Origin of the sequence: Planococcus rifietoensis (genome assembly GCF_001465795.2) — a bacterium.
Classification (GTDB): domain Bacteria; phylum Bacillota; class Bacilli; order Bacillales_A; family Planococcaceae; genus Planococcus; species Planococcus rifietoensis.
The window spans coordinates 877,370-934,647 of sequence record NZ_CP013659.2; the positions used below are offsets into that span (position 1 = coordinate 877,370).

A 57,278-nucleotide genomic window follows, 5' to 3' on the forward strand; every position below is an offset into this window, starting at 1 on the left:
CGCCGCTATGTACTAGAAAATGATTTAGTAGAAGGCATTGTGGCCATGCCAAATGACCTTTTCTATAACACCGGAATTTCAACCTATATTTGGATACTTACCAATAACAAAGCACCGATTCATCGAGGAAAAGTTGTTTTAGTGAATGCAGTCGACTTCTCGAAAAAGATGAAGAAAAGTTTGGGGAGTAAACGCAACGAAATCACACAGGACCAAATTGATGAAATCATGCGCCTCTACGGCAGTTTTCAGGAAGGAGAATTCGTCAAAGTCTTCGATAATGAGGATTTTGGCTACCGTAAAATAACCGTAGAGCGCCCGCTACGCTTGAATTTCAAATTCAGTGAAGAACGTATTGGAAGAGTGATTGAAGAAAAAGGCTTTATGAATTTAGCTTCTTCGAAGAAAAAAGACGATAAAGGCTTAGCGGAAGTGGAAGCAGGGAAAAAGCTGCAAACGCAAATCATTGAGGTATTGCGAAGTTTCGAGAGTGAAGTGCTTTATAAGAATCGCGAAGAGGTTACGAAAATGTTAAAGGATACTTTTAAAGATGCCAATATCACAATCGGTGCCCCGGTGTTGAATGCAGTGCTTGTAGGACTAGCTGAAAAAGATGAAACTGCGGATATTTGCATGAAGAACAAAAAAGATCCTGAACCGGATGCGTATTTTCGAGATACGGAAATCGTGCCGCTTAAAGAAAATGTCGAAGAGTATTTTGCAAGAGAAGCCTTGCCGCACGTGCCAGATGCGTGGATTGATCATTCCAAAACGAAAATAGGCTATGAAATTCCTTTTACCCGTCAGTTCTACAAATATACTCAGCTTCGGAGCTCTGTAGAAATTATGAAAGAAATTAAAGTTTTAGAAGCGGAGATTGCTGAACAGTTAAAGAAGGTGATGGAATGAAAAGAAAGTATTCAAGTTATAAAAAAACTGAGTTAGATTGGCTAAGTGAAATTCCAGAGCATTGGACATATGGTGGGCTAACTAAATTTTTAGAAAGCATAGTCGATTATAGAGGGAAAACTCCTGAAAAGGTAGAGAAGGGTATCTTTTTAGTTACGGCAAGAAATATCAAAAACGGAACTATTGATTATAAAGTATCTGAAGAATTCGTGAAAATAGAAGAATACGAAGAAATTATGCGACGTGGTAAGCCAGAACTTGGCGATGTTATCTTTACTACAGAAGCACCTTTAGGAGAAGTTGCAAATGTGGATGATATTAATATAGCTTTAGCCCAAAGAGTTATAAAATTTCGTGGACAAAATGATGTTCTAAACAATTTCTATTTGAAATACTGGATTCTTTCCCATTATTTTCAAGAAAATTTAAAAACTTTTGCTACTGGATCTACAGCAGCAGGAATCAAAGCGAGTAAACTATCTAGCTTACAAGTTCTTGTTCCGTCGATTAAAGAGCAAAAGTCCATAGTAAAATATTTAGACCTAGAAAATATTAAAATCAGTGAAATGATCAAATTAAAAACTAAACTAATTAATTTATTGATTGAGAAGAGACAATCCATCATCACGGAAGTTATCACGAAAGGCTTAAACCCGGATGTGAAAGTGAAAGAGTCGGGTGTGGAGTGGATTGGAGAGATCCCTGAAAAATGGGATTTAAAAAAAATAAAATATACAACTTATGCTAAAGGAAGAATTGGTTGGCAAGGGTTAAAATCTGAAGAATTTATTGATGAGGGCCCATATTTAGTAACAGGCACTGATTTCAAAGACGGACAAATTGATTGGAGTAAATGTTATAGAATTTCGCAAGAAAGGTATGAACAAGCTCCTGAAATTCAGTTAAAAAAGGGAGATTTATTAATTACTAAAGATGGGACAATTGGAAAGTTAGCTTTGATTGATAGTTTACCGGGAAAAGCATCTTTGAATAGCCATTTATTGGTTATGAGACCTGAAAGGAATTCATACCTAACTAAGTATCTTTATTGGTATTTAAAAAGTGATGTTTTTAATAAGTATATTGAATTAACAAAAACAGGAACTACTTTTTATGGAATTTCTCAGGACAGTATTGAAAGGTTTATTTTTTCTTGTCCTTCTCGAGATGAACAAGAAAGTATAGTGGCTTTCTTAGAGCAAAAAATAGCACAAATCGACTCATTAGTTATTTCTATTAAATCTCAAATACTGAAGATAGACCAATATCGCCAATCTCTAATTTGCGAAGCTGTCACAGGAAAAATCGATGTCAGAGAGATGGTGTCAGAAAAATAAGAGGGGGTAATCGAATGAGGATGGATGTGTCAGAGACAGGATTTGAGGCGAATATAGAGATTTCATTAGTGGAAGCTGGGTATAAGAGGAGGAATCTTACGGGAGAGGCTCGTCAAAAGTTTGAAAATCATGCGCTGGATGTCGAAGAGTTATTCGCTTTTCTGGAGGACACGCAACCGAAGCGCATGCGGACTTTGGAGAGGATATACGGAGCTGATTATAAACAGAAAGTGCTTAACCGGATACTGGATCAACTCAAAAAGCGGGGGCTGCTTGAGTGTGTGCGGAAAGGAATAAAAGATCGTGGAGTGACACTCGACCTGGCATATAACAAACCGCCGACGACGATGAACCGTTCACTTTATGAAAAGTATGAGAAAAACCGTTTTGCTGTCAGCCGTCAAGTGTATTATTCGAATGATAACCAGAACTCGCTTGATATGGTGCTGTTTTTGAACGGCTTGCCGCTGGTCGTTATGGAATTGAAAAACCCGTTGACCGGCCAGACGGTGGAGCATGCCAAAAAGCAATTCCGAAAAGACCGCAATCCAAAGGAAACGCTTTTCAAGTCGAACTCCCGGGCAATCGTTTATTTAGCGGTCGATCCGGATGAAGTGTTCATGACGACAGAACTCAAAGGCAATGCTACTTATTTCTTACCATTCAACCGGGGGAATAACGGCGGAAAAGGAAATCCTGTCGGTTATGATACATATCGGACCAGCTATTTGTGGGAAAGGGTGCTAACGCCTGATAGTCTCTTGGATTTGGTATACCGCTTTGTCTTTGTGAAAAAAGACGATATCGTCGACTCTAACGGAGATGTGATCGCTGAGCGTCAGATGCTTATTTTCCCGCGCTACCACCAATTGGACGTAGTGCGGAAAATAGAAAAAGACGTCGAAGAAAAATCAGTTGGCACGAATTACTTGGTCCAACATAGTGCAGGATCAGGCAAGACGAATTCCATCTCATGGCTGGCCCACCGTTTAGCAAAACTACACGATGAAGAAAACGAAGCTGTCTTTAGCAGTGTCATCGTCATCACGGACCGCCGTGTGCTCGATAAACAATTGCAGGATGCGGTTTATCAGCTGGAACATAAATCAGGCATGGTGGAGCGGATCGATAAAGATTCAAGTCAACTGGCAGATGCTATCAACAGTGAGACGCGGATTATCATCACGACTTTGCAGAAATTCCCGTTCATTATGGAAAAGGTCGCAGATTTGGATCGGAAGAAATACGCGGTCATCATTGATGAAGCGCATTCTTCGCAAGGCGGTAAAGCTTCTGCGGCATTGACCAATATATTATCCGATAAAACTTTAGAAGATGCTTACGAGGAAGACCGTCTGGCGGAGGAATCATTGGAGGATACAGAAGAGAAAATCATCGAAACGATTTTAAAAAGCGGCAAGCAAGACAATGTATCTTTCTTTGCATTTACAGCGACTCCTAAACCAAAGACCTTGGAGAAGTTTGGCACAATGGGTGCGGACGGCAAGCCGAGAGCTTTCCATCAATACACGATGCGGCAGGCAATTGAAGAAGGGTTCATCCACGATGTGCTGGAAAACTACACAACTTATAAAACCTTCTATAAGATAGCCAAAGACGTGGACGAAGACCCGGTTGTTTCCAAGAAGCAAGCGACCAAAAAACTGGCGCAATATGTGTCCTTGCACCCACATAATATCGCGCAAAAAACGGAGATTATTGTGGAGCATTACCGCAATTTCACCCGCCATAAAATCGGCGGCCGTGCCAAGGCGATGGTGGTTACTGCGAGCCGGCTGCATGCAGTCCGCTATAAACTCGCTTTCGACAAATACATCAAAGCGCAAAATTACACGGACCTACAGACCATTGTTGCGTTTTCCGGAACGGTGAATGATGGGGAAGTGCCATATACAGAGCCCGAGATGAATGGATTTTCAGAAAAGGAACTGCCTGAGAAATTCCACTCAGATGATTATAAAGTGTTGCTAGTTGCGGAAAAATACCAAACCGGCTTTGACGAGCCACTCCTGCACACAATGTATGTCGATAAGCCATTGAGTGGCATCAAGGCAGTTCAGACCTTATCCCGTTTGAACCGGACATGCCCAGGGAAAGACGATACGTTCATCTTGGATTTCGTAAACGATCCTGATGAGATCCAAGCTTCTTTTCAGCCTTATTACGAAGCAACGATTCTATCGGAAACAACCGATCCGAATTTGTTGTATGATTTACAGGCAGAAATCGATCCGTATCAAGTGTATACAGAAGAAGAAGTGGCAGCCGTCAACGAATTGGAAGTTGTCACTGGATTAAAGAAATCTACAAAAGCTCAGATTGAATTGAACGCATGGATTGATAAAGGGGTAGAACGTTATAAAAAATTGTCTGAAGAAGAACAGGAAACGTTCAAAAGCACAGCGACGAAATTCATTCGTACCTATGGGTTCGTTTTGCAAATCGTGACCTTTATCGATGTGGATCTTCATAAGTTGTATATTTACCTAACGTACTTGCTTCGCAAGCTTCCTCGAAAAGGTACTGATAAAGATATGTATTTGGCCGATAATGTTGCATTGCAATATTACCGGAACCAAAAAGTGTTCGAAGGCAGTATTGAACTAGAGAAGACAGGCGGAGAAGAAATTAATCCCCAAAAGCACGGTGCAGGGGGCGCAACTGAAGACGAAAAAGTCCAGCTGTCCTCAATTCTAGACAAGATTAATGAACGCTTCGGCACCGATTTTTCGGAGACGGATTTCTTGTCACGTGAACAAGTGAAAGAGGACATGATGGCCAGCGAAGACATCATGCGAAAAGCTCAGAACAATACCTTGGATAATTTCAAGTTCTCGTTCGAAAAATCGTTTATGGACTTTGTCATAGATCGTATTAGCAGTAATGAGAAATTCTTCATGAAGATTCTTGAAGATGAAGAGTTTAAGACGATTATTATGGAAGATATGATGAATGAGATTTTTAGTGAAATGAATAGCTAATGGTTTATAAATTTCTCGGATGAGGTGAAGAAATGTTACTGCTTTATAGAATTTTATTAACCATTAGTTCTACTTCACTGTTTGTTGTAATCTATCTGATTAAATCTCATGTCACATACGATTTCGGAGAAGGGATTAATTCTGAGCTAATATCATATATTGGATATTTTAGTGCAGTGATAATTTTGAATTTACTCTCCCTCTTTATGATTAGGTTTTTAGAAAGTTCAAGTCTACAATCCCAAACAAAAGAAAAAAATATGCTTATTGAAATTGAAATGGCTAATCATACATTTCTTCCCACATACTTAGGTTATTTTTTTGTAGCGTTAAGTATAGAAAGTTCAGACTGGATTGTATTTGGTTTTATTTACTCTATAGTTTTTATTTTCACCTTCTTTTCCCAAACGAATTATTTTAATCCTCTTTTTATTCTTATGGGGTATCAATTTTATTACGTAACTACTATGAATAATATTAAAGTATTTCTAATTACTAAAAAGTTGATGAAAAATCCCGTAGTACACAAATTCAATAATCTAAAAAGAATTAATGATTTTACTTTTATAGATAGGGAGAGATAAGCAATGAGTGATCTAATGGTAAAGCTAAAAGGTGATCAAGATTACAAGAAAGTATTAAATCTAGATAATGACACTGCTTTATTTCCTTCTTATGATATTACTTATACTACTGAATATGATCCTAAATATATCTTGGAGGAAGAAGAATATTTTACATTAACTCATTTTTCTCAGAAGCCTTATTTCATAGATATATTGGAACGTGAGTTTAGTGATGTTGAATATAATACTTTAACTGAAATCAATGAATCGAAGATTGAGTATATCTTCTGGATAGACAAATTAAAATATTATTTTCAAAGGGTAACTCCAAGTCAAATAGTCGAGAGAAAGATTATAAGTCTTAAAAGAAATAAGCTTATTCAAGATGGTCCTAGTTTAGTTATTAAAGATGAGGCTGATGCTTTCTATAATAGAGAAAGTGATACTTTATATTTTAGAAACTTAAATGCAATAAAAAGTATATTTCCAGGAATTGATTTTTTATTTAGGGAGGCAACAAAAGAAGAAGTAGAGGACTTTCTGGGGCAAGATTTTATTAAATTGGATAGTGACTATGGGGTAGATTCTGTAAAAACATATAATCGAAAACGGATAGGATTAGTTTCTGATCTATTGTATCAAATGGATAAAGATCAATTGGATAGTACTTTGGATTACGTTCGGAAGTACTGTGAGGATTTGAAGTTTGATACAGAAGAGCAAAAGTTTATTTTAGAATCAGAAGGTGACTTAAAATCTCTCGTGTTTGGTATTGATCAAAGATTCTATACCACTGAAGTGAGCGGAGAGAAAAGATTAGCAAATTCAGTTACAAAGATAGTTTAAATGTTCTTTAACACTTACTTAATTTATTCATGTTGAATGCCCTCTTCTGGCAAACATTAGATGTTTAGTGGTTAGGAAATTCTATATAATTTATAATTCATGAACTTAACATTTATTCACTACATTGGTAAGAAGGGAGAAAAGATGTTACAAAACATATTTATCTCAACATCTTTAGATCATACTAGAGAAACTTTAGATATAGATTATTCTGGAAAGAATATAATACTTCTAATGAATGAAGTGAACAAAAAGCCGGGATTCTTGTATATTTATAATGACCCCCAAAATAAATTATATATAGCCAAAATTAAAACTATGAGCACAGAAGATCCGAACGATTACAGCTTTTTGAAAGTAAAGGCTGGAGAGCACTTTGTATTTATAAAGTACCATATGAATTTTAGAACTTTTTCGGCCGATGTTTTGAAATACTTATACGCACGCAAAAATATTGATAAAATTGGAAACGTTGAAAAGTCAATTTTCAATACATTTAAAAGATTTAAATTCTCTTTTTCGCGACCAATTTTTAATGAGGAAGGATTTCAACAAAAATTTAAAAAACTAGAAGATTTATTACATGAAAACGATTTAGCAAATCATATTCTATTCGAAGGATTAATTATCCCCCCGGCAACTGAAAATTTCAAAACCTATGCTATTTTGGTTGAGGAAGATGGGGAATACTTCTTAACCCTAACTAATGAAAAAATGATAGATTTCGACTCACAATACATAAGTAGAGATTACTCGCATGATATGCCTTCGTACAGACCTTATTTTTATGATTTTTTTCCGGATAAAAACCTAATGTTGGAGTATAGACTTTCTAATTACAACGACGGAGTGTACGAAGTTGAGTTAATGTCGTATGAGGATGAAAGAGATAAGGATAGAGAATCTATAATGGGTGAAGTTGTTTTTAGTGCCTCGCCTATAAAGTCAGTCCCCGCCTATATAAAATCACTTAATAAAATTCAAGATCCTGAGATTACAAAGCGCATAGAAGGAATAAAAAATTCAACTAAAAATGAAATAGATACTGAAAAAGACAATTCTGATATAGAGAAAAAAATCATAAGCAATTTGGTTCCTCACAAAGGAAATCTTGAAAATGAATTAATAGTATATAGTGTAGGACAAGGCAATTGGTCTAAAATAAATTTCACAAATAATATTACTAAAAAAAATATGTTGAGTATAATTTTCGATATAGGAATAGGTATTAAACCATCCAAAAATATTGATGAGATTGCAAAAGATGCCGCTAATGAACTGAGAGAGAATTATATATTTATGCTTTCTCACTGGGATCAAGATCATATAAAAGGTATAGTTCATCTTGAAGAACAACAATTTGAGAAACTTTGGATAGTTCCCGCTTTACCCGATGATAATATAAGCATGGGTGCATTAAGGTTAGCAGCATTCCTTTATTACAATCCGGCTATTGAAAGTATATTTGTGGATGATAAATTTAACAACCAGGTTATTATCGACAATGACTATTTAATGCTTGGAAAAGGTGAAGGACAGAACATAGGCTTCAATGCTACTAGAGGTGGAAAGCAAGTAAAAACTAGTTATAACAACAAAAATAACCTTGGATTAATATTAGCGATAAAAAATAATGATCAGAAAGTTTTGCTGACAGGTGACTGTGAATATATTCAATTTCCAGATGCTTTTATAAATGTTGAATACGATTTTCTTGTTGCGTCACATCACGGTGCCAAAACAAATATAGCAAATTTAAAAGATTTTGGCTTTCTCGATGTTAAAAAAGGAACTCCAGCAATAGTTTGTGTCGGAGAAAATACAGACTATCCTTGTTGTAAGCACGTTGATATGATACAAAACTTAGGATATATAATGGAAGAAACAAGTAATTTAAAAAGCCATCCATTTAAATATGTATTTTAATAATTCAATTCTAATGGAGTGAAATTGAACAACTATTTTTTAAAATGCTTATAAAAACATGTGAAGTCTATACACAAAATTTCTCTCTACATGTTTTATAATTCTGTTTATCAAAATAGATTTGACAAATCTTTCCGTTTGATTGATTTAGAAGTGTATTCAAGGATGTAAGATAATCTAGTTGCTTTCTTAAGATGCGATTCTTCATCTGAATACTCGTTACACATTTAGTTGTGAAATTTCATGGTAATTGGTTATAAAAACCTCTCAAATAATGAATTTGCGAAATATTATGAGAAATAATTTAGGGCAATAAACTATTCGAAAATCGTCAGTATGATATAAAAGCCGGCAGCTCCTATAAGAGGAGCTGCCGGTTTCACATTTTATTTCTTCGTATTATCCACAAATGCCCCGTACTGTCTGCGCTGATGTTGCACAGACAACCATTTCAAGGTAGTGAATTCCTCGAGCACCCATTCACCGTTAAAGCGGCCGAGGCCAGAGTCTTTTTCGCCCCCGAATGGCATATGCGCTTCGTCGTTGACTGATTGGTCGTTGACGTGGATCATGCCTGTCTCGATTTGGTGTGCGATGTTCGTGCCGTGTTCGATATTCGCGGAATGCACGGCTCCGCTCAAACCGAACGGGTATTTATTGGCTTGTTCGATGACTTCCTCATCACTTTCAAACGGAATGAGAATGGCGACAGGGCCGAAGATTTCGTTTTCTGCAAGCGGCATGTCGTTGGTAACGCCGGTTAAGACTGTAGGCTGGAGGACATTGCCGTCCGCTTTGCCGCCAAGGCGGATCTTCGCGCCTTGTTCGACAGTGGCGTCAATGTCTTTTAGGATACGGTCGACTTGGTCGCGGTTGATAAGCGGCCCGACTTGCGTATCTGCTTCTGCAGGGTTGCCGTATTTCAACTTGCCGGCGCGTTCAATGAACTGCTCAGCAAATTCGTCGTAAATATCCTTGTGGACGAAAATGCGGTTGATGGACATACAAATCTGGCCTTGATGATAGAATTTGCCGAACAGGGCAGACTCGACTGCCTGGTCGATATCAGCATCTTCAAGGACGATGAAATTATTATTGCCCCCAAGTTCCAAAGCGGTTTTCTTCAATGCACCGCCAGCCAGTTCGCCGATATGTTTGCCGACAGGCGTCGAGCCTGTGAACGAAATCAAACGCGGCGTTGGGTGGGTGACGATGTCGTCACCAATTTCAGAACCGCGGCCGACGACAACATTGAGCAATCCTTTAGGTAGACCAGCTGCTTCGAACAGGCTCGCGAACAAGAGCCCGCCAGTGACAGGTGTATCGGTCGCCGGTTTGATGACGACGGCATTGCCAGTGGCAAGTGCCGGCGCGATAGAGCGGATCGCCAAGTGGAACGGGAAGTTCCATGGGCTGATGATGCCGATGACGCCAAGCGGGTTGCGGTAGACGCGGTTTTCTTTGCCCGGCTGTTGGGAAGGCATGATTTTTCCTTCCATGCGGAACGGGAAAGTCGCCGCTTCTTTCAAGATGTTCATCGAGGCGCCGAATTCGACCGTCGCTTTGATCTTCGTGCTGCCGGCTTCTTTGATGAGCCATTCGATGATCAATTCTTTGTTTTCCTTCATGACTTCGATGGCTTTTTCCATGACGGCTTGTTTCGCTTGCGGCAATTCCTTCGCCCACTCAAGCTGGGCGGTTTCTGCTGCTTTATAAGCGGCGTCCAAATCGTTCTTATCGGCTGCTTGTGTGGTGACCAGTTCTTCGCCGGTGAACGGATTGGTGTTTTTCATTTGGCTATCGCTGGACCCGGAAGTCCATTCGCCGTTTATAAAAATCTTGGAAAAATCGGTTTTCATTCGAATCGTCTCCATTCTTTTTCTTAAGGCTGTTGTCTCGGGCGGATCAAGATTTCGTTAACGTCGACATATGTCGGCTGTTCCACCGCATAACCGATAGCATTCGCGATATCTTCCGCCTGCAGCGGTTCCATCGATTCGGACATGCTCTTGAAGCTGTCGAGCACATCATCATCCGTGATGGTATCTGTCAACTCTGTTGCAACTGCACCCGGCGATACGATGGTCACGCGGATTTCATGTGATGGGTCGATCTCTTGGCGCAGCCCGTCTGAAATGGCGCGCACGGCATATTTCGTGCCGCTATATACGGCGCTGCCTTTCATAACCTGATGGCCTGCCACAGAGGAAACGTTCAAGATGTGGCCGGATTTCTGTTCTTCCATGATTGGAAGAACAGCTGCGATGCCGTAAAGGACGCCTTTAATATTAACGTCGACCATCTGGTCCCATTCATCGAGTTTCAGCTTATTCATATAGGACAATGGCATAAGCCCGGCGTTATTGACGAGGATGTCAATTTTTCCAGTTTTCTCTAATGCCGCTTGCGCCAGTGATTTCATTTCGTCGGCTGAGGTGACGTCGGTTACTTTATAATCCGCGCTTCCGCCTTCAGCTTCGATTTCCTTTTTCAGTTCCACTAGACGCTCTTCGCGCCGTGCAGCGAGCATGACGTGGTAGCCTCTTGCTGCCAGTTCCTTTGCAGTAGCTTGACCGATACCACTGCTTGCCCCTGTAATGATTGCGGTATTTTTCTGTGTCATATCTATTCAGCTCCAGTTCTGTTTTAAGTGATGGCGAAAATGTCCTGAAATAAAGACATCTTATTTCCTTACCCGCATTAACGGCCTTTCTAAACAAACGATGCTTGAGCACAATTAAATCCCTTGCTGTCAAAGCGCAGGAGTAGATTGAATGAGCTGTAATTCTATATAATCAAAAGAATAGAGTAAAAGAATTAAAGCCCAAAGTCTTTCAAGTTAATTCAGTCCATTCTCGTAGGCAATTGGTCTTATTTTCCATTGTTTCATTCCACAGGGTGATGGGTATTTGATATTGAACCTAAGCGCTTTAGTTGATACATAATTCAGACAGTTGACAAGCGCGCTAATGTTCCGTAGCGTTATATCTTGTGAAGAAATTCAAAGGAGGAGACTATATGAAGAAAGTAACAAACGTGTTTTGGATCGCGATTGTTCTAATTGCTTTGGCAGTTGGCTACGGTGCGCTTGCTCCAGAACATTTTGCGGAAGTTACCGGCAATATGGAATCATTCCTGACTACTTCGTTCGGTTGGTATTATTTATTGATCGTTTCAGTAATGGTTCTGTTTTGCCTGTACTTCCTTGTCAGCCCAATGGGACAAATTCGCTTAGGTAAAGACACGGACAAGCCGGAATACTCATTTGCAACATGGATTGCGATGCTGTTTTCAGCGGGCATGGGTATCGGGCTCGTATTCTGGGGTGCGGCAGAGCCGCTTTCGCATTTCGCGATCGACCCGGCGACAGCTGAGCCGGGATCTCAGGAAGCGTTCCGGGAATCCATGCGTTTTACATTTTTCCACTGGGGCATCCATGCCTGGTCGATTTACGCAGTAGTTGCGTTATCGCTGGCATACTTCCAATTCCGTAAAGGTGAGCCAGGGCTCATTTCCTCAACGCTTCGCCCATTGTTCGGCGACCGTATGAAAGGCCCTTGGGGTGTTCTTGTTGATGTTATCGCCGTATTCGCAACAGCGGTCGGCGTAGCAACGACACTTGGCTTCGGTGCTATTCAAATCAACGGAGGGCTCGCGTATTTGTTTGACGGCATTCCAGGAGATAGCCTGATCACGCAAATCATCATCATCGCAGTTGTCACTGTGCTGTTCATGGCATCGTCTTGGTCAGGCATCAGCAAAGGGATCAAGTATTTGTCAAATACCAATATGGTACTTGCGATTACATTGCTGATCTTGGTTATCATTCTCGGGCCGACCTTGTTAATTTTCAATATGTTCACCGATTCACTCGGTAACTATTTCCAGAACTTGATCAATATGAGTTTCCGTGCAGCTCCGATTGACGGGGAAAATCGTTCATGGATCGATGGCTGGACCATCTTCTATTGGGCTTGGTGGATTTCTTGGTCACCGTTCGTCGGGATTTTCATCGCCCGCGTTTCCAAAGGCCGGACTATTCGTGAATTCCTGTTTGGCGTCTTGCTTATTCCGACGTTTATCAGCTTTATCTGGTTCGCAGCATTTGGTACAACGGCAATCGATGTGCAAAGCAGCGGCGTCGATTTGACTGGATTGTTGACAGAAGAAACGTTGTTTGCGGTGTTCAATGAATTGCCGCTTGGCATGTTGTTGTCGGTTGTGGCAGTGTTGCTCATTTCGACCTTCTTCATCACATCTGCTGACTCGGCGACGTTTGTTCTCGGCATGCAAAGCTCAAACGGATCTTTAGATCCAGCGAATGCCGTGAAGCTGACATGGGGGATTGCGCAATCGACTATCGCGGTCATCCTGCTCTTTGCAGGCGGACTCGGATCCTTGCAGACGGCGTTAATCATCGCCGCCTTCCCGTTCTCGTTCATCATGCTATTGATGATGGCGTCGTTCTATAAAGCCTTGAACCTTGAATACAAAGCAATCAAGCGCAAACGATAAGCTATTAAAAGATGCTGAACTAGAGGATAGCTCTCCATATGTAAAAGTGGGCAAAAGCTCATCCTGTATAAAAAATTCAGTGAACTGTCTAGGTGTTTGGAGAAGCGTTTGCTTGACTCCTGTGGGATCAGCGGGTTTGAGAGACCCCGGCAGGCAATGATTAGGCGAAGCGTCGCTGAGTCTAATCATTTGCAACGCATCTGCTATGCAGATGTGAGAGCAAAAAGGTTTCGAAGCGGTTGAGGAGGCTCGATTCCCGCCCCACGGAAAGCAAGCAAGTAGCTTCGGAAAACACAGAACGAAAAGGGTGCCGGAAGTCCGGCACCCTTTTTCTATGGAAAGTCGCGTATAATTAATAAAGGAAATCGTGTTGAATGGAGGGATTTTTGTGGAAAAACCACATATTATGCTTGTAGACGGAATGGCGGTATTGTTCCGTTCGTATTTTGCAACAGCAGGCGTCGGGCAGTTTTTTCGTACAGAAAGCGGACTTGCCACAAACGGCGTACAAGGATTTGCACGCCACGTACTCACCGCAAAATCGTTGATGAAGCCGACCCATATCGCCGTATGCTGGGATATGGGCGCGCATACGTTCCGCACAGACATGTTCGACGGCTATAAAGCAAACCGGCCGGCACCGCCTGAAGATATGGTGCATCAATTCGACCAGGCGCGTGAAGTGTCTGAGCTTCTCGGGTGGAAAAATTACGGCGAGAAAGGCATCGAAGCGGATGATTTTATCGGCTCGTTTACAAAAAAATGGCCGGACGAGGCGGATTATACGATCATCACCGGCGATAAAGACATGCTTCAGCTATTGAACCCGTCGGTCAAGATCGCTTTTATGAAAAAAGGCTTCCATATCTATGATCTCTACACCGAAACGCGATTCGGCGAAGAGTATGGCATCTTGCCGGAGCAATTTGCCGATGTGAAAGCGTTCATGGGCGACCCGAGCGACGGCTATCCAGGCGTCAAAGGCATCGGCCCGAAGACAGCCCTCCAGTTGATCCAGCGCTACGGTTCGGTCGAAGGCGTCTTAGATCACCTCGAGGAACTGAAGCCGGCACAGAAAAAGAAAATCGAAGAGCATCAAGACATGCTCGCGCTATCGAAAAAGCTGGCGGTCATCAAAGATGACCTCCAGCTCGATGTGGCACTCGAGGAAATTGCAGTGCCGGATTATTCTGCTGAGTTGGTAAGGTTATTCGACGAGCGGGAATTCCGCCTGCTCGCCAGATTATTGGAAAAGTCCTTCATTTAGTTCTGAAAACCGGTGAAATCTGGATGAAACTTAATACACTTCGGTTCTCCCGGAACGACACCGCCCGCAGCTTGCTCGGGCGGTTTTTTTGTCCGTTATCGTGAATGAACAGCAATAAATCATCAGCGGTCTCTTCATAGCCGATGAGTGGGACCCAGTGGTATGCGAAGGTTGTTTTTTGGCACCAGCGCAAAGAAAAATAACGGTCGAATTTCACAGCGAGCGGATAACCGGCATCCAGCTGTTGTTTAATCTGTTCGATCGAGCGAACCCGCTTGATGTCATACCGCGGTCCGGCTAGTTTCTTCAATCGCCGAATCAGGCAAAAAGCGTTCAATCCGATCGGCGTCGCCCCGAGCCATTTATATAGCGGCCCGATACCTGGCGCCACGCCTTCATGGTAGCGAAGAATGGAGGCAGCGGTGACCGGCCCGCACGCAGAAGTTCGGTAGGCGGCCGGTATATGTTCGGCGTATTGGTTCATGGCTTGAAAAGGCAGCAGCACTTTCATGTTGCATCCTCCTTCTAAAACGGGTCAGCGCAGTTTGGCTTCTCGTTCATCGAGCAAAGTCTGCAAGGCACTGCGGAAGGTCGTATAGACTTCCAAATCGACATGAATGCCTGCATGAACTATTTCCCTGACGAAGCGAGGGTTAAAGCCGACATAAATGCCGCGCAAGCCCATCAATTTCAAGGCGCTGTTCAATTGGGTCAGTTCGAGTGCGAGTTCATTGAAGTCGAATGACTGGACGTCTTGCATCGTTACACCTGTGAAGTCGAAGACCACTTGTTCTGTGTCGCGATGGCCATCGGCATAATCAAGCACTTTCGTCCGGATCGTCTCGAAGCGGTCGCGGAAGATGTATCCGGCGATCGGCACGAGAATCGTGTTCGGGACAATCGATGGGATGATCGGTGCCGACATATTATAAATGACGTCTTGGTAATACGCCACGAGGTCTTGCAATTCCTTGATTTCTTGTTGTGGATCCATTTCGGCACCTCTGCTTTTTATTATTCGTAAATGTTTTGGGCTTCCGGCTTTAAGCTTCTTGTTCTTCTAGAAAGTGGATGACAGAAGCGGGAGTCTTGGCATTGGCACTGTGGAGATGTGCTTGTTTTACGCCGTCCTTGAAGATCAGCAGGCTCGGGATGCCCATCACTTCGTATTGCTCTGCGATTTCCGGGAGCTCGTCGCGGTTGACGTCAAACCATTGGTAGTTGCCGTATTGTTCGATGATCGGGTCGATGAACATATCCATTCGTGTGCAGTCGGGGCACCAGCCAGCCTGGAATTTCACGATGACTGGTTGGCCGTTGTGGATTGTATCGTTAAACTGTTCAGTTGTTTTTAGGGATTTCATTAAATTGCCTCCTTTGATAGTCTTTTTAATCTTACCCTTTTTTTGCTTTCTCTCCAAGCGCTTGAAGAAAAGCAGCAGAAAAATCTTCCGATTAAATATTGCGAAAATAGGAAAAATAACTTACACTAAGAATTGAGAAGGAAAGTATTTCTTTTTTTTACCCAGAAAATGAATGAGTGTTCATTCAAAAATAGGAGGGTTTGCTCGTGTCATACAATATCAAAAAAGCAGCCGTTCTTGGATCAGGCGTCATGGGATCTGGAATCGCAGCTCATCTAGCCAATATCGGAATTCCGGTCATGCTGCTCGACATCGTGCCGAAAGAAGCAACAAAAGAAGAACAAGCGAAAGGGCTGACGCTCGAAGACAAAGCAGTCCGCAATCGGATCGCTGCGACTGCCGCTCAAAAACTACTAAAGCAAAAGCCTGCTCCGCTGACACAAAAGAAAAACTTGCAATTGATCACGCCAGGCAACTTGGAAGATGATCTCGAAAAGCTATCCGACGTGGATTGGATCATCGAAGTCATCGTAGAAAACCTGGATATCAAGAAATCACTCTATGAAAAGGTGGATGCGGTCAGAAAGCCCGGCACCATCATTTCCTCCAATACATCAGGCATCAGCATCAATGCAATGTCCGAAGGGCGCTCTGAAGATTTCCAGAAGCATTTCCTCGGCACCCATTTCTTCAACCCGCCGCGCTACTTGAAATTGCTTGAAGTCATTCCGGCAGACGCGACAGCTCCGGAAGTCGTTGAATTCATGCAGCACTTCGGCGAAGACCGCTTAGGCAAAGGCGTCGTTTTGGCGAAAGATACGCCGAACTTCATCGCCAACCGCATCGGCACATACGGCTTGCTCGTCACGGTGCGCGAAATGCAAAACCGCGGCTATTCTGTCGGTGAAGTGGATTCCGTTACCGGCCCATTGATCGGCCGCCCGAAATCGGCTACATTCCGCACGCTGGACGTCGTCGGGCTTGATACATTCATGCACGTATCGAAAAACGTCTACGATCAAACCGAAGGCGAAGAACAGCAAGTGTTCAAAACGCCTGAATTCATGAAGAACATGGTCGAAAACGGCTGGATCGGCGCCAAAGCGAAACAAGGCTTTTTCCAGAAGAAAGACAAAGACATTCTGGAGCTCGACCCGGACACAATGGAATACCGCCCAGCGCAAAAATTGAAAACGCCTTCACAGGAAATGGCCAAGCAGCAAAAAGGCTTATCCGCAAAAATGAAGACACTCGTTTATGCAGACGACCGCACAGGCGAATTGCTGTGGAGCATTCTCGCTCCGACACTCGTCTATTCTGCACAATTGCACGGCGAGATTGCAGACGACATCGTCGCCATCGACAACGCCATGAAATGGGGCTTTGGCTGGGAACAAGGGCCATTTGAAGTATGGGACGCAATCGGCGTTAAGCAGTCGACAGAAAAGATGGCCGCTCAAGGCTTAGAAGTGCCGGCATTTGCGCAAACGCTGCTGGATAAAGGTTTTGATTCCTTCTATAAAGAAGAGAACGGTGATCTTTATTATTTCGACGGGACCGATTACCAGCCCGTTCCGGTCAATGAAAAAGTGATCGACTTAAAACGCTACAAGAAAAAGCACGGCGTCATCAAATCGAATGCCGGCGCAAGTTTGATCGATCTTGGAGACGGCATTGCATTGCTCGAATTCCATTCGCGTTCGAATGCGATCGGGCTCGATATCATGCAAATGATCAATTTTGCGGTCGACGAAGTCGAGAAAAACTATAAAGGGCTCGTCATCGGCAACCAAGGCAAAAACTTCTGTGTTGGCGCAAACCTTGGCATGATTTTGATGGAAGCGCAAGACGACAATATCTTTGAACTGGATTTGACGATCCGTACGTTCCAGAACGCCATGCTGAAATTGAAATACAGTTCGAAGCCGGTCGTTGCGGCACCATTCGGCATGACGCTTGGCGGTGGGGCGGAAGTCATCCTGCCGGCAGCACGCGTACAGGCATCCATGGAAACTTATATGGGCTTAGTGGAAGCAGGCGTCGGGCTCATACCGGGCGGCGGCGGAAACAAGGAATTGTATATGAAGCAATTGAAGGGCTTGCCGAATCACGTAACAACCGATTATGTCAATGTAGCAGCGGGCGTGTTCGAGGCGATCGCGACTGCAAAAGTGTCGACATCGGCAGACGAAGCGCGCGAAAACAACTTCCTGAATTTCGTCGATGGCATCAGCGTCAATAGCGACCATTTGATCTACGATGCGAAGCAATTGGCATTATCGCTCTATGATAATGGCTACCAGGCGCCAAGAAGAGAAAAAGTGCCAGTCGCTGGGGAAGCGGGCTATGCGGCGATGCTATTGGGTGCTGAAGGCATGCTATTGTCCGGTTATATTAGCGAACACGATATGAAAATCGCCAAGAAGTTGGCTTATGTATTATCAGGCGGCAAATTGCCATACGGCACGAAAGTCGATGAACAGTATTTGCTCGATTTGGAACGCGAAGCCTTCCTGAGCCTCGTTGCTGAACCGAAGTCACAGCAGCGCATGCAGCATATGCTTGTCAAAGGGAAACCATTACGCAATTGATCGCCGATTAGATAGAGGAGGAAATGATATGCGCGAAGCAGTAATTGTGGCCGGAGCCAGAACACCGGTCGGAAAAGCGAAAAAAGGTTCTCTCGCCTCGGTGCGCCCGGATGATTTCGGGGCACTCGTCGTGCGGGAAACATTGAAGCGGGCTGGATATGACGGCCCCATTGACGATTTGATTATGGGCTGTGCCATGCCCGAAGCAGAACAAGGGATGAATATCGCCCGCAATATCGGGGCACTCGCAGGGCTTCCAGATACGACGCCGGCAGTTACCGTCAACCGCTTTTGTTCATCAGGCTTGCAGTCAATCGCTTATGCCGCTGAACGAATCATGGTCGGCCACGCTGAAGCGATCGTTGCCGGCGGTGTCGAATCGATGAGCATGGTGCCGATGATGGGCAATGTGCTGCGGCCGAACGCCAAAATCGCCGAAACCGCCCCGCAATATTATATGAGCATGGGGCATACGGCAGAACAAGTAGCGACACAATACGGCGTTAGCCGGGAAGACCAGGATGCATTTGCGGTCCGTTCCCATGAAAATGCAGCCAGAGCGATCGAAAAAGGCCACTTCATCGATGAAATCGTTCCGGTCGAAGTGATCCAACGCTATGTCGATAGCCAGAATAAATACCAGGAAAAATCGTTCATGTTCGAAATGGACGAAGGGGTGCGCCACGGCACGTCCATCCAAACACTCAATAAATTACGTGCGGCATTCTCGGCTCGCGGCACGGTGACAGCAGGAAATTCTTCGCAGACTTCTGACGGCGCAGGTTCAGTGCTCGTCATGGACCGTGAAAAAGCGGAAGCGCTTGGCCTTAAGCCAATCGCGAAATTCCGTTCATTTGCAACAGGTGGCGTTCCGCCCGAAGTCATGGGCATCGGTCCGGTCGTCGCGATTCCGAAAGCCTTGAAACTTGCCGGCCTGACGAAAGACGATATCGATGTATGGGAACTGAACGAAGCCTTCGCATCCCAGTCTCTTGGTGTTATCCGCGAGCTTGGCTTGGATATGGATAAGATCAATTTGAACGGCGGCGCCATCGCACTCGGCCATCCGCTCGGCGCGACAGGTTCGATTTTGACCTTGCGCATGCTCAGCGAATTGAAGCGCCAGAACAAACAATTCGGCGTCGTCACGATGTGCATCGGCGGCGGAATGGGCGCAGCTGGCGTCTTCGAAATGCTGTAAAGAGAACTTTAGGGGATACGGTTAACAGGGGATTCAAGATAAACGATAAATTGGGAGGAATGGAAAATGGAACAAGAAAAAACATTGATCAAAGGCGGAAGCTTCTTGATCGAAGATGCAGACCTATCGCGTGTATTCACGCCGGAAGATTTCACAGAAGAGCATAAGATGATCGCCAAAACGACAGAAGACTACGTCAACACGGAAGTTATGCCTTTGGTAGAAAAGCTGGAGAACCATGAATTCGAGCATTCCGTTAAGCTGTTGAAAAAAGCAGGCGAACTCGGCCTCCTTGGGGCAGACGTTCCAGAACAATACGACGGGCTTGGGCTCGATAAAATCGCCTCTGCTTTAATTGCTGAGAAAATGTCCAAAGCGGGCGGCTTCTCCATCACCCACGGCGCACACGTCGGGATCGGATCGTTGCCGATCGTATTATTCGGTAACGAAGAACAGAAAAAGAAATACTTGCCGGTTCTTGCGACGGGTGAGAAAATCGCAGCTTACGCCTTGACTGAGCCGAGCTCCGGATCGGATGCTTTGGGTGCGAAAACCGTCGCGAAACTGAACGAGGCGGGTACACATTACGTCTTGAATGGCGAAAAGCAATGGATTACGAATGCAGGATTTGCGGATGTCTTCGTCGTCTATGCAAAAATCGACGGCGAACAGTTCTCGGCATTTATCGTCGAGCGCGACTTCGGGGGCGTATCGGTTGGCCCGGAAGAAAAGAAAATGGGCATCAAATCGTCCTCCACACGTACATTGATCTTGGAAGATGCGGAAGTGCCAGTGGAAAATCTTCTCGGCGAAGCAGGGCGCGGACACATCATCGCCTTCAATATCCTGAACATCGGACGTTACAAACTCGGCGTCGGCACAATCGGCGCATCCAAGCGCGCAATGGAATTGACCATTCCTTACACGAACCAGCGCCAGCAATTCAAGACACCGATTTCTTCTTTCAATCTGACAAAAGAAAAATTGGCGACAATGGCCTCCAAATTGTATGCAGTTGAAAGTTCGGTTTACCGCACAGTCGGCTTGTTCGAAGACCGCATGAGCGGCTTCACGGATGAGCAGCAAGCGGACGGTAAGCTAGTTGCGGATTCGATTGCTGAATTTGCCATCGAATGTTCATTGAATAAATTCTTCGGAACGGAAACTTTGGACTATATCGTCGACGAAGGCGTCCAGTTGCATGGCGGCTACGGATTCATGCAGGAATATGAAATCGAGCGTATCTACCGCGATTCCCGTATCAACCGGATCTTCGAAGGAACGAACGAAATCAACCGCCTGCTGGTACCGGGCACATTGCTCCGCAAAGCGATGAAGGGCGAATTGCCGCTATTACAACATGCACAAGCTTTGCAGGAAGAATTGTTGATGATGATGCCTGAAGAGGTTGGCACAGAAGCTTTAGCACAGGAAAAAGCATTGGTGAAAAACGCCAAGAAAATCGCCATCCTCGCTGCGGGACTTGCCGCACAGACTTACGGCAAGAAACTTGAAGCGGAACAAGAAGTGCTCGTGAACATCGCGGATATCGTCAGCAATGTCTTTGCGATGGAATCGGTCGTCTTGCGCACAGAAAAAGCGATCGCAGCAAGCGGCGAAGAAAAGGCGAAGCAGAAACTTCTTTATACGCAGATCTTCTGCCAGGAAGCTTTGGAGGAAATCGAGAAAGACGCGAAAGAAACCTTGATCGCAGCAATCGATGGCGACAACCAGCGCATGATGCTGTCCGCGCTCCGCAAGTTGACGCGTTCAACGCCGTACAATTTGATCGCGAAAAAACGCGAAGCGTCCGAAAAATTGATCAGTGTCGAAAAATACGTAGTCTAATAGATTGGACAAAACAGGAAGGGGAAACCCTTCCTGTTTTTTATAGTGTTGAATAAGTTTATGGTTCGCTATTAATTATGAGTAAGGCCACTTTTTTCTACATTCAACAATCAATGATCTCTCTAAGTATTTGAAGAAGCGTTCGCTCGTAAACCCTTCTGCTCAATAATGCTGCGCATTACTTTCGCAAAGATAAGGTCTCCCGTAGGTCGACCTTATCTTTCCTGTGGAGCAGCGTAAGCGACGAGACGACCGAGACCCCGCAAGGAATGAATGAGTGAAGTTCAGCTGAGCGCATTCATTTGCGACACATCTGCCACGCAGATGTGTGAGCACAAGGGTTTCAAAGCGACTGAGGAGGCTTGGGCGCGAGCCCACGGAAAGCGAGCGGTAAGCTTGGGAAATACGACTTCTTTCCGTTATTTATTCGGATAAATACCAACCTCTCGCGAGTCGACTGCTCCGGGGCATTTTGATATGCTTGATTTACAAGACAGGAGGAGATTTGATGATCCAGTATTATGCTTACCCGAAATGCTCCACTTGCCAAAAAGGCAAGAAGTGGCTTGAGGCGAATGGCGCGGAGTTCGACTATATCGATATCTCGCAAAACCCACCATCTGCAGCTCAGCTGAAAGAAATCCACGAAACGAGTGGCATCGAGCTGAAGAAGTTTTTCAATACGAGCGGCAAGAAATACCGCGAGCTCGAGTTGAAGGAAAAGCTGCCGGAAATGACAGCAGATGAGCAATATGAATTGCTTGCATCAGACGGCATGCTCATCAAACGCCCGCTTGCGTGGGACGGTTCTCAGGCGACACTCGGTTTCAAGGAAGATGCATACGCAAATACATGGAGCTGACAAGTTTGTCATCTTGTTTTTCATCACTGGTTGTGGCAAACTAAAATTGAGTCAATTACATATTTGGAGGGGTTTGGATGAGCACACCACAAGAGCTTCGCTATTCAAAAGAACACGAATGGGTCAAAGTCGAAGACGGTAAAGCACGTATCGGCATTACTCATTTCGCGCAAGATGAACTTGGAGACATCGTATTTGTCGAGCTTCCGCAAGTCGGCGACGAGCTGAAAAAAGACGAGCCATTCGGCAGCGTCGAGTCCGTTAAAACGGTATCGGAATTGTATGCGCCGATCAGCGGCAAAATCGTCGAAGTCAATTCTGAGCTTGAAGACAGCCCGGAATTCGTCAACGAATCCCCTTATGAAAAAGCGTGGATGGTCGTTGTGGAAGCCCCTTCCGAAGATGAGGTCAATGCATTGATGTCAGCTGACGAATATAAAGAAATGACAAACGAGTAAGTTCGGAAAGCGCCTATTTATGGCGCTTTTTTTCATATATGGTTTTCTGGGGGGATTACTTATGGAGAAAGTGATAGTGGTTGAAGGGATCAGCGACAAAACCCGGATAGCGCCATTGATTGCAGAACCCGTGACGATTCTTTGCACAAATGGTACAGTAAGTGCTACAAGACTCGAAGAAATGCTGTTGCCTTTTGAAGGGCAGGATATCATCATCCTCGTCGATGCGGATGCTTCCGGCGATAAACTGCGCAAGCTCATCAAGCGCGAATTTCCGGAAGCCCGCCATTTCCATATCGACCGAAGCTATAAAGAGGTGGCGACGACGCCGCTGCGGAAGCTGATCGATGTGCTCATCGCAGCAGATGTACGGGTCTTAAATCCAGTAGCAGGGAATGACTAGCATGAATGAATGGACACATAAAGAATGGCTGAAGGAAAAAAACACACAGCCTGTTTCAGCTTATTATCTGTATACGCCGATGTGCGGTACGTGCCAAGTGGCGAGCAAAATGCTCGGCGTGGTGGCGGAACTATTGCCAGATCTTCCGATGGGCAAAGCCAATTTGAATTATGTACAGGAAGTGGCGGAGCTTTATGAAGTGGAAAGCGTGCCATGCCTGTTGATTTCACAGAATGGCCAAGTGACAGACAAGGTCTACGCTTTCCAGTCGGTGCCGTATCTATATGAGAAATTGAAAACGGTTGACGAATACAGCCAGCCATGATAAATTTAATTTCTGAAATTAACTTAATAGCGTAGCTCTTATACAGAGAGGTGGAGGGAAGTGCCCGATGAAGCCCGGCAACCGTCATGAAAATGAAATGGTGCCAAGTCACTCAAAGTGAAAACTTTGAAAGATGAGAGAACGGTTTATTGTGTTTACACATGTGCCTTTCTGCTTATCTGAGCAGGAAGGCTTTTTTATTAGCAAAAGATTTAGGAGAGTGCCCAACCATGATTGAGTTAAAAGGATTGACTAAAGTTTTCGATACTGGCAAAGCACGCTTGACGGCTGTCGACCATGTCGACTTAACGGTGCCGGCCGGCGAGATTTTTGGCATTATCGGCTATAGCGGAGCGGGGAAAAGTACGTTGATCCGCCTGCTGAATGGCCTTGAAAAACCGAGCGAAGGTTCCGTTGAGATCAATGGCCAAAACATCACGGCGATTTCGGGGCCGAAACTTCGCAAAGCCCGCCAAAAAGTCAGCATGATTTTCCAGCATTTCAATTTGCTGTGGTCGCGGACCGTGCGCGAGAACATTGAATTCCCGCTTGAGATTGCCGGAGTGGGGAAAGAGGAGCGGCGCAAGCGTTCTGCAGAGCTGATCGAGCTGGTTGGCCTGGAAGGACGCGAAAGCGCATATCCAGCCCAGCTTTCCGGCGGGCAGAAACAGCGCGTCGGCATCGCCCGTGCGCTGGCCAATGACCCGGAAGTGCTTTTGTGCGATGAAGCGACATCGGCTCTTGATCCGCAAACGACCGATGCGATTTTGGATTTATTGGTGGACATTAACAAGCGCCTTGGCTTGACGATTGTCTTGATTACGCACGAAATGCACGTTATCCGCAAAATCTGCCATCGCGTGGCAGTAATGGAAGGCGGGCGCGTCGTTGAACTTGGCGAAGTGCTGCATGTCTTCCAGCATCCGAAGGAAAATATCACGAAGCGCTTTGTTGCCCAAGTGACCGAGACGGAAGATTCGGCAGAGACCGTCCGCCATTTACGAGAGCAATATCCGGAAGGGCAATTGGTCAAATTGATATTCGTTGGTGACCAGGCGGAGCAGCCGATCCTGACTCAGCTGATCCGGGAATATAAAGTGGAAGTCAATATTGTCCACGGCAACATCTCCCATACCCAACGGGGTGCTTATGGAACGCTCATCCTTCAACTGAAGGGTACTGCAGATGAAATAAGCAAAGCTTTAGCTTTCCTCGGTGCACATGATGTACAGACGGAGGTGATGGGCAATGCTTGAGAATTTGTTCCCGAACGTTGATTGGCAAGCTATGTGGGAAGCGACGCTCGAAACGATTTACATGACGGCAGTGTCCACACTGTTCACCTTTATCATCGGGCTCGTGCTAGGCGTTATCCTGTTTTTGACTGCACCAAACCAATTATGGGCGAATAAAGTGGTCAACTGGCTATCAGGAGCGTTCGTTAATATATTCCGTTCGATTCCATTTATCATCTTGATCATTTTGCTTATCCCATTCACGAAATTCCTGATCGGCAGCATCCGTGGGCCGAACGCTGCACTCCCGGCATTGATCATCGGGGCAGCACCATTCTATGCCCGCATGGTGCTGATCGCCTTGAAAGAAATCGACAAAGGCGTCATCGAAGCCGCGCGCTCGATGGGAGCGACAACGTGGACGATTATCCGCAAAGTGCTGCTGCCTGAATCAAAACCCGCTTTAATCTCCGGAATCACCGTAACCGCCATCGCTTTAGTTGGCTATACCGCCATGGCAGGCATCATCGGCGCTGGAGGGCTCGGAACGCTCGCGTTCTTGGACGGGTTCCAACGAAGCCGCGAAGACGTAACTCTCGTCTCGACGATCTTGATTTTGGTCATCGTCTTCGCCGTACAATTTGTCGGTGACTTCTTGACCGGCAGAGCCGATAAACGCTAAGCCGTCTTGGGCGGATCGATTAAATAAAAAGGGGCAGTCATTGCCCGGTATTATATAAAACTACATTTAATAGAAGAAAAGGGGAATTTTGTAATGAAAAAATTAGTATTCGGTTCATTTGCAGCAGTATTGGCGTTATCGGCTTGCGGCGCTGAAGAAAGCAACGGCGGCGGTTCAGAAGGCGAAGAAACAAGCACGTTGACAGTCGGCGCTTCTAACGTGCCTCACGGAGAGATTTTAGAACAGGCAAAACCAATCCTTGCAGAACAAGGAATTGAGCTTGAAATCGAAACATACCAGGATTATATCCTTCCGAACCAAGACTTGGAATCAGGGGATCTGGATGCCAACTATTATCAGCACATTCCTTATCTGGAAGCACAAATTGCCGATCACGGATATGACTTCGCCAATGCTGGCGCGGTCCACATCGAGCCAATGGGCATCTACTCAAAAGACATTGCGTCTTTGGATGAGATTCCACAAGATGGAACGATTCTTATGAGCAACTCTGTCGCGGAGCACGGCCGTATGCTGTCCATCCTAGAAGCAGAAGGGTTGATCAAGCTCGATGAAAACGTCGATAAAACGACAGCTGAAGTCAGCGACATCGTTGAAAACGAGAAAAACATCCAGTTCGAGACAGAATACGAGCCGGCTCTTCTTGTGCAAATGTACGAAGCAAATGAAGGCGACGCTGTCTTCATCAACGCTAACTACGCTATCGATGCCGGCTTGAAGCCGATGGAAGATTCAATCGCGCTTGAAGGCTCGGATTCACCGTATGCCAACTTGATCGTCGTTCAATCTGGTGATGAAGAAAACGAAGACATCCAGGCACTTGTCGACGTTTTGACTTCACAGGAAATTCAGGACTTCATTCTTGAAGAATGGGACGGCGCTGTCATCCCGGTCGAACAATAAGCTATATCAACCGATGCATTCCACTGTGGAATGCATCGGTTTTTTTTATTTGCAGTAAAACAGGCAATCACAGCGATACTTGCGGACTACCACACGTTCAACTCTTGTTTTGTGGAATTCATTATTTTTTCGAAATAATAAAAATATTACGTGATTTAGGAAAAAGCTATTAGCTTTTCGAAAACTATGGTAATTTCACATAATAACGAATAAACAACTGTTTTCACAGGGAGGACAAGATTATGAAATTTCAATTCGGTTTGCTGCCGCGGATTGTGCTGGCCATCGTGCTTGGCGTACTCATCGGCTCTGTTGCGCCAGAAGCGCTCGTCCGTGTATTTGCTACGTTCACAGGGATTTTCGGCGGGTTCTTGAATTTTATCGTGCCATTGATCATTCTCGGTTTTATTGCACCAGGTATTGCGAAGCTCGGAAAAGGGTCGGGGAAATTATTGGGCCTAGCGACTGCAGTCGCCTATTTATCCACTGTCGTGGCAGGCGTCTTGGCCTTTATCGTAGCTTCTTCCATTTTGCCTAATTTGATGGAAGGCGGTTCGCTGAACAACTTGGATGACCCGGCAAATGCGCTTGCTTCAAGCTTCATTGAACTGGAAATTCCGCAATTGTTCGGTGTCATGAGCGCCTTGATCTTGGCGTTCTTGCTCGGGATCGGCATGGCTTCTACAGGAAGCAAGACGATGGCATCATTCTTTGAAGAGTTTCAGGAGATCATTGAAAAAGTTATTTCATACATCATAATCCCGCTATTGCCATTCCACATCTTCGGTATTTTTGCGAACATGGCGTACGGTGGGGCTGTATTGGAGATCCTTTCACTATTTGCGGTGGTCTTTATCCTGATCATTGTCCTGCACTGGGTCATGCTCACGGGCCAGTACACTACAGCCGGAGCGTTGCGCAAGAAAAATCCATTCGCTTTGATCCGGACGATGCTGCCGGCTTACTTCACGGCACTCGGCACACAGTCTTCAGCAGCGACCATTCCGGTTACGTTGCGCCAAGCACGTAAGACGGGTGTCAAAGAGCGTGTGGCTGACTTCACGGTTCCGTTATTCGCAACGATCCATTTATCGGGCAGTACCATCACGCTCGTCACTTGTGCGATCGGGGTGATTTTATTGACAGGGGATGCGCCGTCATTCGGCAACTTCTTCCCATTCATCCTTATGCTAGGCGTAACGATGATTGCGGCTCCTGGTGTTCCGGGTGGTGCTGTTATGGCAGCCATCGGATTGCTGGAAGTGATGCTCGGCTTCGACGAAACGATGGTCGCGTTGATGATCGCCCTATACATGGCGCAGGACAGTTTCGGGACTGCAGCCAACGTAACGGGAGATGGCGCACTCGCGAATATCGTCGATCGTTTCACTCCATCTCAAAAAGCGTGAATTATGCCGGAATTCAATGAATTCCGGCTTTTTTATGCTCTCTATACGGATAAATCGGCCTATGCTATTATATGCTGGATATGAAAATCAGGAGGCACGAACATGAAAAAAATCACAACTCTCGGCCTATCGGCTGCCTTATTGCTAGCAGCATGCGGAACCGAACAATCCACCGAATCAACTGAAACGGCATCTGGATCTGCCACGATGGAATCCGGCAAAGAAAGCATCAAAAGCCAATTGATGCAATTTTATCTATCCGTTTCCAAAGAGATAAATAAAGAAGATACGCATTTGAACGATTTTGAAATTGCCCAAGCTGAAGATACACTGCCAAGCGGAACAGAATTTACTGAGATGAAAGAAGCGGCTGCAACATCTGCTGAACAAGCGGTGGAAGCGGTCGAATCAATCGAAGTGCCTGAGTCGCTGAGCGATCATCAAGAAGAAATCGACGGGGCATTGGCTTCAATGACTGCATCTTATGAGATGAAAATCGAAGAACTTGGAACTGATGCACCAGACTTCCAAGCGGCTGCCGACAAATTTGCCGAAGCGGATGCTGTTTTCAATGAAATGTTGGAAGAAAATGGATTGGTCGCTTCAAACCTATACAACGAAGTAAGCCAATAATTTATGAAAGCTGTCCGTACAACGGGCAGCTTTTTCTATATATTCCCAATAACTATGACGATAGGTCTATTTTCAGATAAATTAGATTATTGTTCTTGTTTAATCTTCTGGCGGTCGGGTATACTTGTAAAAGTAAAATAAGATAACTCGAAAGGAATGGTTTATTATCGATTCTCAAGGTATTGAAAAGACGGAAAAAATGGAACAGGCATTCAGAGACGTACACGGGTACGGTCTGAACGAATACCAAAATGACCCGCAAAAAATCCTTGAAGTTGAACAGCGCCGTGAGCAGGATTATCGCCAAGGCCAGTCGGTTGCGGCACAAATCGAACGCCAAGCGCACCGCGAATAGCAATAGATACACGATCCACATACATTCAAACATTAAAATGAAGCTGCCGGACAGAGTGATTTCTCTGTCCGGTTTTTCTATGCCAAAATACGCAGAATCGAGCAACTGAGGAGAAGTTTATTGAAATGAATTCTCATTTAGCCCAACTTTATTGAAAATGCAGGAAATCGGCAAAGCCAGCTGGGAATAGCTTGCCGACAGCAGGAAATACGGATTTCAAAATGGTTTTTGGCGGAGACTTGCGGCCGATTTTAACATTTGCTACTGAAGTCGATATAAGTTAAGATTAGAATGATACTAATTAAGAGTGCGAGGCATTCTTCAATAACATTTATGGAGGTATTTACATGTCAACTTTGGTCATTAAAGATTTACACGTTGAAATCGAAGGAAAACAGATTTTAAAAGGTGTAAACATCACAATTAACACGAGCGAAATCCATGCCATCATGGGGCCGAACGGTACAGGGAAATCTACCTTGGCGTCAGCAATCATGGGGCATCCTAAATATGAAGTAACACAAGGCACGATCGAATTGGACGGAGAAGACGTATTGGCGATGGAAGTCGACGAGCGCGCACGCGCAGGACTCTTCTTGGCTATGCAGTACCCGAGCGAAATCTCAGGTGTTACCAATGCTGACTTCATGCGCTCTGCGATGAACGCACGCCGCGAAGAAGGCAATGAAGTTTCATTGATGAAATTCATCCGTGAACTTGACAGCAAAATGGAAACTCTTGCGATGGACCAGGACATGGCACAGCGCTACTTGAACGAAGGATTCTCCGGCGGCGAGAAGAAACGCAATGAAATCCTTCAAATGATGATGATCAAACCGACATTCGCCGTACTCGATGAAATTGACTCCGGTCTCGATATCGATGCATTGAAAGTCGTATCTGACGGCATCAACCAAATGAAGGGCGAGAACTTTGGCTGCTTGATCATCACTCACTATCAGCGCCTGTTGAACTACATCACGCCAGATCACGTCCATGTTATGATGCAAGGCCGCGTCGTTAAATCAGGCGGACCTGAACTTGCGCATAAACTGGAAGCGGAAGGCTATGACTGGATTAAGGCAGAACTCGGCATCGAAGACGAGACTGTCGGACAAGAAGCATAATTGGAAGGAGAGACTAACGTGACGGTTGAAACAAAATTAACGATGACCGAGCAGGATGTACGCTCCTTCTCGGCTTCGCACTCAGAACCAGAAGAATTTACGAACTTGCGCGTACAGGCTTTGGCTGCTGCCGAAGCGTTGCCGCTCCCAAAACCCGACAAAACAAAAATCATTAACTGGAACTTCACGGATTTCCCGGTCCATACAGTAGAAAGCTCTACGTATGCGTCACTGGATGAATTGCCGGAGCAGGTAAAATCCATTGTTGATACGGATCAAAAAAATCTATACATCCAGCACAATAATACGCCTGCTTACATTTCTTTGGATAAAAACCTACAGCAACAAGGTGTCATTTTGACAGATATCCAAACAGCGATCCGTGAGCACGGTGATTTGGTTGCTAAGTATTTCATGACAGAAGCAGTCAAAGCTGAAGAACATAAATTGACGGCTCTTCATGCAGCGCTTCTAAATGGCGGGATGTTCCTGTATGTACCAAAGAATCTTGCCATAAAGAATCCGGTGCAAGCGATCTTTATACATGACAATGAGGAAGCTTCTCTGTTCAATCACGCATTGATTGTCGCAGATAAAGGCAGTGAAGTAACTTACGTCGAAAACTATATTTCCACCGTGCCGAAAGCAAAAGGCCAAGCGAATATCGTTTCAGAAGTATTTGCAGAAGACAATGCGTCTGTCACTTACGGTGCAGTGGATGTACTCGCTGAAGGATTCACGACTTACGTGAACCGCCGCGGAGTAGCGCAGCGCGATGCACGCATCGAATGGGCGCTCGGCATGATGAACGACAGCGACACCATTTCCGATAACACGACATTCCTAATCGGCGACAATTCAGTCGGCGATACGAAAACAGTAGTGGTTGGAAGAGGCACTCAAAAGCAGAACTTCACGACGCAAGTCATCCACTGGGGCAAAAACTCCGACGGCCAGATCTTGAAGCACGGCGTCATGAAAGACTCCGCGTCTGCGATCTTCAACGGCATCGGCAAAATCGAACACGGCGCAACGAAAGCTAACGCAGAACAGGAATCACGTGTCCTGATGTTAAGCCCGAAAGCACGCGGCGATGCGAACCCGATTCTCTTGATCGACGAAGATGATGTAACGGCAGGCCATGCGGCATCAGTCGGACGCGTCGATCCGCTTCAATTGTATTATTTGATGAGCCGAGGCATTACAAAACAAGAAGCTGAACGTCTTGTTATTCACGGCTTCCTGGCACCGGTTGTAAACGTGTTGCCAATCGAAGGCGTTAAAAAGCAATTGACGGAGGTTATCGAAAGGAAAGTCCGCTAATGAATCCAGAGATCAAGAGTTATTTCCCGATACTCAACCAGGAAATCAATGGACATCCGCTCGTCTATTTAGACAGCGCGGCGACTTCCCAGAAGCCGACGCCAGTCATCGAAGCGCTGAAAGACTATTACGAGTTTGATAATTCCAATGTCCACCGCGGCGTCCACACGCTCGGCAACCGGGCGACAGAGAAATATGAAGGCGCCCGCGAGAAAGTGCAACAATTCATCAATGCCAGATCGACGCAGGAAATCGTCTTTCTCCGCGGCACGACGACCGCGATTAACTTAGTCGCGCAAAGCTATGGCCGTGCCAATGTGGAAGAAGGCGACGAAATCGTCATCACGTATATGGAGCATCACTCGAACATCATTCCTTGGCAGCAGCTGGCAAAAGAGCGCGGCGCTGTCTTGAAATATATCGAGCTCGAAGAAGACGGAACCATCTCACTTGAAAACGTCCGTGCAGCCATTACTGACCGGACTAAAATCGTGTCGATGGTCTACGTATCCAATGTGCTTGGCACGATGAACCCGGTGAAGGAAGTGGCGAAAATCGCCCACGAACATGGCGCTGTCATGATGGTGGACGGAGCACAAGCTGCGCCTCACTTGAAAATCGATGTCCAAGACTTGGATTGCGACTTCTTCGCATTTTCCGGCCATAAAATGGTCGGACCAACCGGCATCGGCGTGTTGTATGGCAAAAAGCATTTGCTTGAAGCCATGGAGCCTGTCGAGTTTGGCGGGGAGATGATCGACTTTGTCGGATTATACGATTCGACATGGAAAGAGTTGCCTTGGAAATTTGAAGGCGGCACACCGATCATTGCTGGGGCAGTCGGCTTGGCTGCGGCTATCGACTTCCTGCAGGAAATCGGATTAGATGAGATCGAAAAACATGAACATCATATGGCAGCCATCGCAATGGATAAGATGTCGGGAATTGAAGGGCTAGAGATTTACGGCCCGAAAGACCCGGCGAAACGTGCAGGGATCGTCACTTTCAATTTAAAAGAAGTCCATCCCCATGATGTAGCGACTGTGCTCGATATGAGCGGCATCGCTGTCCGCGCAGGTCATCACTGCGCCCAGCCATTGATGAAATGGCTCGATGTGACAGCGACAGCACGCGCAAGCTTCTATCTTTATAATGACGAATCGGATATCGATCGCCTAGTGGAAGGTTTGCGTTCTGCAAAGGAGTATTTTAGCGATGTCTTTTAATAATTTAGATCAATTATATCGACAAGTGATCATGGACCATTACAAGACGCCCCGCAACAAGGGAGCGCTTGAACAGGACAGTGTCAATATCGAAATGAACAACCCGACTTGCGGCGACCGGATCCAATTAACGCTGCAAGTGGAAGATGGCATCGTCAAAGACGCCAAATTCGACGGGGAAGGCTGCTCGATTTCCATGGCATCTGCTTCCATGATGACGCAAGCCGTCAAAGGCAAAGATGTAGATACAGCCTTGAAGCTGTCCGAGATTTTCTCGGACATGATGCTTGGCAAAGAGTACGACGATTCAGTGGACCTTGGGGATATTGAAGCATTGCAAGGTGTATCCAAATTCCCGGCGCGTATCAAATGCGCGACCTTAGCGTGGAAAGCCATGGAAAAAGGTGTGCACGACGAAGAAAAATCGTAACAGAGAACGGAGGAACGACGATGGCGAAAAAAATGCCGGAAATCGGAGATTATAAATATGGGTTCCATGACAAGGATGTTTCCATCTTCAGATCCAAACGCGGTCTGACGGAAGACATTGTCAGAGAAATTTCGAAGATTAAAGAAGAACCTGAATGGATGCTCGAATCACGCTTGAAAGCGTTGAAACTATTCTATTCTATGCCAATGCCGCAATGGGGCGGAGATTTGAACTCGTTGGATTTTGACGAAATCACGTATTACGTCAAGCCCTCTGAAGCAAGCCAGACTTCATGGGATGAAGTTCCTGAAGAAATCAAGCGTACGTTTGATAAGCTGGGAATTCCTGAAGCTGAACAGAAATACCTTGCCGGTGTTTCTGCACAGTACGAATCCGAAGTTGTTTACCATAACATGAAAGCGGATCTTGAAGACATGGGCATCATCTTTAAAGATACAGATGCGGCACTTCGTGAAAACGAAGACCTCTTCAGAGAAAACTTCCAGACAGTCATTCCAGCAGCAGACAATAAATTCTCTGCATTGAACACGGCTGTTTGGTCGGGTGGCTCGTTCATCTACGTACCGCCAGGCATCAAAGTGGAATCGCCGCTGCAAGCCTATTTCCGTATCAACTCGGAAAACATGGGCCAATTCGAACGTACGATGATCATCGTCGACGAAGGCGCAAGCGTCCATTACGTAGAAGGCTGTACAGCGCCTGTTTACACGACGAACTCACTGCACTCTGCTGTTGTTGAAATCATCGTGAAAAAAGATGCTTATTGCCGCTATACAACGATCCAAAACTGGGCAAACAACGTATATAACCTGGTAACGAAACGTGCTTTCGTTGATGCGAATGGCACAATGGAATGGATCGACGGCAACATCGGTTCGAAATTGACGATGAAATATCCTGCAGTTTTCCTTAAAGGTGAAGGCGCACGCGGCATGACATTGTCGATTGCGATCGCCGGCAAAGGCCAGCACCAGGATGCAGGCGCAAAAATGATTCACTTGGCGCCAAATACATCATCATCGATCGTTTCCAAATCGATTTCGAAACAAGGCGGGAAAGTTTCTTACCGCGGAATCGTGCATTTCGGCCGCAAAGCGGACGGCGCACGTTCGAATATCGAATGCGATACATTGATCATGGACAACCAGTCGACATCCGATACAATTCCTTATAACGAGATCATGAACGACAACGTTTCACTTGAACACGAAGCAAAAGTGTCGAAAGTCTCTGAAGAGCAATTGTTCTATCTGATGAGCCGCGGTGTTTCTGAACAAGAAGCAACGGAAATGATCGTCATGGGCTTCATCGAGCCATTCACAAAAGAATTGCCGATGGAGTATGCAGTCGAAATGAACCGTCTTATCAAGTTCGAGATGGAAGGTTCAATCGGTTAATCAATCCATTAATTAATCAATCCCCGGCATGGAAAATGCCGGGGATTTTTTATGCTATTTTGGAGGAGTGGATTTCCTCGTTTGCATGAATTTCGTTTTACTGCTTATCGCAAGGGTATACAAAGGATGAAGCAGAAATTTGAGGAGGGATTTTTCTAATGAGCCAAACTTTTGACGCGTTAAAAGAGAAAATCAGCAACGCTGACATGGGAGAAGCGAAAGAAATCATCACTCAAGTCAAGCAAGCATACGAGGACGGCAAAATCGATGAAAACGAAAAAAACGAATTGATTGATCTCGCTAAATCCAAAATCGGCGGCGGGCTCGGCGGGTTGTTCTAGAAACCTGCAGCCCAATTAAAAAATAAGCTTTGGCGTCCTTCGTGGATGCCGAAGCTTATTTTTTTATGTGTTTTAGAGCTTCCCGCTTGCTCAGTGGCTGAAGCGCATGGGCAGAGACGAAGTCCAAGACCCACATGGGATCAGTTTTTGCGTATTCCCTCAAAGCCCAGCCGATGGATTTTTGGATGAAGAATTCGCGTGATTCAGCATGCAGTTCTATGATGGAGCCGAGCATTTCTGTGTCGGTGCGTTGCTTGAATTTCAGCTGGTGCAAAATAGCTGCTCGCTGGGTCCATAAGTTTTCTGCATGGGCCCACTCAACAAGGAGCGGGGCAGTGATTGTTCGGTCGAGCAACACAATATGACCGGCAAGTTTCGGGGCGATGGCATCGACAGTGTCCCACCAGGAATTGGATTCGACCAGCGAACGCAAAAACGGTAAGTCGTCTGGAGTCAGTTCCTTTTTTGCTTGTTCCAGCAATTCGATGGCCGCGTAATGAAATTCACGTTCCGGCAGTGCGTACAGTGCTTGGACAATGGACTTCAATTGTGCTTTTTCAGGGAGGAGATATGTGGATAGCTGCTCTTTCATTAACGCAGTACGCAGAGGTTTCTGTATTCCTAAAAATGGGAAGTTGTGTTTCATATAAGCGGCCATTGAAACGGCAAGCTCTGGGTTGCGATTGTCCTCAAAGCGTGAGATAAGGGCATCTGTGTCCCATGGTTTTTTCATTTCCAAAAACCTCCTAAAAAATGGTTTGATATGTGATTGTAACCATACGGGAAATAAGGGGACTTCGCCTGGCATTGCTTCGGCGAATCTCAAAAAGGACGCCTGTTTTGTTCTATGCTATCATAAAATAATAACGAAAATGGAGGCAGGGCGATGATTTATGTTGGATTGACGGGCTGGGGAGATCATCCAGATGTCTATAGCCCCGGCTCGAAACAAAAAGATAAATTGGTCGATTACAGCGCGCATTTTCCGATTGTGGAACTGGATTCTTCATTTTATGCAGTCCAGCCTGAGCGCAATATCAGCAAATGGATCCGCGAGACACCGGACAATTTCCAATTTGTCGTAAAAGCTTATCAAGGCATGACGGGGCATCAGCGCGGGGAGAACCCATTCGCGACCCGCGAGGAGATGTTCGAAGCTTACAGGTTGTCTGTCAGGCCGCTTAAAGAAGCGGGAAAGCTGGCGATGGTGCTGTTGCAATTTCCGCCGTGGTTCGACTGCCAAAAAGATCATGTCGATGAAATCCGTGCGATCATCTCGGAGTTGCAGGAATTCGACTTGGCAATCGAATTCCGCCATCAGTCCTGGTACGCAGACGGCATGAAAGAAAAGACGCTGGAATTTCTCCGCGAGCACGGCTTGATTCATTCGGTCTGTGATGAACCGCAAGCGGGGGACGGTTCGATCCCGCTTGTTCCGGAATCCAGCCGCAAAGATAAAGTGCTGCTGCGTCTGCACGGGCGCAATGTCCACGGCTGGCTGAATCCAGGCAATGCCGAAAAATGGCGGGAAGTGCGCTATCTCTATGATTACAACAGCAAAGAACTAGAAGAAATCAGCCGGGCTGTAAAGCGTCTTGAACAACAGGCAGAGCAGGTATATGTAATCTTCAATAATAATTCAGGCGGGCATGCAGCGGGGGATGCGAAACAGTTCCAGCAATTGAACGGTTTGCATTTTGAGGGATTATCCCCGAAACAGCTTGACCTGTTCGAAGGCGGATTCTGATGGTATTCCTGATCCTTCTAGTGACCGGACTTGCTTCTGGGATTGTTGGGGCGCTCATCGGGCTTGGTGGAGGCGTCATATTGGTGCCGGTGCTGCTGTTCCTCAGCTCCTCGGTCAGCTTGTTTCCAGACTTATCGCCTCAACAGATTGTCGGGCTCTCGGTCGTCATGATGATTTTCACCGGTTTGTCTTCGACGATTGCCTATATGAAAGTTGGCACTGTCGATTACCGGAGCGGTTTCATTTTCTTTCTTGGCAGTGCGCCGGGCACGATTTTAGGCGCCTTCGTTAACCGCAGTCTGGATGTGCCGTCCTTTCAATTGTATTTCGGCCTGCTATTGGTGTTCTTATCGCTGCTCCTGTTGCTCCGGGATCGCTTGAAGGCGGTGAGCTGGTTTGTCGATCACGGCAAAAAGCAAAGTTTCCATGACCGCAAAACCGATCAGCAATATGTCTACGGCTATCCGATATGGTTCGCGCTCGTGTTGACCTTCTTCATCGGCTTTGCTTCCGGGCTATTCGGCATCGGCGGCGGTTCGATCCTCGTTCCCGCCATGATCTTGCTATTTTTATTTCCGCCTCACGTAGCTGTTGGAACGTCGATGCTGATGGTCTTTCTATCGGCCATTGTCAATTCCATCACGCATATTTCACTCGGCAATGTCCCGTGGATCTATACCTTAGCCATCATCCCCTCAGCATACATCGGAGCGAAGATCGGGGCGAGGCTGAACCGCAGCATCAAATCCGAGACTCTGGTTGTCGTGCTGCGGCTCGCATTATTATTACTCGGGCTCCGCTCGATTTACGAAGGAATTTTCAGTTCATAATGAGGTGTTTGACATGAGTGAAACCATCCATATTTATCATACGAACGACCTGCATAGCCATTTTGCGCACTGGCTCCGCATCAAATCCTTGCTGACGGAACGCAGGCGCTGGCACGAAGAAGCGGGCGATGTGTGTTTGGTGCTCGATATCGGGGACCACGCTGACCGGTCGCATCCGTTTACGGAAGGGACGGCTGGCAAAGGCAATGTCCAGCTGCTCAATGAAGCCGGATACGATGCTGTGACCATCGGCAATAACGAAGGGATTACGCTGTCTAAAGCAGAACTGGACGAATTGTATGTGCAGGCAGATTTTTCCGTCGTGGTCGCCAATTTATTGGATTTAGACGGCAAGCAGCCAGAATGGGCAAGCCCCAATCGGGTCATCGTAACGAATGATGGCACAAAAATCGGGCTCGTTGCAGCAACGGCAGAATTCACCCCGTTTTACCGCCGCCTTGGCTGGCAAGTGACAAACGGCAGGGAAGCGATCAAACGGGAAGCAGCGGAAATCCGCGAGTCGGTCGATTTTCTCATCTGCCTGTCCCATCTCGGCATCAGGGAAGATGAACTGTTGGCTGCAGAATGCCCGGAACTCGATGTCATCTTGGGAGCGCATACCCACCATCTGTTCCACCAAGGAAAAGAAATTGGCAAAACCTTGCTCGGTGCTGCCGGCAAGTTCGGCTATTATATCGGCCATATTGAAATTGATATAGCGACACGCAAGATGACAGCAGAAGTGATCGAGACCGACCAGTTGCCAGAAGCCGATGAAGGGTTCAATGAATACTTGGTCGGCATCGGCAAGCAGCAGATGGCGGAGACGGTTTTCTATAATGACCACCTGTTGAAAGCAGAATGGTTCAAGCCCTCTCCGATGGCTGAGCTGTTTGGCGATGCTTTGGTTTCGTTCGCTTCGGCAGATTGCGGATTGTTCAATGCCGGAATTTTCATGGAAGATATGCCGCAAGGGGAAATGACGCGCTACGATTTCCACCGCATGTTGCCGCATCCGATCAATCCGTGCGTGATCGATCTCAGCGGTGCGGAGCTCAAGGAAATTTACGTCCAATCCTTGAACGAAGACTGGCCGCAGCTTGAGCTCAAAGGCATGGGCTTTCGCGGAGCGGTGTTCGGCCGGATGATTCACAGCAACATGGAGATGGATGAACATCAATTATGGGTCGGGGGCAAGCCTGCTGACCCCGATCGTATCTATCGGCTGGCGACGCTTGACCTGTTTACGTTCGGCTATTTTTTCCCGGCTTTGAAGCGTGCGCCGAAAAGTTACTTCATGCCTGAATTCCTGCGTGATGTGTTTGGTGATTATTTTCGCATGAAAGCTATTAAATAGAAGGAACATTCAAAATGGACTGTTAGTTGATTTCGTGTGCTTTTTGGGCTATGCTTTTTATGAATTAGATATCGATGGGTAGAGGCTGCAGCCTTCATCAGTAGAATGTGCGAGTTTGACCGCGTTGACCACATTCGAAAGGGAAGCTTGCCGAAATCACCGTTTCCGGGTCAGGGGAGCGGCGATTGGGGACATTTCGAACAGGAATGCCACTGTCATTTGCAGTGAGTTGCAGATGGAGAGCTACAGGGTTGTTTGATGCTTGTGCACACAGACGAATTGTAGGAAGCCGGTTTATCCCTTGGATAAGCCGGCTTTTTTGGTCTAAGCCTTACCATCAAAATGAATAGGAGGAAATCTAATTATGGAAAACACTATCTTTTCGATACTGCCGCCGATTATCGCGATTGCGATGGTTCTGTTGACGCGTCGTGTGTTGCTGTCGCTCGGCGTCGGCATCGTGGCAGCTGCGCTGATCTTGACATCGTTTGCACCGATTGAGGCAGTGAATGAATTATTTACTTCATTTGCGGTGATTTTTTGGAATGAGGGCTTCAACGCTTACAACGTTTTCATCATCTTGTTCTTATTGCTGCTGGGTGTCATTACAGCATTCGTCAGCCTGTCCGGCGGCAGCCATGCGTTTGCCGATTGGGCATCTGCGCGTGTCAAAACACGCCGCGGGGCGAAGTTGGTTACCGTATTTCTTGGTATCTTGATTTTCATTGATGACTATTTCAATGCTTTAGCAGTTGGGCAAGTTGCACGGCCGATTACGGACCGCTATAAAGTATCGCGCGCAAAACTTGCTTATTTCATCGATTCTACTGCGGCGCCGATTTGTGTCGTGTCTCCTGTCTCTAGCTGGGGAGCTGCAATCATCGGCATCATCGGGACGATCCTGGCTGGACAGACCTTCCTGGATTATTCTGCACTGGAAGCGTTCCTGTGGATGGCACCGATGAACTTCTACGTCATTGCGGCACTTGCCATCGTGTTCTTCGTCGCGATCCGTGATGTAGATTTCGGGGAAATGAAAAAGCATGAACGCCTGGCGATTACCGAAGGCCAGCTGTTCAATCCGGATAAAGTAATTCCAGGGGAAATGAAGGAAGAGTTCCCGAGCCATTCGCATGGCCGCGTCCGTGATTTGCTATTGCCGATCCTGTTATTGATTGTGGGAACGGTCACAGCGATGATGTGGACAGGATATGTAAATGCAGGAGGAGTCTTCGACATTTGGCTCATTTTTGAAAACACGGATGTTCCTTTGTCCTTGCTTGCCGGTGGGTTGATCGGGGCGCTCGCTGCAATCGTCTTGTATGCGATGCAAATCAAGCACAATGAAGCGGCAGAAGCGCATTGGATCGCCAGAGGCATCTGGGCGGGAATCCAATCGATGGCGGGCGCTGTCTTCATCCTAATCTTTGCCTGGTCGCTAACGTATTTGATTGATGCGTTGGAAACAGGTACTTTCTTGGCTGATGCTGTGGCTCGTGGCAATGTGCCAACGAGTGTCTTGCCGGTCCTATTGTTCTTGTTAGCTGGCGTCATGGCATTTTCGACGGGCACTTCCTGGGGATCGTTTGGGATCTTGTTGCCGATTGCCGGCACGATCATGATTCAGGCAGAACCGGAACTATTGCTCGCTTCCTTGTCGGCTGTATTGGCAGGGGCAGTATTTGGAGATCATTGTTCACCGATCTCGGATACGACGATTTTGTCGTCAACAGGCGCAGGAAGCAATCATATGGACCATGTGGTCACGCAACTTCCGTATGCATTGACTTCTGCAGCGATTGCAGCAGTAGGGTATATCGTCATAGGCTTCACCGGCTCCTTGCCTTTGGCTCTTGGAGCGGTGGCCATCACCTTGGCAATACTATTCGTTTTCTGGTCTAAGCGCACAACCTTAATGGAAAAACATGAACAGAACTAAGATTTGAAAGCCGGAGATATTCTATCTCCGGCTTTTTATTATTGTCGTAATAGTTTTTTTGAAAAATTTTCAGAAATTATCTTTACTTTGAACAGGGTCCTAGTTATACTAAATTTAGATTCCAAAATAATCTGAATATAAACAAACTTCCTATTTTTCTGTTAAAAAATTGGAAGTTTACAACAAAGGGGGAAGAGAAATGGAACGTTCTACATGGGGAACGAGAGCCGGTTTTATCATGGCGGCGGTCGGTTCAGCAATAGGACTAGGGAATATTTGGCGATTCCCGTATGTAGCATATGAAAATGGTGGGGGCGCATTTTTTATACCGTATTTGTTTGCTCTTTTAACAGCCGGGATTCCAATCCTTATATTGGAGTTCACTATCGGCCATCGTTATCGCGGATCCGCACCACTTTCATTCTTTAGAATGAGCGGTAAGAAAGCAGAATGGCTCGGATGGTGGGCGATGTTCGTATCGTTCGTCATTTCAGTGTATTACGCGGTCATCATTGCTTGGGCGATTCGATACACGCTGTTTTCGTTCAATCAGGCGTGGGGGGAAGATACAGAAGGGTTCTTATTCAATGATTTCCTTCAATTGACCGTAAGTCCAGGCGAGACGGGGGGAATCGTCTGGGGCATTTTCATTCCATTAGCGATTGTCTGGATCATTACGCTCGGCATCTTACTTGCCGGTGTCAAAAAAGGGATCGAAATGGCGAACCGTATTTTCATCCCGACTTTGGTTGTCATTTTCACGATAATCGTAATCCGTGCGGTCACATTAGACGGGGCAGCGCTTGGACTAGAGGCATTCTTCGAGCCGAACTTCGATGCCATCATGGATCCGACCGTTTGGGTCGCGGCTTATGGGCATATCTTCTTCAGTTTATCGGTTGCTTTTGCGATCATGATCACTTACTCAAGTTATCTGCCGAAAAAATCGGATATCACAAACAACGCGTTCATTACCGGATTTGCAAACTCAAGCTTTGAGTTGCTTGCTGGTATCGGGGTGTTTGCGGTACTCGGTTTCATGGCGACGCAATCCGGCGTAGAAGTGGCGGATGTAGCATCTGCAGGCGTCGGCTTGGCATTTGTTGTATTCCCGGCGATCATCAATGAATTCCCAGGATTCAATGGCCTCTTCGGCTTCTTGTTCTTCCTGTCATTGACGCTTGCGGGACTGACATCACTCATGTCGATCACTGAAACTTACGTAGCTGGATTCAGCGAAAAATTCGGCATCTCGCGCCGCAAAGCGGTCGCATTCGGCGGCGGTCTTGCCGCATTGATCTCTATCTTATTTGCTACTCAAGGCGGATTGTTCTTCTTGGATATCGCCGATTACTACATCAACCAATTCGGTGTTGCCGCAGTTGGACTGGTGGAAGTTATCATGGTGGTCTGGATCTTGCGCAAAGCGGGCGATCTTCAGAATCACGCCAACGAGATTTCTGACATCCATCTCGGCGGCTGGTGGAAATTCAGCTTGGGCGTTATCACACCACTCGTTCTCGGCTATATGATGTTCGGCTTGCTGCGTTTGAACATTTTCCAGCAATTCGAAACGGAAACAGGAAACTATGAAGGCTATTCCAATATGTTCACTTTATTCGGCGGTGTGGCGGTTGCAGCAGGAGCCCTGCTCTTCGGCATCTTGTTCTCGCTCGGCAAATGGCATAAAAACTACCGCTATTACGACGAGCATTCCGAACATCCGGCGAAAGAAAAAGAATAAGGAGGGATCGACATGTCAGTTAGCGCGATTGTAGTCATGATCATCGGTATGGTCCTCCTCTGGGGAGGGCTTGCAGCGAGCATTTTCCACGCTGTAAGATCGAGTAAAGCAAACAAAGCAGAAGACTTAGGATAATATGGAAACCTCCGGCAAACATTGTGCCGGAGGTTTTTGTTTAACCAGCTGCCAATAGCGCAGCTTGTCCACATGTCCCTGGTGTGATACATTTGAAGCAGGATTCGAGCAGGTAAAAGCAGGATGATGCAAGCCCAGGCTTTTGTCATTACTAGGTATGGGTGGTGAGGATATTGATCACAATTGAAAAATGGAATTACGAGGTGATCGAGGATCATCGCGAAGGGTTTCAGGAAGAAGCGTTCCAAAACAGGTACAGCGATATTCTGGCCAAATACGATTATATCCTGGGCGACTGGGGATACGGACAGCTTCGCCTAAAAGGCTTTTTTGATGATAGCAATAACAAGGCAAGCTATGATACGAAGATCAGTACGCTCCAGGATTATTTATACGAATACTGCAATTTCGGATGCTCTTATTTCGTCTTGAAAAAAGCCGGTAAAGCACCGGAACCAGAAGTGCAGGAACAACCAGAACCCCCCGAAGCGGATTGAGCCGCCGGGGGTTTTTTTGTGCCCATATGATATGATAGGAAAGAAATGCAACAGCGAGCAACAGCAAAATGGAGGGACTCATTATGTATTTTATTGACCGCGGAAAAATCAAGGAAGCCATCACGTATATGGATGCGCTTATCGCTTTATATGAAGAGAACGGCCAGTGGGATTCGTTGAAGGACCAATTGGCTTTGGAGCGTCTCGCACTCGGGGCGATTGAAGCGGTGATCGATGTCGGGAATTCGATGATCGATGGTTTTATTATGCGCGATCCGGGTAGTTACGAAGATATCATCGATATCCTGGTGGATGAAAAAGTGATCACCGAAGAAATGGACCAGCCTTTGAAAGAGCTGGTTGGCCTGCGCAAGATGCTTGTACGTGAATTCATTGCGGTCGACCATGCAGAAATTACACGCGTTATGGATGCGCATTTGGATAGCCTGAAACAATTTGGCCCTAAGGTGGCTCATTATCTTGAACATGAACTCGGGCCGGTCTCTGCGTTCATTCCGGAGAACGAAAATGGAAAAGATTAAGCGCTATAAGGCGTATTGCCTGGATCTTGATGGCACTGTATATCGTGGCGAGGCGCCGGTTCAGGAAGCTGCCGAATTTGTCAGCCGTTTGCAACAACAGGGCATCGAAGCATTTTATGTCACGAACAATGCCTCCAAAACACAGGGGCAATTGCATGAAAAGTTGAAAAGAGTCGGTGTCAATGCCGACAAGTCGCGCATTATGTCTTCAGCGGTTGCGGCGGCAAAATACATCAAGCGCTGGTACCCAGGCCGCACGGTATACCTGATCGGTTCGGATGGTTTGAAGGAAGCGCTTGATGCGGAAGGGATCGCGTGCGTCGAGAAACAGGCAGATATCGTCTTGATGGGGCTTGATCCACAGATTACTTACGAGAAACTATCGCGCGCTTGCCTTGAAGTGCAAAGTGGAGCTGTGTTCTTGTCGACTAACCAAGACTTGGCATTTCCTTCGGAAGAAGGATTTCTGCCGGGCAACGGGGCGATAACAGCGGTCGTGTCAAAAGCGACAGATGTCGATCCTGTATTTATCGGCAAGCCGGAAATCCATATGCTCGAAGCCATACAGCACGAATGGGGATTCGAAAAAGAGGACATGGTGATGATCGGGGATAATTACGATACCGATATACAGGCAGGGATCCGCTTTGGAATCGACACGGTGCACGTCAATACCGGCGTGACACCGATGGATACCGTGATGCAAAAAGACCACCCTGCAACACATTTATTGGAAAACCTTAGTTTTTGGGAGCAATAAAAAAAGCCGTCCAAAAGGCGGCTTAAAACAATGGGTTTTCTTCTATGAACTCATATATTTTCTTGGTTAGCTCTTCAGGGGTGTCCGCCTCCACAATTTCACCGTTTACAAGTGCAAACAAGGATTCGGCACATTGGCTGCAATAGCTTAAACAACCATATTCGAGTACATCCAGATTCGGGTCCTGCTCTAGTTTTGCAAAAGACTCTTCCGAACCATTGGCGAGATTGCTCATGCAAAATTCAATTATCGGGTTCATTCCAGCTCACCTCACTACTAGGAAATCCTACCGTGTTTCCGTGCAACCGTCAATTATTTGATTTTGCCGGGAAAGGATTGTGAAAGTTATCACAATCAGCTATACTCATATTTGGAATCAAGAGCAGAATGACGGGCTAAAGGAGAATTATATGAAGAAATTAGTCTTACTAGGTGGCGGCTATGGCAATATGCGGGTTTTGCTTCGACTCTTGCCGAATAATTTCCCGCAGGATATGGAAATTATTCTCATTGACCGAACACCTTTTCACAGCATGAAAACAGAATTTTACGCACTCGCTGCAGGTACCGAATCCGACCACGAGGTGCGCGTCCCATTTCCGGAGCATGAACGCCTGAAAATCGTCAATGGTGAAATTCGGGAAATCGACCTGGAGGAAAAGTGTATCTTTTTGGAAGACGGCCAGCGCATCGCCTATGATGAATTGGTCATCGGGCTTGGTTGCATCGACAAATACCACGGCGTTCCTGGAGCGGATGAATTTACGTACAGCATCCAAACCATCGGCAACTCGCGGAAAACTTATGAAGCCTTGCTTGGATTGAAATCAGGAGCCACAGTCGGCGTTGTCGGTGCAGGGCTTAGCGGCATCGAACTTGCCAGTGAACTGCGCGAAAGCCGCAAAGATCTGCAAATCAAGCTGTTTGACCGCAGCCCGAGAATTTTGCGCGACTTCCCGGAGCGGCTCAGCAATTTCGTCAAGAAATGGTTCGATAATAATAATGTTGATGTCGTGTCCAATTCGAACATCACAAAAGTGGAGCCGAACCTTCTTCATAACCACGAAGAAACGATTCCGGTCGATGCTGTCGTCTGGACGGCAGGCATTCAGCCAGTTAAACCGGTACGCGACTTGAATTTGGAAAGCGACAGCAGCGGGCGCGTCATCATCAATCAATACCACCAATTGCCGAACGACGAGAATGTTTATGTCGTGGGCGATTGTGCCGCATTGCCAATGGCACCCTCTGCACAGTTGGCAGAAGAACAAGCTGAACAGATTGTCAAAGTGCTGCGCATGAAATGGAAAGGTGAGGCATTGCCTGAAACGATGCCTGAGATCAAGCTGAAAGGTTTCCTCGGCTCGCTCGGGAAAAAGCAAGGCTTTGCCTACCTCGCAGACCGCACCGTTACCGGACGCATTGCGCGTTTGATGAAATCGGGCGTCTTGTGGATGTACAAATGGCATAATGGGTAAAGAAAAAAGCGCTCCCCGGAGCGCTTTTTTTCAGGCTGTCGAGAAAGTTAAAAAGCCGTATTTTCCGAAGCTTATCGCTCGCTTTCCGTGGGGCGGGAATCGAGCCTCCTCACCCGCTATCGCGGTCTGCGGGGTCTCTCAAACCCGCTAATCCCACAGGAGTCGAGCGAACGCTTCTCCAAATACTCAGATAGCACATTGATTTTTGAATGTAGAAATGGTGATTTCCTTTTTCATTCATAGCGGATTATAGACTTCTTCAACACTCTAGAAGAAAGCGCTCCCCGGAGCGCTTTTTTTATTTATTCAGCAGCGGCAAAGCCGTGTTTCTCGAGCTCCCGGTAGACTGGCTTCAATTGAATATAGCCTTCACCGACCACTTCGCCTTCGATCAGCACGAGCGGGTAGAAAAACTCATCTTCTAAGATGCGCTCCGCATACTCTTGCTGCTTGGCATCTTGCAGTGGTTTCTCAATATCGATATAGCTTATTGAAAATGGCTGATCTTTGTATTTTCTCGAGATGGCTGCCTCGAGCCATTCATAGGTATCCTTGGACGACGGAGCATTTACACAGCTGGCGCAGATCTGGTCGGTTCCGTAAACTTCGATGTTCGGGATTTTTGTCATGGATATTGGCCTCCTGGAAATTCATTATTGGCTTTTTATGCTTATTCACATTATAATGATTGTAATGAAAGGAGTCGATAGAAATGACTGAAGCTATGATGGAAGATCAAGTAATGGAAGTCTTAGATAAATTACGGCCATTCCTTTTGCGCGACGGGGGAGACTGTGAATTGGTGGATGTAGAGGACGGTATCGTGAAGCTCCGCTTACTCGGTGCTTGCGGCAGCTGCCCAAGTTCAACAATCACATTGAAAGCGGGCATTGAACGCGCGCTTGTCGAGGAAGTTCCTGGCGTCGTTGAAGTGGAACAAGTCTTTTAATGTCCAGGGGCCTTTTGCAGGTCCCTTTTTATGTCCGCTATCAGACAGGCGGTAAAATGGAAAAGAAAGGGTGAACGTAGATGACACAAGTTGTAGAAATTACAGAAGCCGCTTCTTTCCAAGTGAAGGAAATGATGCGCCATAACGAAGAGGAAGGTTCTTATCTGCGCGTGGCTGTAAAAGGCGGCGGCTGCAGCGGCCTGACATATGGCATGGGTTTCGAGCCGGAAGTGGCAGAAACAGACGATCAATACGAACAGCACGGCATTCGCATTTTAATCAATAAAGAAGATGCGCCGATTTTACAAGGGACTATAGTGGATTACAAGCAATCCTTGATGGGCGGCGGATTCACCATTGATAACCCGAACGCTATCGCTTCATGTGGCTGCGGAACAAGTTTCCGAACCGCGAAAAAAGCAGGGACTCCTGAAAACTGCTAATGAAAAACCCGCTTTGTGACAAAAGCGGGTTTTTTTAATTTTCGATTTTGTTGCGCATCTCGTGTAAGGGCATTCAACTGTTGAAAAGCATTTGCAAAAGGGCTAATATAGAGGATAGGTGTTTACTGGAATCTGTTTCATTATTTCCGGTACATAAAATGACTTGAAGGTGGTTGCGATTGTGTTGAAAAGACCGTCAATATTAGTATTAGGTGCAGGCTACGGTGGATTGACTACTGTAGTGAATCTGCAAAAAGAATTTGGGACAGACGCTGCGGACATTACGCTCATCAACAAAAACGAATATCATTACGAAAGCACGTGGCTCCATGAAGCGGCAGCAGGAACATTGCTTCCGGAACAAGTGCGCTACGATATTGCAGACGTCATCGATACTGGCAAGGTGAACTTTGTTCAAGCCACTGTCGAAGGCATCGACGTAGACAGCAAGAAAGTTTCGACTGACAATGGGGAATTCACGTACGATTACCTTGTTATCGGCCTTGGCTTTGAAGGGGAAACTTTCGGAATCGAAGGCCTCGACACATATGCGTTGTCGATTGCCAATGTAAAAGCTGCGCGTTACATCCGCGAGCACATCGAATTCCAATTTGCGACATGGTCTACTGAAGAAGTGAAGAACGACAGCCGTTTGACGATTGTTGTCGGCGGAGCTGGATTCACAGGAATCGAATTCCTTGGGGAACTGGCAAATCGCGTGCCGGAACTTTGCAAAGAGTATGACGTGCCACGTGAAAAAGTACGCGTCATCTGTGTAGAAGCTGCACCGATGGTCTTGCCAGGATTCGATCCGGAATTGGTAGACTATGCAGTCGGCCATCTTCAAGCGAAAGGCATTGAATTCTCTATCGGAACGCCAGTCGTCGAAGCGACTCCTGAAGGCGTAAAGATTAAGAAAAATGATGATGAGTTCGAATTCATCTATGCCGGCACAGTCGTTTGGGCAGCAGGCGTCCGCGGAAACCGCTTGATTGAAGAAACATCCATCGAAAGCATGCGTGCGCGCATTAAAGTCGAAAAAGACATGCGTGCGCCAGGTTATTCCGATGTATTCATCGTCGGTGACTGCGCATTGATGATCAACGAAGAAACAAACCGCCCGTACCCGCCAACTGCACAAATTGCGATGCAGCAAGGCGAGCGCATTGCGAAAAACATCAAAGCGCTTGCTGGCGACGGGACGACAGAAGAGTTTGTTCCTGATTTGAAAGGAACAGTCTGCTCACTTGGCGATGAAGATGCGATTGGTGTTGTCTTCGGTAAGAAAGTGACAGGCAAACGCGCATCATTCATGAAGAAAATGATCGACAACCGTGCATTGTACATGATCGGTGGCCCTGGATTGGTCTTGAAAAAAGGTAAATTCAAGGTACTATAAAAATGAAAGCCTCCCAGCGCGGGGGGCTTTTTTTCACATCGCGATAAGGAGTGGAAGCCATGTCGAGAAACAAAAGGGGAGATGTCTGGCTCGGTGCTGCCGGGCTAGTCGTTAACCAACGGAACGAATGGCTCGTCGTCAAGAAGCGCTACGGCGGGCTTCATGGAAAATGGTCGTTGCCAGCAGGATTTGTTGAAAAAGATGAAACAGTCGACCAAGCAGCCTTGAGGGAAGTGAAAGAAGAGACCGGGATCGACTGTACGGTGCTTGGCATGATCGGTTTCCGCTCGGGAGTGATCAAGGGGAGAATCAGCGACAATATGGCGGTATTTCTGTTGCGTCCGCTTGAAAACGAACAACCCGTCATAGCGCAGCAAGAAGAACTTTACGAAGCTGCATGGCGCTCTCCGGAAGACTTGTCGGAAGATCAAGATGCCTCGGTCATGCTCCATGAAATGGCTTCATACATAGTAGAGGAAGGGTTTGAACCGATCGAAGACGTCGACCCTGGGCATATTTTTGGCTACACAGACTATAAACTATTTTTCCGCCATAAATACTAGAACCTAATTAACAGATAATTTAGAAAAAGATAGTATGATAAAGAATAAAAGAGAATAATGGAGATAAAGGCGTTTGTATCCGTTTACAAACGCTCTTTTTTATTTGCAGCGATTTGCGATACGTGATATATTACCAATTATCAGAATATTAAAAACAACAGAGGAGGTGTTTCGAATGACAGTCTTCAAAAAAAGAACAACTGCAACCCATTGCCCATACTGCGCGGGCCAAGGATATTTCCAACTACGGTTGGGCGGCTCCGAAACGTGCTCCTGCTGTTCAGGATCCGGGAAAAATAAATAAACTGTGAAAACACGAAAGAGCAGCTGCAACAGCTGCTCTTTTTTATATGGACAAGGCTTCTGTGACAAAGTCATGAATACTGTTCCTCCACATTGAAAGGGCTTTGTCTTTCGGGTAAACTGAGGAAAGGAATAACGGAGGTTAGAGTCCATGAACAGTTCATTTACCATTGTCCAATTGATCATTTCCATCCTGCTTTTTTACGTGATGTTTTTCGGCATCGGCTTTTTGCTGAACATGCTGCTGCGCATGACGTGGCTGATGGCGGTCGTGTATCCGGTTGTCATATTGCTCGTCATTGATGATGTCGGCGTGTTTGATTACTTTACCGCCCCAGGCGAGTCCTTTTCGATGCTCGGGGAAACCATCCGTTCGTTGACGGGCAGCGATATTGCCGTACTGACGGCCGGTTTCCTCGGCGCAGTCACTTCTGGAATCGTCATGAAAATATTGCGCAAGATGGGGTATCAAATGTTTTGATGCCGTTTATAGAAAAAGAAAAGCCGGTCCGCAATTTGTGGTCCGGCTTTTTTTCTAGAGCATGCTGTAGAAGACGACGGACAGCGCGATTCCTGTCAGCGCCCCCATGAACACTTCACTCGGTTTATGGCCGAGCAGTGTTTTGAGCTCCTCGATTTTCTCTTCCTCTTTTTTCGAAGGCCATTTACGGGTTTCTTCCATGAAATTATTCAAATCCTGGCGCAAGCGATTGATTGTCAATGCCTGTTGTCCAGCCTGAAAACGCACTCCTGTCGCGTCATACATCGTGATCACCGCAAACAAGGCGGATACCGCGAATACTGTGGATGAAATGCCTGCCTCATAGGCGACTGCGGTTGTCAGGGAGGTTACCGCGGCAGAATGAGAACTTGGCATGCCGCCAGTCGATGTGAAAAGCCCCCAATTCAATTCACGGGTCACTGCGTATTGAATGGGAATTTTAACGAATTGGGCGAAAAAAATCGCAAACAACGCAATCATTAATGGCGTATTGGATAAGAGTTCCATTTGGCAAGCAGCCCCTTCCACTTAAATTCCGTACAGAAAGTATATCATATGCCTATGGCGGTACGCGCTTTATCAAGCTATTCCGGAAGCCGAAGTAATGTTACACTAAATATGCAGTTAAAAGGAGGATACTAATGGAAATCAATGTATTGAACCCCACAGAACACAATGAAGCAGAGCTTCTAATCGTCGGCTTGAGCCGCCATCCCGAAAATGCGGAAGGCTGGAAAGGTTTGGAGAAGCGCTTTGACGGGCGTCTTGCCGATTGGATCAAACGCGGCTTGTCATTCGACTCGAACTCGTTGAGCATTTATCCTACTTTAAAAGGCGATATCCCGCGCGTGTTATTTGTCGGGATCGGCGATCGCAAGAAACTGACGGAAGATGAGTTGCGCCGTTCATTCGGCATTGCCGGAAAACAGTTGGTCAAAGAAAAAATTCGCCATGCCGCCATCTATACGGCTTCTTTCGAAAATGGGGAAGTGACTGGCGAACAAGTCGCGCACCTAGCGGCTGAAGGCATCCAAATGGGCGCATACCGCTTTGCTGATTACAAAACGAATTCCAATGAAGTGGATCACCGCGTGGAATCGCTGAGCTTTCTGACAGAGCAGCCATCAGATCCCATCCGCCAGGCGGCTTTTGTCGGCACAGTCCATGCGGAGGCAGTCAATGAAGCAAGAACGCTCGTCAATATGCCGGCGAATATCCTGACGCCCACAGCGATGGCTGAATATGCACAAGAGCTCAGCGAAGCTTACGGATTTGAAACGGATATCCTTGGGCGCAGCGAAATCGAAGAGCTTGGCATGGGCGCGCTGCTTGCAGTCAACCAAGGCTCTGTCGAAGAACCGCGTCTCATCGTCATGAAATACAAAGCGACTGACAGTTTCGAAGCACCGCTTGCACTTGTCGGCAAAGGTATCACGTTCGACACGGGCGGCTATTCCCTCAAGCCGAAAGACGGCATCGTCGGCATGAAAGGGGACATGGGCGGTGCAGCAGCTGTGCTGGGTGCAATGCGTGTCATCGGCGAACTAAAGCCGGATAAGGACGTAGTGGCTGTCATTGCCTCCACGGACAATATGGTATCAGGCAATGCCTTCAAGCCGGACGATGTCATCACATCGATGAGCGGCAAGACCATTGAAATCCTCAATACTGATGCAGAAGGGCGCTTGGTATTGGCGGATGCCGTCACGTATGCCAAGCAGCTCGGTGCAAGCCAGGTGGTGGATGTGGCGACGTTGACAGGTGGCGTCATCGTTGCGCTCGGCAAAGACAAAACGGGCGCGTTGACGAACGATGACGCGTTTTACGGCAAATTGCTGGACGTCTCGAAGAAAACGGGTGAGTTCGTTTGGCAATTGCCGCTCACTGAAAGCGACAAAAAGCGGCTGCGCAAAAGCGATGTCGCCGATTTGAACAATTCACCCGGGCGCGACGGCCATATGATCTTCGGCGGCGGCTTTGTCGGCGAGTTCGTCGGCGACACGCCCTGGATCCACCTAGATATCGCCGGAACTTCGCATGCTGATACGGCGCATGACTTGGGCCCTGCTGGAGGCACTGGCGCTATGGTAAGAACACTGGCGTTATTGGTGGAAAAGTTGGGGAATAAGGAATAAAAAAAACGCAGCCAATTTGGCTGCGTTTTTTTTATTCGTTTTCAAGTTCTTCCTGCTGGTTGTTCTTGCGCTTTTCAATTGCAGGGCCCATATCGTCACGTACGGTTTCTTCCGCGACTTTGATGCCTGTCATATAAGCGGCGCGACCGATCAAATGTCCGGCAACCGGCTGCGTGATGAACAGGAAGGCGATGGCGATGACCATCTGCGTATTGAAGATGCCTTCATTAAACCAAAAATGGACGAACGTTCCGAGCAGGATGGATAACACACCGAGTGTCGAGCTCTTAGAGGCTGCGTGTGTCCGTGTGTAGACATCCGGCAGCCTGATGAGCCCGAGTGCGGTGACGGCGCTGAACAGGACGCCAGTGCCGATTAAAAGGATGATTAGGATATCAACGAGGATCTCGATCGAAAATCTCCCCTCTCTCCAGGAATTTCGCAAAGGCGGCCGTTCCAATAAAGGACAGGATGCTCATCAATAGAATGACCTCCAGGAAAAACTCCGTCTCAATGATCAAGGACAATAAAGCGACGATCGACACGAGCGTCACACCGATCGAATCAAGGGCGACGACGCGGTCTGCTACCGTCGGGCCTTTAACGAGACGGAATAAGAGGCCAGCAAAAGAAAAGCTGACAATCATCAAGGCAATCCAATAAAACATAATCATGACCGGCTCACCTCCAGTATGGCCCGTTCAAATGTATTCTTGATGGATGACACGGCCGAATCGATGTCTTCAAAATCCAAGGCATGGATATACAGGCGTTTTTGGTCTTCAGAAATGCCGATGACCAAAGTGCCTGGCGTTAATGTAATGAGCGCTGACAGCAAAGTAATTTGCCAGTCGTCGCTGAGTTCCGTTTCCATTTCAAAAATGGCCGGTTTGATGTTCATATTCGGACGGATGACGATGGAAAGAACTTGTATGCTCGACATGAAAAGTTCACGAAGGAACAACAGGAACAGTGAGATCAACGCCCAGACACGAAGAATGTACAAGCGTTTTGAGAAAAACCGACGCATCAGGACGATGATGCCGAGGCCGATCAAAAAGCCGATGACGAATCCGGAAGGAGTGAACGACACGGTCATGAACATCCAGACGAGCGCCAGGAAAAAATTCAATAGAACTTGTAAAGACATATTGACCTACTCCTTTAATACCGCGTCAATATAGAGCGATGGATTCAGCAGCACTTCACCTGCGTCCGAAATGAACGGCATGAAGAGTTCCGCACCGGCGCCGAGGAATACAGTCAAGGCGACGAGTATAGCTGTCGGGACGAACATCGATAGATAATGCTTCCGGTCGATCGTGACAATCTTCACCGGTTCTCCCCAGAATGCATAGATGAAGATCCGGACAACACTTAGCAACACGAGCAAGCTAGTCGCCAGGATCACGAGGCTGCCCCAGAAATGGGTGCCTTCAAAACCGCCTTGGACGATCAGCAATTTGCCCGGGAAGCCACTGAGCGGGGGTATGCCGGCCAGGCCGAATGCCGCGACCAGGAAGGTCCAGCCAAAGAGCGGATAGCTTTTGATCAAACCACCCATCTTGCGCAAATCGCTGGTGCCGAAAATGACGGTCAAGATGCCCACTAGAAGGAACAGCGCTGCTTTAATGAGCATGTCGTGCACCAAATAGAAAATGGAGCCTTCGACACCTGCTGCGTTCATTTGCGAAATACCGAACAAGATGACGCCAACCGCAATGATGATGTTGTAGATGATGATCTTTTTTACATCAAAATACGCAAGCGCCCCGACGCAGCCTGCGAGGATCGTCAAAATCGCAATGATCGCCAGCAGTTCGTGGGTAAAACCGGTATTCATCGTGAAGAACAGTGTGTAGGTTCTCATGATGGCGTAGACGCCGACTTTCGTCAGCAAGGCGCCAAACAAGGCAAGAATCGCCATGGGCGGTGCAAAATAGGAACCTGGCAGCCAGAAGTAAAGCGGGAAAATCGCCGCTTTGAAACCGAAGACGACCAGGAACAAGACGGCGATGACCGTCAGGATGCCGACTGCTTCGATCTGTGGGATCTTGACAGCCAAGTCGGCCATATTGAGCGTACCGGTAACGGAGTAAAGGTAAGCGACCGCCGAAACGAACAATGCCGATGAAATGATGTTCACGAGCAAATACTTAATTGATTCGCGCAGCTGCGGCTTTTCGCCGCCGTGGACGATCAATGCATAGGAAGCCATCAACAGCACTTCGATGAAGACGAATAAGTTGAAAATATCGCCTGTTGTAAAGGCTCCGTTGACTCCGGTCATCAAGAACAGGACAGCTGGATAGTAGAACGACTGCTCGCGCTTCACGCCGATCGTCGGGATGCTGTAGAACAGCACGAATAGCGTGACGATGGTTGAGCTTAGTACCAATAGCACTGAGAACATATCAGAAACCATGGAAATGCCGAACGGGGCAGGCCAGCTGCCGAGCGTGACGGCTTGAACGCCGTCACTGTTAACTTTCGAGAATAAAATTAGCGCAGAGGCGAGTGTCGCAACAACACCGGCAATGGCCACTGTGCGCTGCATGTGCAGTTTTTTCGGGAACAGCATCAAAATGGCGGCAAAAATCAATGGAATCACTACGGGGAACAAAAGCAAATTACTCATAATCTTCTGTACCTCTCAATAGCTCCATATTGTCTGTGCCAAGTTCCTGATAGGCGCGGTAGGCGAGCACCAGGAAAAATGACGTGACTGCAAACGAAATGACGATCGCTGTCAGAATCAGTGCCTGGGGCAGGGGATCGGCGTAATCGCCAACCGTTACGCCATCAGCCACAACCGGGGGCGCTGTGCCGCCGAGGCCGCCCATTGTCAGCAGCAGCAAATGTGCGCCGTGGCTCAGGAGGCCTGTGCCGATAATGATGCGGATCAAACTTTTAGATAGCATTAAATATACAGCCGCCATTAACAATAAGCCGATGGCAACCGACATGACTATTTCCATTATTCATCCTCTCCAATCGTTTGAATAATGGTCATCGTTACTCCTACAACAACCAAATAGACGCCTATATCAAATAACAATGCCGAGTGCAGGGATGTTTCGCCGAACAGTGGCAAATCGAAATAATCATAGGCATGTGTGAAGAATGGGACATCAAAAACGATCGATGCGCTGGCGGTTGCGATGGCAATCAACAAGCCGACAGCGGACAGCACAACGTAATTGATCGGCAAAATCTTCTTGATGGTCGGGATGTCGAACGCAAGCATCAACAAGACGATAGCGCTGGCGGTCAACAATCCGCCGACAAACCCGCCACCCGGCGTATAGTGGCCGGCGAAGAAAATATGGACAGCAAACATCAAGATGATGAAGGTCACCACTTTCGTGGCGGTTTGAAGCATGACATCATTTGTTCTCATGCTGACCCTCCTTTTTCGTGAGGCGAAGGCGGATCATCGTAATAATCCCGATGCCCGCAATGCCGAGTACGGCAATCTCGAACAAGGTATCAAATCCGCGGTAATCGACGAGAATGACGTTGACGATATTCCCGCCGCCCGCTTCTTTATAAACGGTTTCTTTGTAGAATTCAGAAATCGAAGGCATAGCTTTTTGTGAATGGGCCGATAAAGCGACCAAGGTCATTGTGACGCCGACGCCAAGTGCGACGAGTGCATTGCCAAAACGGAACTTCATGCGCTCTTCCTTGCGGCTGATTTGAGGCAAGTGATAGAACGCCAGCAAGAACAAGGCGACCGAAATGGTTTCGATGACGAGTTGCGTCAACGCCAAGTCAGGCGCGCGGAAGATGACGAATAACAATGCCACCGAGTAGCCGACTGCCCCGAGTGCGATAATCGCGGTCAAGCGCGACTTGGAGCCAAGAATCGTCAAGGTCGCACCGACCAATGCCAGCAGGATGACAATTTCGTAGACGCCAATTGGCGCCAAATTGCTGAAGTCGATCTGGAACGCTTCGTTCAAGAACAAGGTCAGCAAAACGATGAACGTCATGAAGCTGAACATATAGACGAGGTACGAACGGATAAAACCTGTCATATAAATGCGGGAGAAGCGGTTGGCTCCTCCGTCACTGAGCAGCATCATTTCGTCGTAAAGGCGGTTCAGTGAAATGGCATCCGGATACAAATCGTATAGGTGCTGCCATTTGCGCAGCGTCCAGAACATCAAGCCACCAATTGCGAAAATGCCCAGTGTCATGAACAATTCGGTATTGAAGCCGTGCCACGCGGAAACGTGGATGTCCACATTCTGCGGTGAATCATAAAGGAACGGCTGAATCGCGGCAACGGCAGGCTTGACGAGCCAATCGCCGATCAAGTTTGGGATGAAGAAAATCAATACGACCAGCGCGGCAAGAAAGACCGGTGAAATAAGCATGCCGATCGGTGCTTCATGCGCTTTTTTCGGCAATTGCTCCGGCTGATGTTTGCCGGCAAAAGTATGGAACACAAAATACAAGCTGTAGATGAACGTGAAGACCGAACCGATCCAAGCGATAATCGGGAACAACACCCACCAGACGTCCATTGAAAACATATTGAATTCCTGCAGCGATAGCATCGCCGTCAAGAACATCTCTTTACTGAGGAAGCCGTTGAAAGGCGGGAGGCCTGCCATCGACAAGGAGCCGATCAATGCGACCGTGAAACTGACCGGCATCAAACTCATCAAACCACCGAGTTTCCGGATATCGCGTGTCCCTGTTTCATGGTCGACGATGCCCGCGATCATGAACAAGCTTCCTTTGAAGGTTGCGTGGTTGATCAAATGGAAGATCGCTGCAAATGCTGCATATTTCAGATAACTATCGGCAGCGCCTTCCACGTGATAAGCGGCAGCGGCGACACCGAGCAAGGACATGATCAGCCCGAGCTGTGAGACGGTCGAGAAGGCCAAGATCCCTTTCAAGTCCGTTTGCTTCAAGGCAAAGAACGATGCCCATACCATCGTGAACAACCCGACGCCGGCGACGAGCCACATCCACACTTCAGATAAGGCGAACACAGGGGTCAAGCGGGCGACCAAATAAATGCCGGCTTTGACCATCGTTGCGGAGTGGAGATAAGCACTGACTGGTGTCGGCGCTTCCATCGCGTCCGGCAACCAGATATAAAATGGAAACTGTGCTGATTTCGTAAATGCACCGAGCAGCACAAGAACCAATGCCCAGATGAAGAAATCGTGCTGTGCAAGTTCCGGAGCCTGGGCGATCAATTCGCGGATTGAATAAGTGCCACCCATGATGCTGAGCAACACAAATCCCCCAAGCATCATCAAGCCGCCGAAGACGGTGATCATCATTGACTTCAATGCCCCGAATCTGGAGCGGTCGCGTGTATACCAATAAGCGATCAGCAAGAATGAGGAAATCGAAGTCAATTCCCAGAACAAGTACAATGTGATCAAATGATCCGATTGCACGACACC

The 57,278-nt window shown here is 46.8% G+C and carries 59 protein-coding genes, 1 pseudogene and 2 riboswitches (2 of these 62 running past the window's edge); of the genes and pseudogenes, 44 read left to right on the forward strand and 16 right to left on the reverse strand.

Translation table 11 applies throughout. The annotated features are described in order from the left end of the window. From AUC31_RS04190 to AUC31_RS04215, 6 genes are all read left to right on the forward strand, one after another. A protein-coding gene (locus AUC31_RS04190; protein WP_058381237.1) for a type I restriction-modification system subunit M crosses the window boundary here: on the forward strand, positions 1-909 show its 3' end. The gene continues 1,098 nt to the left of window position 1, outside the view; 909 of the gene's 2,007 nt are visible here — the last part of the coding sequence; its start codon lies off the left edge, out of view; the stop codon is at positions 907-909. Next, positions 906-2,246, forward strand: a complete 1,341-nt coding sequence (locus tag AUC31_RS04195; RefSeq protein WP_058381236.1) for a restriction endonuclease subunit S — start codon at positions 906-908, stop codon at positions 2,244-2,246. The genes AUC31_RS04190 and AUC31_RS04195 overlap by 4 nt, the downstream gene beginning before the upstream one ends. A gap of 14 nt (positions 2,247-2,260) precedes the next feature. Next, the gene (locus AUC31_RS04200; RefSeq protein WP_058381235.1) at positions 2,261-5,248 is read left to right on the forward strand and encodes a type I restriction endonuclease subunit R; all 2,988 of its coding nucleotides are present in this window, start codon (positions 2,261-2,263) and stop codon (positions 5,246-5,248) included. A gap of 32 nt (positions 5,249-5,280) precedes the next feature. After that, positions 5,281-5,832: a hypothetical protein gene (locus tag AUC31_RS04205; protein ID WP_058381234.1), complete on the forward strand. Its 552-nt coding sequence runs from the start codon at positions 5,281-5,283 to the stop codon at positions 5,830-5,832. Between the two features lie 3 nt (positions 5,833-5,835). Beyond that, positions 5,836-6,660 (forward strand): hypothetical protein, encoded by an 825-nt coding sequence (locus tag AUC31_RS04210; RefSeq protein WP_058381233.1) that lies wholly within the window; start codon positions 5,836-5,838, stop codon positions 6,658-6,660. Positions 6,661-6,804: 144 nt separating this feature from the next. Next, complete coding sequence (locus AUC31_RS04215; RefSeq protein WP_058381232.1) at positions 6,805-8,586, forward strand: ComEC/Rec2 family competence protein; 1,782 nt, start codon at positions 6,805-6,807, stop codon at positions 8,584-8,586. A 386-nt stretch (positions 8,587-8,972) separates the two neighbouring features. Here AUC31_RS04215 and AUC31_RS04220 read toward each other — a convergent pair whose 3' ends face one another. Both AUC31_RS04220 and AUC31_RS04225 read right to left on the reverse strand, forming a co-directional pair. Then, entirely contained in the window at positions 8,973-10,445 is a 1,473-nt protein-coding gene (locus tag AUC31_RS04220; protein WP_058381231.1) for an aldehyde dehydrogenase family protein, read from the reverse strand. Positions 10,446-10,468: 23 nt separating this feature from the next. Next, the gene (locus AUC31_RS04225) at positions 10,469-11,209 is read right to left on the reverse strand and encodes an SDR family oxidoreductase (RefSeq protein WP_058381230.1); all 741 of its coding nucleotides are present in this window, start codon (positions 11,207-11,209) and stop codon (positions 10,469-10,471) included. Positions 11,210-11,604: 395 nt separating this feature from the next. On the opposite strand from AUC31_RS04225, the gene AUC31_RS04230 reads away from it, so the two are divergent. Next, positions 11,605-13,101: a glycine betaine uptake BCCT transporter gene (locus AUC31_RS04230; RefSeq protein WP_058381229.1), complete on the forward strand. Its 1,497-nt coding sequence runs from the start codon at positions 11,605-11,607 to the stop codon at positions 13,099-13,101. Positions 13,102-13,489: 388 nt separating this feature from the next. Continuing rightward, positions 13,490-14,368 carry a 5'-3' exonuclease gene (locus AUC31_RS04235; protein ID WP_058381228.1) on the forward strand — a complete coding sequence of 293 codons (879 nt, stop codon included), beginning with the start codon at positions 13,490-13,492 and terminating at the stop codon, positions 14,366-14,368. Here the strand turns inward: AUC31_RS04235 and AUC31_RS04240 are convergent. The 3 genes from AUC31_RS04240 to AUC31_RS04250 are packed head-to-tail and all read right to left on the reverse strand — an operon-like array spanning position 14,361 to position 15,732. Next, a complete protein-coding gene (locus AUC31_RS04240) occupies positions 14,361-14,879 on the reverse strand; it encodes a C39 family peptidase (RefSeq protein ID WP_058381227.1) in 519 nt (172 codons plus the stop codon). The genes AUC31_RS04235 and AUC31_RS04240 overlap by 8 nt on opposite strands. A 24-nt stretch (positions 14,880-14,903) precedes the next feature. Further along, the gene (locus AUC31_RS04245) at positions 14,904-15,362 is read right to left on the reverse strand and encodes an STAS domain-containing protein (RefSeq protein ID WP_058381226.1); all 459 of its coding nucleotides are present in this window, start codon (positions 15,360-15,362) and stop codon (positions 14,904-14,906) included. Positions 15,363-15,411: 49 nt separating this feature from the next. Next, positions 15,412-15,732: a thioredoxin family protein gene (locus AUC31_RS04250; RefSeq protein WP_058381225.1), complete on the reverse strand. Its 321-nt coding sequence runs from the start codon at positions 15,730-15,732 to the stop codon at positions 15,412-15,414. Between the two features lie 206 nt (positions 15,733-15,938). On the opposite strand from AUC31_RS04250, the gene AUC31_RS04255 reads away from it, so the two are divergent. The 19 genes from AUC31_RS04255 to AUC31_RS04340 all read left to right on the forward strand — a co-directional run bounded on the left by AUC31_RS04255 (position 15,939) and on the right by AUC31_RS04340 (position 34,523). Next, complete coding sequence (locus AUC31_RS04255; RefSeq protein ID WP_058381224.1) at positions 15,939-18,323, forward strand: 3-hydroxyacyl-CoA dehydrogenase/enoyl-CoA hydratase family protein; 2,385 nt, start codon at positions 15,939-15,941, stop codon at positions 18,321-18,323. Between the two features lie 28 nt (positions 18,324-18,351). Further along, the gene (locus AUC31_RS04260) at positions 18,352-19,524 is read left to right on the forward strand and encodes an acetyl-CoA C-acetyltransferase (protein ID WP_058381223.1); all 1,173 of its coding nucleotides are present in this window, start codon (positions 18,352-18,354) and stop codon (positions 19,522-19,524) included. Positions 19,525-19,590: 66 nt separating this feature from the next. Continuing rightward, positions 19,591-21,372: an acyl-CoA dehydrogenase family protein gene (locus AUC31_RS04265; RefSeq protein ID WP_058381222.1), complete on the forward strand. Its 1,782-nt coding sequence runs from the start codon at positions 19,591-19,593 to the stop codon at positions 21,370-21,372. Positions 21,373-21,877: 505 nt separating this feature from the next. Further along, positions 21,878-22,234 carry an arsenate reductase family protein gene (locus AUC31_RS04270; RefSeq protein WP_058381221.1) on the forward strand — a complete coding sequence of 119 codons (357 nt, stop codon included), beginning with the start codon at positions 21,878-21,880 and terminating at the stop codon, positions 22,232-22,234. 77 nt (positions 22,235-22,311) lie between these two features. Further along, a complete protein-coding gene (gene gcvH / locus AUC31_RS04275; protein ID WP_058381220.1) occupies positions 22,312-22,692 on the forward strand; it encodes a glycine cleavage system protein GcvH in 381 nt (126 codons plus the stop codon). A 61-nt stretch (positions 22,693-22,753) separates the two neighbouring features. Continuing rightward, a complete protein-coding gene (locus tag AUC31_RS04280; RefSeq protein WP_058381219.1) occupies positions 22,754-23,095 on the forward strand; it encodes a ribonuclease M5 in 342 nt (113 codons plus the stop codon). 1 nt (position 23,096) lies between these two features. After that, on the forward strand, positions 23,097-23,420 hold the full coding sequence (locus tag AUC31_RS04285; RefSeq protein WP_058381218.1) for a thioredoxin family protein: 324 nt from the start codon (positions 23,097-23,099) through the stop codon (positions 23,418-23,420). 35 nt (positions 23,421-23,455) lie between these two features. Further along, positions 23,456-23,560: riboswitch (SAM riboswitch) on the forward strand. 90 nt (positions 23,561-23,650) lie between these two features. Beyond that, positions 23,651-24,676: a methionine ABC transporter ATP-binding protein gene (locus AUC31_RS04290; RefSeq protein ID WP_058381217.1), complete on the forward strand. Its 1,026-nt coding sequence runs from the start codon at positions 23,651-23,653 to the stop codon at positions 24,674-24,676. Continuing rightward, positions 24,669-25,337, forward strand: coding sequence for a methionine ABC transporter permease (locus tag AUC31_RS04295; protein WP_058381216.1), 669 nt, complete (start codon positions 24,669-24,671; stop codon positions 25,335-25,337). Before AUC31_RS04290 ends, AUC31_RS04295 begins: the two co-directional genes overlap by 8 nt. 93 nt (positions 25,338-25,430) lie before the next feature. Continuing rightward, positions 25,431-26,261 (forward strand): MetQ/NlpA family ABC transporter substrate-binding protein, encoded by an 831-nt coding sequence (locus tag AUC31_RS04300; protein WP_058381215.1) that lies wholly within the window; start codon positions 25,431-25,433, stop codon positions 26,259-26,261. A gap of 242 nt (positions 26,262-26,503) precedes the next feature. Further along, positions 26,504-27,670, forward strand: a complete 1,167-nt coding sequence (locus AUC31_RS04305; RefSeq protein ID WP_058381214.1) for a dicarboxylate/amino acid:cation symporter — start codon at positions 26,504-26,506, stop codon at positions 27,668-27,670. Between the two features lie 102 nt (positions 27,671-27,772). After that, complete coding sequence (locus AUC31_RS04310) at positions 27,773-28,303, forward strand: hypothetical protein (protein WP_058381213.1); 531 nt, start codon at positions 27,773-27,775, stop codon at positions 28,301-28,303. Between the two features lie 199 nt (positions 28,304-28,502). Then, entirely contained in the window at positions 28,503-28,658 is a 156-nt protein-coding gene (locus AUC31_RS17845) for a YuzK family famiily protein (protein WP_167399234.1), read from the forward strand. Between the two features lie 347 nt (positions 28,659-29,005). Continuing rightward, on the forward strand, positions 29,006-29,785 hold the full coding sequence (sufC, locus tag AUC31_RS04315; protein WP_058381212.1) for a Fe-S cluster assembly ATPase SufC: 780 nt from the start codon (positions 29,006-29,008) through the stop codon (positions 29,783-29,785). Positions 29,786-29,803: 18 nt separating this feature from the next. Next, complete coding sequence (sufD, locus tag AUC31_RS04320) at positions 29,804-31,108, forward strand: Fe-S cluster assembly protein SufD (RefSeq protein ID WP_058381211.1); 1,305 nt, start codon at positions 29,804-29,806, stop codon at positions 31,106-31,108. After that, on the forward strand, positions 31,108-32,334 hold the full coding sequence (locus AUC31_RS04325) for a cysteine desulfurase (protein WP_058381210.1): 1,227 nt from the start codon (positions 31,108-31,110) through the stop codon (positions 32,332-32,334). Before sufD ends, AUC31_RS04325 begins: the two co-directional genes overlap by 1 nt. Continuing rightward, positions 32,324-32,764, forward strand: a complete 441-nt coding sequence (gene sufU, locus AUC31_RS04330) for a Fe-S cluster assembly sulfur transfer protein SufU (RefSeq protein WP_058381209.1) — start codon at positions 32,324-32,326, stop codon at positions 32,762-32,764. The genes AUC31_RS04325 and sufU overlap by 11 nt, the downstream gene beginning before the upstream one ends. A gap of 20 nt (positions 32,765-32,784) precedes the next feature. Beyond that, positions 32,785-34,182 (forward strand): Fe-S cluster assembly protein SufB, encoded by a 1,398-nt coding sequence (gene sufB / locus AUC31_RS04335; RefSeq protein WP_058381208.1) that lies wholly within the window; start codon positions 32,785-32,787, stop codon positions 34,180-34,182. Positions 34,183-34,340: 158 nt separating this feature from the next. After that, positions 34,341-34,523 (forward strand): hypothetical protein, encoded by a 183-nt coding sequence (locus AUC31_RS04340; protein ID WP_058381207.1) that lies wholly within the window; start codon positions 34,341-34,343, stop codon positions 34,521-34,523. A gap of 55 nt (positions 34,524-34,578) precedes the next feature. On the opposite strand, the gene AUC31_RS04345 is transcribed toward AUC31_RS04340, so the two are convergent. Then, entirely contained in the window at positions 34,579-35,256 is a 678-nt protein-coding gene (locus tag AUC31_RS04345; protein WP_058381206.1) for a DNA alkylation repair protein, read from the reverse strand. Positions 35,257-35,409: 153 nt separating this feature from the next. On the opposite strand from AUC31_RS04345, the gene AUC31_RS04350 reads away from it, so the two are divergent. The 9 genes from AUC31_RS04350 (at position 35,410) to AUC31_RS04385 (ending at position 44,074) form a co-directional block, all read left to right on the forward strand. Continuing rightward, positions 35,410-36,270 carry a DUF72 domain-containing protein gene (locus tag AUC31_RS04350; RefSeq protein WP_058381205.1) on the forward strand — a complete coding sequence of 287 codons (861 nt, stop codon included), beginning with the start codon at positions 35,410-35,412 and terminating at the stop codon, positions 36,268-36,270. Beyond that, entirely contained in the window at positions 36,270-37,100 is an 831-nt protein-coding gene (locus AUC31_RS04355; RefSeq protein ID WP_058381204.1) for a sulfite exporter TauE/SafE family protein, read from the forward strand. Before AUC31_RS04350 ends, AUC31_RS04355 begins: the two co-directional genes overlap by 1 nt. 13 nt (positions 37,101-37,113) lie before the next feature. Beyond that, entirely contained in the window at positions 37,114-38,457 is a 1,344-nt protein-coding gene (locus AUC31_RS04360) for a bifunctional metallophosphatase/5'-nucleotidase (RefSeq protein ID WP_058381203.1), read from the forward strand. A gap of 71 nt (positions 38,458-38,528) precedes the next feature. After that, positions 38,529-38,711: riboswitch (Lysine riboswitch) on the forward strand. A gap of 110 nt (positions 38,712-38,821) precedes the next feature. Next, positions 38,822-40,396, forward strand: coding sequence for a Na+/H+ antiporter NhaC family protein (locus AUC31_RS04365; RefSeq protein ID WP_058381202.1), 1,575 nt, complete (start codon positions 38,822-38,824; stop codon positions 40,394-40,396). A gap of 199 nt (positions 40,397-40,595) precedes the next feature. Then, positions 40,596-42,140 carry a sodium-dependent transporter gene (locus tag AUC31_RS04370; protein WP_058381201.1) on the forward strand — a complete coding sequence of 515 codons (1,545 nt, stop codon included), beginning with the start codon at positions 40,596-40,598 and terminating at the stop codon, positions 42,138-42,140. 12 nt (positions 42,141-42,152) lie between these two features. After that, positions 42,153-42,275, forward strand: coding sequence for a methionine/alanine import family NSS transporter small subunit (locus AUC31_RS17665; protein ID WP_157073458.1), 123 nt, complete (start codon positions 42,153-42,155; stop codon positions 42,273-42,275). 173 nt (positions 42,276-42,448) lie between these two features. Further along, positions 42,449-42,772, forward strand: a complete 324-nt coding sequence (locus tag AUC31_RS04375) for a YutD family protein (RefSeq protein WP_058381200.1) — start codon at positions 42,449-42,451, stop codon at positions 42,770-42,772. 83 nt (positions 42,773-42,855) lie between these two features. Further along, the gene (hepT, locus tag AUC31_RS04380) at positions 42,856-43,314 is read left to right on the forward strand and encodes a type VII toxin-antitoxin system HepT family RNase toxin (RefSeq protein WP_058381199.1); all 459 of its coding nucleotides are present in this window, start codon (positions 42,856-42,858) and stop codon (positions 43,312-43,314) included. Then, positions 43,301-44,074, forward strand: coding sequence for a TIGR01457 family HAD-type hydrolase (locus AUC31_RS04385; RefSeq protein ID WP_083509121.1), 774 nt, complete (start codon positions 43,301-43,303; stop codon positions 44,072-44,074). The genes hepT and AUC31_RS04385 overlap by 14 nt, the downstream gene beginning before the upstream one ends. 22 nt (positions 44,075-44,096) lie before the next feature. Here AUC31_RS04385 and AUC31_RS04390 read toward each other — a convergent pair whose 3' ends face one another. Beyond that, on the reverse strand, positions 44,097-44,333 hold the full coding sequence (locus AUC31_RS04390; protein WP_058381198.1) for a YuzB family protein: 237 nt from the start codon (positions 44,331-44,333) through the stop codon (positions 44,097-44,099). Between the two features lie 151 nt (positions 44,334-44,484). Here AUC31_RS04390 and AUC31_RS04395 point away from each other — a divergent pair, with 151 nt between their 5' ends. Next, positions 44,485-45,552, forward strand: a complete 1,068-nt coding sequence (locus AUC31_RS04395) for an NAD(P)/FAD-dependent oxidoreductase (RefSeq protein ID WP_058381197.1) — start codon at positions 44,485-44,487, stop codon at positions 45,550-45,552. Between the two features lie 302 nt (positions 45,553-45,854). Here AUC31_RS04395 and AUC31_RS04400 read toward each other — a convergent pair whose 3' ends face one another. Further along, positions 45,855-46,181 carry a YuzD family protein gene (locus AUC31_RS04400; RefSeq protein ID WP_058381196.1) on the reverse strand — a complete coding sequence of 109 codons (327 nt, stop codon included), beginning with the start codon at positions 46,179-46,181 and terminating at the stop codon, positions 45,855-45,857. On the opposite strand from AUC31_RS04400, the pseudogene AUC31_RS04405 reads away from it, so the two are divergent. The 6 genes and pseudogenes from AUC31_RS04405 (at position 46,140) to AUC31_RS04430 (ending at position 49,690) form a co-directional block, all read left to right on the forward strand. Continuing rightward, positions 46,140-46,501 (forward strand): annotated as a pseudogene (locus AUC31_RS04405) (NifU family protein). The gene AUC31_RS04400 and the pseudogene AUC31_RS04405 sit on opposite strands and share 42 nt — an antisense overlap. Positions 46,502-46,581: 80 nt before the next feature. Further along, a complete protein-coding gene (locus AUC31_RS04410) occupies positions 46,582-46,944 on the forward strand; it encodes a HesB/IscA family protein (protein ID WP_058381194.1) in 363 nt (120 codons plus the stop codon). Between the two features lie 184 nt (positions 46,945-47,128). Beyond that, the gene (locus AUC31_RS04415; RefSeq protein WP_058383665.1) at positions 47,129-48,343 is read left to right on the forward strand and encodes an NAD(P)/FAD-dependent oxidoreductase; all 1,215 of its coding nucleotides are present in this window, start codon (positions 47,129-47,131) and stop codon (positions 48,341-48,343) included. A gap of 59 nt (positions 48,344-48,402) precedes the next feature. Beyond that, positions 48,403-48,906 carry an NUDIX domain-containing protein gene (locus AUC31_RS04420; protein WP_058381193.1) on the forward strand — a complete coding sequence of 168 codons (504 nt, stop codon included), beginning with the start codon at positions 48,403-48,405 and terminating at the stop codon, positions 48,904-48,906. 175 nt (positions 48,907-49,081) lie between these two features. Continuing rightward, positions 49,082-49,210: a YuiA family protein gene (locus AUC31_RS17850; RefSeq protein WP_167456537.1), complete on the forward strand. Its 129-nt coding sequence runs from the start codon at positions 49,082-49,084 to the stop codon at positions 49,208-49,210. A 150-nt stretch (positions 49,211-49,360) separates the two neighbouring features. Further along, on the forward strand, positions 49,361-49,690 hold the full coding sequence (locus AUC31_RS04430) for a YuiB family protein (RefSeq protein WP_058381191.1): 330 nt from the start codon (positions 49,361-49,363) through the stop codon (positions 49,688-49,690). 54 nt (positions 49,691-49,744) lie between these two features. On the opposite strand, the gene AUC31_RS04435 is transcribed toward AUC31_RS04430, so the two are convergent. Beyond that, positions 49,745-50,218, reverse strand: coding sequence for a divergent PAP2 family protein (locus AUC31_RS04435; RefSeq protein ID WP_058381190.1), 474 nt, complete (start codon positions 50,216-50,218; stop codon positions 49,745-49,747). Positions 50,219-50,352: 134 nt separating this feature from the next. Here AUC31_RS04435 and AUC31_RS04440 point away from each other — a divergent pair, with 134 nt between their 5' ends. Next, positions 50,353-51,846 (forward strand): leucyl aminopeptidase, encoded by a 1,494-nt coding sequence (locus AUC31_RS04440; RefSeq protein WP_058381189.1) that lies wholly within the window; start codon positions 50,353-50,355, stop codon positions 51,844-51,846. 31 nt (positions 51,847-51,877) lie between these two features. Here the strand turns inward: AUC31_RS04440 and mnhG are convergent, their stop codons facing one another. The 7 genes in view from mnhG to AUC31_RS04475 are tightly spaced (at most 6 nt apart) and all read right to left on the reverse strand, a layout consistent with a single transcriptional unit that may run on beyond the window. After that, positions 51,878-52,291 (reverse strand): monovalent cation/H(+) antiporter subunit G, encoded by a 414-nt coding sequence (gene mnhG / locus AUC31_RS04445; RefSeq protein ID WP_237150705.1) that lies wholly within the window; start codon positions 52,289-52,291, stop codon positions 51,878-51,880. Then, positions 52,242-52,520 carry a Na(+)/H(+) antiporter subunit F1 gene (locus tag AUC31_RS04450; RefSeq protein WP_058381188.1) on the reverse strand — a complete coding sequence of 93 codons (279 nt, stop codon included), beginning with the start codon at positions 52,518-52,520 and terminating at the stop codon, positions 52,242-52,244. Before AUC31_RS04450 ends, mnhG begins: the two co-directional genes overlap by 50 nt. Then, on the reverse strand, positions 52,517-52,996 hold the full coding sequence (locus AUC31_RS04455) for a Na+/H+ antiporter subunit E (protein ID WP_058381187.1): 480 nt from the start codon (positions 52,994-52,996) through the stop codon (positions 52,517-52,519). Before AUC31_RS04455 ends, AUC31_RS04450 begins: the two co-directional genes overlap by 4 nt. Positions 52,997-53,002: 6 nt before the next feature. Next, the gene (locus tag AUC31_RS04460; protein ID WP_058381186.1) at positions 53,003-54,484 is read right to left on the reverse strand and encodes a Na+/H+ antiporter subunit D; all 1,482 of its coding nucleotides are present in this window, start codon (positions 54,482-54,484) and stop codon (positions 53,003-53,005) included. After that, the gene (locus AUC31_RS04465; RefSeq protein WP_058381185.1) at positions 54,477-54,824 is read right to left on the reverse strand and encodes a Na(+)/H(+) antiporter subunit C; all 348 of its coding nucleotides are present in this window, start codon (positions 54,822-54,824) and stop codon (positions 54,477-54,479) included. The genes AUC31_RS04460 and AUC31_RS04465 overlap by 8 nt, the downstream gene beginning before the upstream one ends. After that, a complete protein-coding gene (locus AUC31_RS04470; RefSeq protein WP_058381184.1) occupies positions 54,824-55,246 on the reverse strand; it encodes a Na(+)/H(+) antiporter subunit B in 423 nt (140 codons plus the stop codon). Before AUC31_RS04470 ends, AUC31_RS04465 begins: the two co-directional genes overlap by 1 nt. Continuing rightward, positions 55,233-57,278: the 3' portion of a Na+/H+ antiporter subunit A gene (locus tag AUC31_RS04475; protein ID WP_058381183.1), read on the reverse strand. The gene runs 369 nt beyond the window's last position; the window shows 2,046 of its 2,415 coding nt (coding positions 370-2,415); its start codon lies off the right edge, out of view; the stop codon is at positions 55,233-55,235. The genes AUC31_RS04470 and AUC31_RS04475 overlap by 14 nt, the downstream gene beginning before the upstream one ends.

Excerpts from the sequence above, each read along its gene's own strand:
- AUC31_RS04290 (WP_058381217.1), top strand. The coding sequence starts at position 23,651 with ATGATTGAGTTAAAAGGATTGACTAAAGTTTTCGATACTGGCAAAGCA.
- AUC31_RS04325 (WP_058381210.1), top strand. The coding sequence starts at position 31,108 with ATGAATCCAGAGATCAAGAGTTATTTCCCGATACTCAACCAGGAAATC.
- AUC31_RS04470 (WP_058381184.1), bottom strand. The coding sequence starts at position 55,246 with ATGAGAACAAATGATGTCATGCTTCAAACCGCCACGAAAGTGGTGACC.
- AUC31_RS04250 (WP_058381225.1), bottom strand. The coding sequence starts at position 15,732 with ATGAAATCCCTAAAAACAACTGAACAGTTTAACGATACAATCCACAAC.
- AUC31_RS04420 (WP_058381193.1), top strand. The coding sequence starts at position 48,403 with ATGTCGAGAAACAAAAGGGGAGATGTCTGGCTCGGTGCTGCCGGGCTA.
- AUC31_RS04310 (WP_058381213.1), top strand. The coding sequence starts at position 27,773 with ATGAAAAAAATCACAACTCTCGGCCTATCGGCTGCCTTATTGCTAGCA.
- AUC31_RS04210 (WP_058381233.1), top strand. The coding sequence starts at position 5,836 with ATGAGTGATCTAATGGTAAAGCTAAAAGGTGATCAAGATTACAAGAAA.
- AUC31_RS04285 (WP_058381218.1), top strand. The coding sequence starts at position 23,097 with ATGAATGAATGGACACATAAAGAATGGCTGAAGGAAAAAAACACACAG.
- AUC31_RS04450 (WP_058381188.1), bottom strand. The coding sequence starts at position 52,520 with ATGATTATGTTTTATTGGATTGCCTTGATGATTGTCAGCTTTTCTTTT.
- gcvH (WP_058381220.1), top strand. The coding sequence starts at position 22,312 with ATGAGCACACCACAAGAGCTTCGCTATTCAAAAGAACACGAATGGGTC.
- AUC31_RS04390 (WP_058381198.1), bottom strand. The coding sequence starts at position 44,333 with ATGAACCCGATAATTGAATTTTGCATGAGCAATCTCGCCAATGGTTCG.
- AUC31_RS04340 (WP_058381207.1), top strand. The coding sequence starts at position 34,341 with ATGAGCCAAACTTTTGACGCGTTAAAAGAGAAAATCAGCAACGCTGAC.
- AUC31_RS04350 (WP_058381205.1), top strand. The coding sequence starts at position 35,410 with ATGATTTATGTTGGATTGACGGGCTGGGGAGATCATCCAGATGTCTAT.
- AUC31_RS04435 (WP_058381190.1), bottom strand. The coding sequence starts at position 50,218 with ATGGAACTCTTATCCAATACGCCATTAATGATTGCGTTGTTTGCGATT.
- AUC31_RS04465 (WP_058381185.1), bottom strand. The coding sequence starts at position 54,824 with ATGGAAATAGTCATGTCGGTTGCCATCGGCTTATTGTTAATGGCGGCT.
- AUC31_RS04240 (WP_058381227.1), bottom strand. The coding sequence starts at position 14,879 with ATGAAAGTGCTGCTGCCTTTTCAAGCCATGAACCAATACGCCGAACAT.
- AUC31_RS17845 (WP_167399234.1), top strand. The coding sequence starts at position 28,503 with ATGGAACAGGCATTCAGAGACGTACACGGGTACGGTCTGAACGAATAC.
- AUC31_RS04195 (WP_058381236.1), top strand. The coding sequence starts at position 906 with ATGAAAAGAAAGTATTCAAGTTATAAAAAAACTGAGTTAGATTGGCTA.
- AUC31_RS04440 (WP_058381189.1), top strand. The coding sequence starts at position 50,353 with ATGGAAATCAATGTATTGAACCCCACAGAACACAATGAAGCAGAGCTT.
- AUC31_RS04370 (WP_058381201.1), top strand. The coding sequence starts at position 40,596 with ATGGAACGTTCTACATGGGGAACGAGAGCCGGTTTTATCATGGCGGCG.
- AUC31_RS04230 (WP_058381229.1), top strand. The coding sequence starts at position 11,605 with ATGAAGAAAGTAACAAACGTGTTTTGGATCGCGATTGTTCTAATTGCT.
- AUC31_RS04225 (WP_058381230.1), bottom strand. The coding sequence starts at position 11,209 with ATGACACAGAAAAATACCGCAATCATTACAGGGGCAAGCAGTGGTATC.
- AUC31_RS04460 (WP_058381186.1), bottom strand. The coding sequence starts at position 54,484 with ATGAGTAATTTGCTTTTGTTCCCCGTAGTGATTCCATTGATTTTTGCC.
- AUC31_RS04200 (WP_058381235.1), top strand. The coding sequence starts at position 2,261 with ATGAGGATGGATGTGTCAGAGACAGGATTTGAGGCGAATATAGAGATT.
- hepT (WP_058381199.1), top strand. The coding sequence starts at position 42,856 with ATGTATTTTATTGACCGCGGAAAAATCAAGGAAGCCATCACGTATATG.
- sufB (WP_058381208.1), top strand. The coding sequence starts at position 32,785 with ATGGCGAAAAAAATGCCGGAAATCGGAGATTATAAATATGGGTTCCAT.
- sufC (WP_058381212.1), top strand. The coding sequence starts at position 29,006 with ATGTCAACTTTGGTCATTAAAGATTTACACGTTGAAATCGAAGGAAAA.
- AUC31_RS04345 (WP_058381206.1), bottom strand. The coding sequence starts at position 35,256 with ATGAAAAAACCATGGGACACAGATGCCCTTATCTCACGCTTTGAGGAC.
- AUC31_RS04265 (WP_058381222.1), top strand. The coding sequence starts at position 19,591 with ATGGAACAAGAAAAAACATTGATCAAAGGCGGAAGCTTCTTGATCGAA.
- AUC31_RS17850 (WP_167456537.1), top strand. The coding sequence starts at position 49,082 with ATGACAGTCTTCAAAAAAAGAACAACTGCAACCCATTGCCCATACTGC.
- AUC31_RS04215 (WP_058381232.1), top strand. The coding sequence starts at position 6,805 with ATGTTACAAAACATATTTATCTCAACATCTTTAGATCATACTAGAGAA.
- AUC31_RS04395 (WP_058381197.1), top strand. The coding sequence starts at position 44,485 with ATGAAGAAATTAGTCTTACTAGGTGGCGGCTATGGCAATATGCGGGTT.
- AUC31_RS04260 (WP_058381223.1), top strand. The coding sequence starts at position 18,352 with ATGCGCGAAGCAGTAATTGTGGCCGGAGCCAGAACACCGGTCGGAAAA.
- AUC31_RS04430 (WP_058381191.1), top strand. The coding sequence starts at position 49,361 with ATGAACAGTTCATTTACCATTGTCCAATTGATCATTTCCATCCTGCTT.
- AUC31_RS17665 (WP_157073458.1), top strand. The coding sequence starts at position 42,153 with ATGTCAGTTAGCGCGATTGTAGTCATGATCATCGGTATGGTCCTCCTC.
- sufU (WP_058381209.1), top strand. The coding sequence starts at position 32,324 with ATGTCTTTTAATAATTTAGATCAATTATATCGACAAGTGATCATGGAC.
- AUC31_RS04355 (WP_058381204.1), top strand. The coding sequence starts at position 36,270 with ATGGTATTCCTGATCCTTCTAGTGACCGGACTTGCTTCTGGGATTGTT.
- AUC31_RS04300 (WP_058381215.1), top strand. The coding sequence starts at position 25,431 with ATGAAAAAATTAGTATTCGGTTCATTTGCAGCAGTATTGGCGTTATCG.
- AUC31_RS04245 (WP_058381226.1), bottom strand. The coding sequence starts at position 15,362 with ATGGATCCACAACAAGAAATCAAGGAATTGCAAGACCTCGTGGCGTAT.
- AUC31_RS04455 (WP_058381187.1), bottom strand. The coding sequence starts at position 52,996 with ATGTCTTTACAAGTTCTATTGAATTTTTTCCTGGCGCTCGTCTGGATG.
- AUC31_RS04385 (WP_083509121.1), top strand. The coding sequence starts at position 43,301 with ATGGAAAAGATTAAGCGCTATAAGGCGTATTGCCTGGATCTTGATGGC.
- AUC31_RS04295 (WP_058381216.1), top strand. The coding sequence starts at position 24,669 with ATGCTTGAGAATTTGTTCCCGAACGTTGATTGGCAAGCTATGTGGGAA.
- AUC31_RS04365 (WP_058381202.1), top strand. The coding sequence starts at position 38,822 with ATGGAAAACACTATCTTTTCGATACTGCCGCCGATTATCGCGATTGCG.
- AUC31_RS04360 (WP_058381203.1), top strand. The coding sequence starts at position 37,114 with ATGAGTGAAACCATCCATATTTATCATACGAACGACCTGCATAGCCAT.
- AUC31_RS04205 (WP_058381234.1), top strand. The coding sequence starts at position 5,281 with ATGTTACTGCTTTATAGAATTTTATTAACCATTAGTTCTACTTCACTG.
- AUC31_RS04220 (WP_058381231.1), bottom strand. The coding sequence starts at position 10,445 with ATGAAAACCGATTTTTCCAAGATTTTTATAAACGGCGAATGGACTTCC.
- AUC31_RS04280 (WP_058381219.1), top strand. The coding sequence starts at position 22,754 with ATGGAGAAAGTGATAGTGGTTGAAGGGATCAGCGACAAAACCCGGATA.
- AUC31_RS04400 (WP_058381196.1), bottom strand. The coding sequence starts at position 46,181 with ATGACAAAAATCCCGAACATCGAAGTTTACGGAACCGACCAGATCTGC.
- AUC31_RS04305 (WP_058381214.1), top strand. The coding sequence starts at position 26,504 with ATGAAATTTCAATTCGGTTTGCTGCCGCGGATTGTGCTGGCCATCGTG.
- AUC31_RS04410 (WP_058381194.1), top strand. The coding sequence starts at position 46,582 with ATGACACAAGTTGTAGAAATTACAGAAGCCGCTTCTTTCCAAGTGAAG.